Source organism: Pseudoalteromonas distincta (assembly GCF_005877035.1).
GTDB classification, from domain to species: domain Bacteria; phylum Pseudomonadota; class Gammaproteobacteria; order Enterobacterales; family Alteromonadaceae; genus Pseudoalteromonas; species Pseudoalteromonas distincta.
On record NZ_CP040558.1, the window covers coordinates 2,883,578 to 2,941,248 of the forward strand.

Here is a 57,671-nt window from a genome sequence, read left to right on the forward strand (position 1 = left end):
TTTATTTTAAAACAAAAACGGCCTGCAAATGCAGACCGTTTTTATTTATACAAAAAAGTAATTGGTTACTCTTCGTTAATGGCTTCTATTGGTTCATCATCTTGTGGGGTCAGCTCAACAACGGCTTCGTCAACACGCTGTAAGCCGCGCGGTAGTTTGTTACCCCTACGCCCTCGCTCACCATGATAATGCTCTAAATCAGATGGTTTAAGCGTTAGTTTACGCTTACCAGCATGAAGCGTAACACTGCTTCCTTGTGGCACAACAGCAAGCACTTTTACAAACTCTTCACGGGCTTGTACTTTAGCTCCAGGAATAGAAATAATCTTATTCCCTTTACCTTTGCTAAGTTTTGGTAAGTCACGTAGCGGGAATAAAAGCATGCGACCTTCGTTAGAAATAGCCATACAGTAATCACTAGCAACATCGTTCACCCTAATAGGAGAAAGTAATATTCCACCCTTAGGAACACTTACCAGCGCTTTACCATTTTTATTTTTACTCACTAAGTCTTTAAAGTCGGTAATAAAGCCGTAACCTGCATCTGACGCCATAAGCAATACTTGCTCGTCTTCACTCATTACCACGTGCTCAAAATTAGCACCTGGTGTTAAGTTAAAACGACCTGTCATTGGTTCACCTTGGCTACGCGCCGAAGGCAGACTGTGCGCATCGGTTGCAAATGCCCGCCCTGCTGAATCTAAAAATACAGCAGGTTGATTGCTCTTACCCCGAGCCGAGGCTCTAAAGCCATCACCGGAACGGTAATTTAAGCCTTGTACATCTAAGTCATGACCTTTACCAACGCGTGCCCAGCCTTTATCAGATAGCACAACAGTGACTGACTCTGATGGAATTAAATCTTTTTCGTTAAGTGCTTTCGCTTCTGAGCGCTCAATCACTGGCGAGCGACGATCGTCACCGTACATTTCAGCGGCTTCTTGAATTTCTTTTTTAAGCAGTGTCGACATACGACGTTCTGAGCCCAAAATTTGCGCTAATTTATCACGCTCTTTGGCTAGTTCATCTTGCTCACCGCGAATTTTAAACTCTTCAAGTTTTGCTAAATGACGAAGTTTTAATTCTAAAATAGCTTCTGCTTGCGTATCAGTTAAATCAAAGCGCTCCATTAATACAGGCTTTGGTTTGTCTTCGCTGCGGATGATTTCAATCACTTCATCGATATTTAAAAAGGCGGCTAATAAACCTTCTAAAATATGCAAACGTGCTAATACTTTATCTAAACGATACTGCAAACGACGACGCACAGTTTCGCGTCTAAATGTTAGCCACTCACTTAAAATACAGCGCAAGTCTTTAACTTGCGGGCGACCATCTAGGCCTAGCATGTTTAAGTTTACGCGGTAATTTTTTTCAAGATCGGTGGTTGCAAATAAGTGCGCCATTAATGGCTCAGCTTTAATGCGGTTTGAGCGCGGAATAATTACAATACGCGTTGGATTTTCGTGATCTGACTCGTCACGTAAATCAGCAATCATAGGTAATTTTTTAGCGTTCATTTGCGCTGCAATTTGCTCAAGTACTTTACCACCTGAACACTGATGCGGCAGCGCTGTAATAACAATATCGCCATGCTCTTCGGTGTAAACCGCACGCATTTTGATTGACCCACGACCGGTTTTATATATTTTATGAATATCGGCTTTTGGAGTAATTATTTCAGCATCTGTTGGGTAATCTGGTGCATGTACAAGCTCAAGTAATTCTTCAAGCTCTGTTTTTGGTTTATCAAGTAATAAACAACATGCGCTAGCCACTTCACGTACGTTATGTGGCGGAATATCTGTTGCCATACCTACGGCGATACCCGTTATACCATTGAGTAAAATATGCGGTAAACGAGAAGGCAATACTACAGGTTCATCCATGGTGCCATCAAAGTTTGGTGTCCAATCAACGGTGCCTTGGCCAAGCTCTTTAAGCAGAACTTCAGAAAACTTAGATAAACGCGCTTCGGTATAACGCATTGCTGCAAACGATTTAGGGTCATCTGCCGCCCCCCAGTTTCCTTGTCCATCTACCAAAGGATAGCGATAAGAAAACGGCTGCGCCATTAATACCATAGCTTCGTAACAGGCACTGTCGCCGTGTGGATGGTACTTACCAAGTACGTCACCCACTGTACGGGCTGATTTTTTGTACTTTGCGTTAGCCGACAAGCCCAGTTCGCTCATCGCATAAATAATACGACGCTGCACTGGTTTTAAGCCATCACCTACATGCGGTAGGGCACGGTCCATGATCACGTACATGGAATAATTTAAATAGGCGTCTTCGGTAAAACGCCCCATTGTTTGTTGCTCAATTCCTTGCATTAGCAAGGTATCTGTATCACTCATTAAAGCTTACCTAGTTTTTCTTATAGCTTACACGGTAGATTACATTGGCGTAATCATCGCTTACTAACAGACTGCCGTCACCTAATTCTGCAAATGCAACAGGGCGTCCAAATGTTGTTTCGTCTTTCATAAAGCCAGTAATAAATGGCGTATATTTAGTTACGCGACCTACTTCGATTGTTGCTAGGCCTACTTTATAGCCTGACTTTTTAGAACGGTTCCATGAGCCATGTTCAGCAACAAATAATTGTTGCTTATAACTTGCTGGAAATTGCTTACCGTTATAAAAATGAATACCTAGTGGCGCTACATGCGCTGGAAGTGCAAGTGCTGGCGATGTGTAATCGGCAATGTTTTTACCTTCACCAAACTCAGGGTCAATAATTGCGCCGGCATGAACATATGGAAAGCCAAAATGCTCACCTTCTTGCGTTGCACGGTTTAACTCATCAGGCGGAATATCATCGCCCATCATGTCGCGACCGTTATCACTAAACCATAAAGCTTGAGTAGCTGGATGAAAATCAAAACCCACTGTGTTTCTAACGCCTTTAGCTATTGTTTTTATTTGTTTTGTTTCTACATTAAGGGCAAAAATACGACCAAAACGCTCATCCTCAGCACAAATATTACACGGTACACCGACCGGAATGATTAATTCTCCCGTTGGTGCAAAACGTAAAAATTTCCAACCATGATGACGCTCACTTGGTAGTTTGTTGTAGACCACATCAAATTTTGGATCTTTTAATTGGGTATCAATATTTTTAAAGCGAATAATACGATGCACTTCGCCTACATATAAATCGCCATCTTTAATTGCTATGCCAGAGGGCATGTTTAAGCCTTTAGCCACAACAATTTTTTTATCTGCTACGCCGTCGCTATTGTGATCAATAAGCGCATATACGTTGCCCGCTTTACGAGAGCCAACATACACAATACCTTTTTTAGAAACGGCTATTTGACGTGCATTTTCTACATCATTTGCAAATAAACTAATTTCAAACCCAGGTGCTACGGTGAGCTTATCAAGTATATTTTTAGCCATTGCAGGAGCGCTAGTCAGCCCAAGTAACAGCAAACTTCCTAGTAATTTTTTCATTCGTCTCTCCTAGTGTTAGGCACAAGCAATTAAACGAGCGCCTTGTTACCATGATCTTCTAACCATTGACGACGATCAGGCGATCGTTTTTTAGCAAGTAGCATATCCATCATTTCCATGGTTTCTACTTCTTCATCAAGCGTAAGCTGCACTAAGCGTCGTGTATTAGGATCCATTGTGGTTTCACGAAGCTGTAACGGATTCATTTCACCCAGACCTTTGAATCGTTGTACGTTTACTTTTCCGCGTTTTTTCTCGGCTTCTATGCGCGCCAAAATAGCGGTTTTTTCTTCTTCATCTAGGGCGTAATAAACTTCTTTGCCAATATCTATTCTAAATAATGGCGGCATTGCAACATACACATGCCCTGTTTTTACTAACTCTGGAAAATGACGAACAAACAGTGCACATAACAATGTTGCAATGTGTAGTCCATCCGAGTCAGCATCGGCCAGTATACAAATCTTATTGTAACGCAGTCCCGACATATCTGTTGATTCTGGGTCAATACCCAGTGCCACTGAAATATCATGTACTTCTTGTGATGCTAGTATTTGCCCCGACTCTACTTCCCACGTATTTAAAATTTTACCACGTAGCGGCATAATTGCCTGAAATTCACGGTCTCGCGCTTGTTTAGCAGAACCACCAGCAGAATCACCTTCCACTAAAAACAGCTCGGTTCGGTCATTATCGGCAGCACTACAATCGGTCAATTTACCTGGTAATGCAGGGCCTGCAGTAACTCGTTTACGTACAACTTTTTTAGCTGCACGCAAACGGCTTTGCGCGTTTGAAATACATAACTCAGCTAATAATTCTGCAGTATCGGTATGTTCATTTAGCCATAAACTAAACGAATCTTTTACAACACCCGATACAAATGCAGCACATGAGCGCGATGAAAGTTTTTCTTTGGTTTGCCCTGCAAATTGTGGATCTTGCATTTTAACCGACAATACGTAACTACAACGCTCCCAAATATCATCAGGTGTTAGCTTTACGCCACGAGGTAGTAAATTTCTAAACTCACAAAACTCTCGCATTGCTTCAAGCAAGCCTTGGCGCAGACCATTTACATGTGTACCACCTTGCGCAGTAGGAATTAAGTTTACGTAGCTTTCCGCTATTGATTCGCCACCTTCAGGTAGCCATACAACAGCCCAATCAGCGCCTTCAATTGAGCTTTTAAATTCACCTACAAATGGGTCTTGCGGTAATGTTTCAAACCCTTTAACAGCTTCAATTAGGTAATCTTTTAAGCCAGTTTCGTAAAACCATTCTTTGGTTTCTTTTGTTTGCTTATTAACAAACTTAATACGCAGTCCTGGGCATAAGACCGCTTTGGCTTTTAATAAATGATTAAGCTTGGTAATTGAGTAGTTTGGTGAATCAAAGTAGCTAACATCAGCCCAAAAACGAACGGTGGTACCTGTATTGCGCTTACCAACAGTACCAATTACGCTCAAATCTTCTACTTTATCGCCATTTTCAAATGCCATTCTGTATTGTTGAGCGTCGCGCCTTACGGTTACTTCTACACGTGTAGATAACGCATTTACTACAGAAATACCTACACCGTGTAAACCACCCGAAAATTGATAGTTTTTATTAGAAAACTTACCACCGGCGTGTAACTTAGTGAAGATTAGTTCAACCCCTGGGATACCTTCCTCAGGATGAATATCAATAGGCATACCACGTCCGTCATCGCTCACTTCGAGCGAGTTATCTTCGTGGAGAATTACGTCGATACGAGTAGCATGACCCGCCATAGCTTCATCGACACTGTTATCGATAACCTCTTGGCCTAAATGGTTTGGGCGTACGGTATCGGTGTACATCCCTGGGCGTCGTTTTACCGGATCTAATCCATTAAGTACTTCAATGGCTTCGGCGTTATAATTTTGATCACTCATAGTTTTTGTCTTTATATCCGCTAAGGCTCTAATACGTTTACTAGTTTTATTGTTATATGCGCTAAAGCGTTAATATAGTAACTAACCTCAGTTCAGGCTAACTAGTTTTACGTGATTTTAAGAAAATCTACAATACTTGCAAAGGTGCGTTCAAATTCAACGTAGCTATGATCGCCACCAAACTCTATCAATTGCTTGCATTGCGAATAATATTTTACTGCGTGTTGAAAGTTCAACACTTCATCGCCTGTTTGCTGTAATAAATACAGTAACTCAGGATGTGCTAATTTATCTACAGCGAGTAATTTCAGCGCCTCAATATGACTGTTATTTAAATCGTAATGATAATCTTGATACGGATTATAATTAGGCCCAAGTAACGACTGTAATAAATTATAAGGTGCGACCGCGGGATTAATGACCACTGCAGGAATTTGATAACGCTGCGATAAATACGTGGCAAAAAAACCACCTAACGAGCTACCTAATAAAACGGTATCTGGCGTTAGTAATTGTTCAAGCTCAATTATAGCTTGTAGGGGCTCGTGGTTTAAGTTCGGTACACAATAATCAACGTCATAGTTTGCCATAAGCTCACCAAAGCGCACAGCTTTATATGATTTTTGTGAACTATTAAAGCCATGAATATAAATTACGCGTTTAGCCATACCACTTCCGTTTTTACTTCAACTTTATCTTTTTTACTCTTTATATTTAGCATTCTGTAAGCAGGCCCTGCATTTTTTTGCTCCCACTTTGGAGTGTATTTTACAAACTGGACTGAACTGGCAGGACTTGCATAAATAGGCAAGCCTCTAAAATTTTGTTCATAATCGTTGTGTACATGACCATGAAAAAGCGCAGATACATTATTACTATTAACTAAAATATTTAAAAGCTGTGGACCATTTTCTAATAAGTGCTTATCAAGATAGCCATTTATTGGCAGCGGATTATGATGGCAAAAGATAACTTTACTATTATTCGAGTTGACTAAAGTATCAGTTATTTCATCTAAATGCGCGCCAGTAACCCATCCTGCGGGCGTGGGCCCTTTAGAATTAATAAGAAGCAGCTCAACCCCGTTAGCAATAATATGTTTAGCCGAATTTATTTTTCCGCCACTTATGCGATTAAGCATTACTAGTTCATCATGATTACCTGGTACCCAAAATACAGGGCAAGTGATGTCACTGTCATTTATAAGTTCACTAAATAATAAGTACGATTCGAAACTATGGTCTTGTGTTAAATCACCACCAAAAATTACGCAATCTACTGGCAGCTCAGCGATGTGCGCCAAAGCTTTTTCAAAATGAGCTGCAGTATTTACATTAAAATATTCACCCTTTTTATCTGCAAATAAATGGCTGTCGGTAATATGCGCAATGCACAAAGATGATTTATCAAATGTATATGTATCATCAAACCAAGCCATTATTTACATCCCAATTTAATGTTGCTTGCCCGTGCTCTACACAGGCCACTAACCAGTCGTATAAAAAAGCATTAAGTTGATACTTTTCATCTTTTTGATGCATTTTAGGGTTGGGGTATCCGTACGATGGTTTTATGCGTTGATGGTAATCGTGATGAATAATTTCAGCTACTTTCGCATCATGATACAAGCGAGCCGTTAAATACAGCGGCGCTATCCCTTTAACCATTCCTGTTAGCTGCTTAATTGAAATATCCATAGTGTATTTTGCGCTGCCATCAATTTTTGTAGCAAATTCACTGTTGCCAAGTTTTACTTCACGAATGCTTCCTATATTGCGCTCGCTCGGTAACAACTTTAATAGTCGCACATAGTTATGCTCACAAAGTGTTAAATACTTTGGGAGGCTTTGAATATATCGATTTGTTGCTAATTGTGCTGTCAAAGTTCCGCCATAATATTAGTAAGAGTTTATGCCCATTTACTTGCCATTTTCTCGCGATTTAGCGCAAGCCACTGCATACAAATAACCGTTGCCGCATTATCCATTTCACCGTTATTGAGGCGCATTAGCGCATCATCAACCGATAAAATATGAGTTTTTATATCCTCGCCTTCAGTTTCAAGACCATATACACCTGATTCTACTTGGCTTAAGTCAGTACGCGCTAAATATAAATGTAAGCGCTCAGTTGTACCACCAGGGCTTGATAGGTATGAAAGCATAAATTCAAGTTCAGTTAATTCAAGCCCTGCTTCTTCATACGCTTCTTTTTTTACAACTGATTCGTAATCCGTACTGCCGTCAGTCATTCCGGCTATACATTCTAGTAGCCACGGCGAATGCTTACTTTTAATAGCGCCAATACGTATTTGCTCAATTAAAAGAACAGTATCTGATATTGGGTCGTAAGGAAGTACTGCAATTGCATCGCCACGTTCTAATATTTCTCGGCTAATTAGCTCTGATTTTCCACCCGCAAAAAGAGCATGTTCAAACTGGTATAAATCAACCTGAAAAAAACCTTTATAAAGGTTTTTTATTGGCTTTAAATTTACATCTTTATGTGTAAATTGAACGAGCTTTTTATCAACCACGTGCCTACCTCCTACTTATCTAAAGCTTTAAAATGCGTTAATATATTCTGTTACACTTGAACATACTGTTTTACTAATTATTTTTTTTGTTATGCAGTAAAACAGGTTAACATGCTTTTAGTACAAAAATTGTCTAAGGACCGAACCCCACATGAAAAAGAACATTCTTGCGGCGCTAGTTAGTTTATCATGCGCACTAGGTGCAACAGCAGTGAAAGCTGAAGATTTACTACAAGTTTTTGAAATAGCAACAGCTAACGATCCTACTGTTTTAAAAGCAAAAGCCCAAGCCGATGCGCAGTCTTACCAAAGCGATTTGGCGATGAGTGCACTATTACCTCAAATTGGTTTAACTATGGGTTATACGAAAAGCGATGCAACGTCGTACCAAAGCGTTGGCGACTTATCTAACCAAGTTAAAGTTGAAAGTGACACAGACCAATTCTCTCGTGGTGTAAGTTTAAGCCAAACATTATTTGATTTAGGTGCTTGGAACACTTTAGATATTGCCGATAAGCAAGCTCTACAAGCAAGCGGCCTATATGATGCAGCTAAACAAAATTTAATTGTACGCGTTGCTGAAGGTTATTTTAACGTATTAAGTGCCAGTGATAACCTTGAATTTGTCGAAGCTGAAAAACGTGCCATTGCACGTCAACTTGAGCAAACAAAACAACGTTATGCAGTAGGTTTAACAGCTATAACAGACGTACACGAAGCACAAGCTCAGTTTGATAACTCAGTAGCCCAAGAAATTATTGCCAGTAATGCTGTAGAAACTGCACGCGAGCAACTTCGTGAGATAACTGGTAAATATCACGAAAAATTAGACTTTTTAAATACAGATACTTTCTCAACAACTAAGCCAACTAAGCGCTCAAGCGACTTTGTTAAAGTAGCTGAAGATAAAAATATCAACTTACAAGTCTCTAAAGTAACGGTTGATATTGCAAAAGATCAAATTGAATTAGCAAAAGCAGGTCATTATCCAAAACTAACTCTAAGTGCAAGTTATGGTGACTCTCTTACAGACACTCAAATAAATGGCGCTAATTTTGATGACCAACCGCGTTCAGACTCTAGTTCTGTTGGGCTTAACTTTAGCGTACCTTTATATTCAGGTGGCGCAACGGTTGCTGCAACTAACCAAGCGCGTGCGTTTTACGTATCAGCGAGCCAAGATTATGAAACAAATTACCGCGCAGTCACTCGCACAGTAATTACATCTTATAATCAAGTTGTTTCAGATATTGCGACTTACAAAGCGCTAGAGCAAGCGGTTGTTTCAGCTCAAAGTGCCCTTAAAGCAACTGAAGCAGGTTTTGAAGTAGGTACTCGTACCATTGTTGACGTACTAGTGAGTACGCAAAACTTATACGATGCAAAACGTAACCTTGCTGATGTGCGTTACCGTTATGTGTTATCTACCCTTCGCTTAAAACAAGCTGCGGGTACACTAACAAGTGAAGATTTAGTTGCTATAAACCAAGGTTTAAAATCAGCTTAACTTTTACAGCTAAACATAATATAGATTTATTCAAAGCCAGCATGTAGCTGGCTTTTTGTATTTTATAGCGCTTAGCGTTAAACTATCGTTTTTATTCTCAGAGAGATTTTTGTGGTCACCTCATCTCCTTTTAAAGCATCTTTTTTAGGCCCTCGATACTGGCTAACGTGGGTTGGCGTTTTATTTTTATACTTAATTTCTTGGCTACCACAAAAGCTACAGCTGGCAATGGGTAAGCAACTTGGCCGCTTAGTCCATAAATTTATGAAGCGCCGTCGCCATATTGCAGAAGTAAATATTAAGCTGTGTTTTCCTGATATGAGCGAAGCAGATCAAAAAGAACTTGTACTCAAAAATATGGAAAACACCGGCATTGCAATGGTTGAAACCGGCATGGCTTGGTGGTGGCCGCAGTGGCGAGTAAAAAGTGTATATGGCTCAATCAAAGGTTTGGAGCACTTTGAGCGCGTTCAGGCATCTGGTAAAGGTGTTTTATTACTTGTACCTCATATTCTGCATCTTGAAATGGCGAGTCGTGTAATGGGATTAAAATGCCAAGGTTTAGGCTTTTACCGCCCTCATAACAACGCTCTAATGGAATACTTTACAACTAATGGCCGCCTTCGTTCTAACGAATACCTAATTGGCCGAAAAGATGTAAAGGGCTTACTAAAATCATTAAAAAACAAAAAAGTATGCTATTACTTACCTGACCAAGATTACGGCCGTAACCGCTGTGAGTTTGTGCCATTTTACGCCGTATCTGACGCAGCAACGACAACAGGTACTCTTATGTTTGCTGGCAGTAAAAACTGCGAAACTATGAGCTTAATCTCGCGTCGCGACGAAAATGGTAAGTATCATTTAGAGGTAGTACCTGAGCTTGAAAACTTCCCAAGTGGTGATGATAAGGCTGATGTAACACGTGTAAATCAACGCATGGAACAATCTGTTAATGCCGCTCCAGAGCAATACATGTGGCTACACCGTCGCTTTAAAACTCGACCGGATAAAAATACCCCTTCTTTTTATAAAAAGTAATGGTATAACAATAATAGGAACAAATAAGGTGGGTAATAATCATGTGGTTTTGGATTAGACATTTATCATTTGCAGCCGTGCTAATAGCACTCGCCGTATACTTTTTAGTGGGTGATGGTTCTGTATTTGATATTAAAAAATCTAAAAATGCAGCCGCCGAAGGATTATCACGCTTTTACTCCTCCATTCGTAACCAAGTAAAAAGTAATAAAGAACGAGATCAATTTGTTTTAAAACTTAAAACACCAGAACAAACCTTGGATAGAGTATTGGCTGAACGTGCGCGAACAGTAGATCCAATGCCGACAAATTGGACTGGAGAAGTTGAACCTAGGCGCTTTGAAAATGGCACAACTCTTAAAGATGTACTTAATCAATATGCTAAAAACGAGGGTATTGAGCTCTACTGGTACTTAAGTAAAGATTACGTAGTTAAAGATCATTTTAGAGTAGACAGTAACTTTACTTCAGCACTGTACCAAATTGGGCGCGCTATAAATGATGACTTTGAGCACGAGGTTTATACTTACTTTTGCCATAAACAAAGAGCAGCGGTTATTACCGAGTTACCATCAGAATTTGTACGTACAAACTGTTTAAAACTAAAGGTTTAAGGGTTTACACATACAAAAACCCAAGCAAGCGCTTGGGTTTTTCAATTCAATTCAATTCAATTCAATTCAATTCAATTCAATTCAATTCAAAAATACTATTCCAAATATTAGTTACGTTAGTAATATCTTGTAAAAACGTTTCTCGCGGGATCAATTTGCCTTTTTGCTCCAAGCTCAACACGTGATAACACGAGCGGTAATCAATATACGCTTTTATCAACTGCTGCTTTTGCTCTTTAGTAATACAACCTATATTTGCCGCATCCGTTAATATTCTTACGTTATCTGAGTAAACTGTAAGCTGTTCAAACTCGTTTGCGTGTTTAAGTACTAAATATTGCGTAATAAACTCAATATCAGCCATGCCACCAACATCTTGTTTTAAATCAAATTGATCAATATTTCCCTTCGCTAGATGGTCGCGCATTTTTTCGCGCATTTTTATTACATCAGCTTTTAGCACGGTATCATCGCGCTGCTGGCAAAGTATGTTTTTACGAATTTGTGAAAAACGATCTATCAGATCGTTTTGACCTAAAATTAATCGAGCCCGAACAAGTGCTTGATGCTCCCACGTCCATGCTTGAGTTTGCTGATAGTGATTAAAGCTCTCTAAATTGATAGCCAATAAACCAGAGGCTCCTTCAGGACGTAATCGCGTATCAAGCTCGTATAAAATGCCCGATGCAGTACGGGTATTAAATAAATGCATTAAGCGCTGAGCGAGCTTTAAATAAAACTGACGAGAATCTATCGGTTTTTCACCATTAGTTAGGCTTGAGCCATCATGGTTATGCACAAACACCAAATCTAGATCTGAGTCGTACCCGACTTCTAAGCCACCTGTTTTACCATATGCAATAACAGCAAAACCTTTATTCTCATCATCTGTGCCAGGGGGCATCCCAAAGCGCTTAACAGTGTTATGCCATGCAATATTAACGGCTTGGTCAACAATCGCCTCTGCCAGTACGGTTAAATGATCGCTTACTTTCATTACATCAAGAACACCGGTTGCATCGGCGGCAGCAATTCGTAATTGATGCGTTTGCTTAAATTGCCTAAGCGACTCCATTTGCAGTTCTAAATCGTCATGCTCTATTCGTAAAAAATACTGTCTTATTTCATCTTTATACGACGTGAGCGGGGTTGGTTTATAAAGAACTGCGGGGTCTATTAGTTCATCAAGTAATATGGGGTAGCGAGAAATATGCTCCCCTATCCATTTGCTATGACAACACAGTAAAACGAGTTGCTTTAATGCACCTTGGTTTTCGTAAAGCAATTCTAAATAGGCAGTACGCGAAATTATCTTATTAAAAATTTGGCAAACCATTGTGAAAGCTGCTGCACTGGCATTAAAGTCATTTAATTGATTTAGTAAAACAGGCATTAACTTATCAAGAGTGTCACGCCCTCGGTTACCTATATTTACCTTAGACAGCCTTAATTTAAAATCGTTAAGGGGTGCTTGCCATTCATCTCTGGCCTCTTTTAAAAAGCTCACATCACCATGATCCCAAGCACTAATAAATGCGCCTTCGCAGGTATCAAGTGGCACGGTTTCCTCGCCAATCACAAGTGCAAACTCACCGTTAACTTGTTTCATCACCTTTTCTATAGTGTTTAAAGTGGCAGAAAAATCAGCTTGTTCTAATAATAAATTTAAGCGCTGCTGATTCAATTCATCATCGGGGAGTGTTTGCGTTTGCTGATCGTCAAATATTTGAAGGTACTGCTCAACTTTACGTAAATAAAGGTAATTGCGCCTCAGCTCGCTTGCTTCTTGCTCATCTATAACTTGGTTAAGTGCCAACTCATTTAATGCTGTAAGTAAAGATTGGGTTTGTAAATTAGCCTCTCGCCCACCTCTTACCATTTGAAGGGCTTGCACTATAAATTCAACTTCACGAATACCACCAGCACCTAGTTTTATATTATTAGTTAAGCGTTTACGGCGAACCTCTTGTGCAATCATTAACTTCATTTTACGCAAGGATTCAATCACCGAAAAATCAATATACCGGCGGTAAACAAACGGCTTTAAAAGCTTAATAAATTCATCCCAATATTTATTAGGAGTGCCAATTAAGCGCCCTTTTAACATGGCGTAGCGTTCCCAGTCGCGCCCTTGTTCTTGGTAGTAATCTTCAATGGCATTAAAGCTCATAACCAAAGGGCCGCTTTCGCCAAACGGGCGTAGGCGCATATCAACTCTAAATACTTGCCCATCACCGGTGGCTTGGTTAAGTGCTGCAATCAGTTTTTGTGCAACTTTGGTATAAAACACTTGGGCCTCAAGGCTTCTGCGGCCACCTTGGGTTTTTGTGCTGCGCGGATACGCAAAAATAAGATCAATATCAGAGGAATAATTTAGCTCCTGTCCGCCAAGCTTCCCCATCCCCAATACCATTAGCGGCATTGCTTGGTTTTGCTCATCAAGCGGCTCACCATTTACTTTTGCCACCTGTGCATGCGCCCATTGGTTGGCACTATTAATTAGCATGTCAGCCAGTTGGCTTATGTAATTAATACTATCGGCAATGGGGTTGTTACAGCATAAATCTAAAAAGGCGACTTTAAGCCAGTACTTTTCACGATATTGACGAAGTACTTTATGGCACTGTGCTTCATCAAGGTCAGCTAAATTCAGGTTTTTAAAAGGAGAATCTATTACTCTATTTTGTATTTCGTCTTTGCATAATAGCCAGGTATTTAAATCAGGTTGTGACTCTAAACTGCGCCAAGCAAAGTCGCTTAATGCTAATAACCTTACAACTTCACTTTGTTTACTTTGCTGCGGGTATAACTGTTCAAAGCGCATCAAGCCAAGTTTTTGTAATTGAATAGGAAGTTGCTTTACGTTACTCATCAATCCTCTCTTTTATATCATCAATAACCGTACTAGAATGATTAAAACCTAGAAAGGTTAACTTAATTAGGATCACCATGTCATATTTGTCTTTATCTAACACTAGTTTTATTGCGATTGCCATTAGTTTTGCGGTTATTTGCATAACTATTTTTTGTTTACGAGTTGTCACTCAAATCAAAGCAAAACAAGCGCTTAAAGATGAGTTAGCGCAACACGACAACTTTGCCATGGGGATTAGTTTTGCATCTGAAATATCAGTTGTTATAGCCACTATAGCCTTTTTATTTGACGAAATAAGCGTAAGCACGGCACAGTCAAACCCGTTAAAAGTGTTAATTATTATTGTTCTCTTATTCACTTTTATAAAAGTGGGCCATTTAATTCACAGAAAATGGATACTCCACAGGTTTAATGAAGAAGCTGCCATACTAAAACAAAATGTATGTGCTGCATTGGTAGACTCAGGAATGTTAATCGCTAACTGTATTATTGCACTGGGCTTGTACACGTGGACCCACACGCAAGGGTTTAGCAACTTACTTATTGCTTGCGTTAGCTTTTTTACACTTCAGGGGATGTTTGCACTTGATAGCAAAATACGAGAACACCGTTTTGCAAAAGCAAACCAAGGTGCGTCACTACAAAGTAACTTTAACCTAGAAAATACATCTATTGGTATAAGATATGCTGGAAAATCAATTGGCTTAGCGTTGGCTGTATATGCTGGTTTATCTAGCGCAGCATTTCAAAACGGTAAAATGGTTGAAAACATATTTACACTTGTAATGCATTGCGGTGTAATGTGGATACTACTTTACAGCTTAACGTATGTGATAAAAATTATCTCTTTACCAAATATTGATACGGCTCTTGAAATAGACCATCAAGATAATATTGGGGTAGCATGCATAGAATTTGCTGTTTTTTGTGCTATAGGTTATTTACTTATTAGTATGTTTTCTCTTTAGACCTTTTTACTGAAAATACAGCAATTAAAACGTCTGCATTTAAGTAATAATGGTAATTACTTAGATGCAACAAGGTCCTAGCTCTATGCCACCTGAAATAACGAACTATTTGTTAATTGACATAGACAACGAATTTAGCCGCGCATTTGCCGAATACTATGTAAATAGTAATGGCATAACAAAAGCGAGTACACTTATTGCTGCAGGGAGTAATACCCGCCAATTAGTAAAAATGATGTTTGACGAGCTTATTAAAGACTATAGTTATTGCGATCTTGAAAACGAAATAAGCGTTTCTGAGTTAATTAATTATTTAAAAGATCATCACGATTTACACGGAGTCCTTTTCAATAGCACCGATTATTTACTCGCAAGTGATAAGCAGCGCTTTATTTATAACTCCTTGCATAAAGAACGCTTTTTAATAAATCTTGATGATACAGGCTATACACTAAGCCGGGTTACCGATGAGACGTTAACGGAACCTTCGCAAAATCATCACGATATAGCGCACACCCCACAAGATTTAATAGATCTCGCCGAACAACTTAATAAAAATAAATAATTGCGCACAGCCCCCAGCTTACTTACCATAGCAATATATATTTTTACGCTATGTAGTAAGTGACGCCCTATGCGAGTTCCTCATATTTATCAAACATCGAGTATTGCCCTAAACACCCCTGTAACCTTAGATGACGATGCTGCAGGGCATATTGGCAGAGTGCTGCGCATGAAAGTAGGCGAGCATGTATCTATTTTTAATGGCGAAGGTGGCGAATACCTTAGTGAAATAATTGAGGTAACAAAAAAAACAGTCGTCGTAATGCCATTAGAACTTAACCCTCACGATGTAGAATCTCCACTTAAAATTCATTTAGGTCAGTGTGTATCCCGTGGTGATAAGATGGATTTTACAATTCAAAAGTCAGTTGAACTAGGTATTACCGAAATCACCCCTATTTTTAGTCAGCGCTGTGGCGTGAAACTAATGGGCGATCGTCTTGAGAAAAAACACCAACAATGGCAAAAAATTGCAATTGCCGCGGCTGAGCAGTCAGGGCGTAATTTTGTGCCAATTATTCACCCACCTATAGATTTAAAACAATGGCTTGCACAACAAACCGATGCAATTAAGCTCACTCTTCACCCTCGTGCTGAGCACAGCATTAAAACCATTACGGTACCTAAAGATGGCGTACGCTTTTTAGTAGGCCCCGAAGGTGGCTTTACCGACGATGAAATGGCATTAACCAAACAACTAGAATTTGTAGATATTCGCTTAGGCCCGCGCGTTTTACGAACGGAAACAGCCGCTTTAACGGTCTTAAGTGCATTACAACTTCAATTTGGCGATTTAGCTAATTGAAATAACTAAAAGCACCCTCATATAAACAGTAACATTTATAGTAAGGCACAGCGCATGGCAATTAAGTTAGGTATTATTTCTGATCCTATTAGTGGATTTAACATCAAAAAAGACACCGGTTTTGCAATGATGATGCAAGCGCAAGAACGTGGCTACGAAATTTATTATATGGAGATGGACGATTTATCTCTTCGTAAAGGCAAGTCGTACGCTACAGCGTCTAAAGCGCAAGTGTTTAATAATACAGAAAAATGGTATGAGCTTGAAGAAAAAACCACTATAGCCCTTGCCGATCTTGACGTAATTTTAATGCGTAAAGACCCTCCTTTTGATACTGAATACATTTACGCGACGTATATTTTAGAGCGGGCTGAACAAGAAGGTACGTTAATAATTAACAAGCCACAAAGCCTTCGCGATGCTAACGAAAAGCTATTTACAGCATGGTTTAGCGAACATACGCCAGACACACTTGTTACACGTAGCCAAAAACAAATTCGTGAATTTTTAGCACAGCATAAAGACATTATTTTAAAACCGCTTGATGGCATGGGTGGCGCATCTATTTTTCGCATTAGAGAAGACGATGCCAACATTGGTGTAATTTGTGAAACGTTAACCGAGCACGGCAGCCGCTTCGCAATGGTGCAAAATTACATTCCAGAGATCAAACAAGGCGATAAGCGCGTACTAGTAGTTGATGGCGAAGTTATTCCATATTGTTTAGCGCGTATACCGCAAAATGGTGAAACACGCGGTAATTTGGCTGCAGGCGGTCGAGGCGAAGCTCGTCCACTTAGCGAATCAGATTTAAAAATAGCGCAAGCTGTTGCACCAACGCTCAAAGAAAAAGGCTTAATATTTGTAGGTTTAGATATTATTGGCGATAAATTAACTGAAATTAACGTAACTGCACCAACGTGCGTACGCGAAATTGAAGCTGCTTATGATATTTCTATCACAGGTATTTTATTTGATGCGATTGAGCGTAAATTAGGTAAGTAATTACCACAATAAAAAGCCCATTAGTTTAAGCCTTTCATGCAATTAATGGGCTTTTTATGTCAATTTAAATAACTATGCCATACTCAAAGTTCATTAACTAAAAAGGGTGAAATCTATGCAGTCATTAGAAAATCATTTTTTAATCGCGATGCCGTCAATGCAAGACCCTTTTTTTAAACGTGCTGTTACCTATATTTGTGAGCACAATGAAGATGGGGCTATGGGTTTGGTAATAAACCAACCTATTGATGTTACTGTTGGCGAACTTTTAGATAAAATAGAAATTGATAACGACAAAACGCAAAACGCAGCAAAAGTAAGTGTGTTTGCAGGTGGGCCCGTTAAAACTGACCGTGGTTTTGTACTGCACTCTCCCCAATCGGGTTATTCAGCAAGTCAGAAACTCAGTAGCGATATTATGATCACTACCTCAAAAGACGTTTTAGCAAACTTAACCACTGCACAAGCACCAGAGCAGTTTATTATTACACTTGGTTATTCAGGGTGGGAGCAAGGACAACTCGAACAAGAGTTACTTGATAACAGCTGGTTGATCATAGAAGCCGATCCGAAGATCATTTTTGATACCCCCGTTGAAAAACGATGGGAAAAAGCAGTTTCAATGTTGGGCTTTGATATTAGCCAACTTAGCCCTGAAGCTGGTCACGCATAATAGTAACTAACCCTTAGCAAACTTAAACAAGATACACATGACAAAAAAATCGCTTAAGCCGCAAGGCGAACGCACTGTAATGGGCTTTGACTTTGGCACCAAAAGTATTGGTATTGCTATTGGGCAAGAGTTAACCGGCAGTGCGTCTAGCCTTAAGGCTGTAAAAGCACAAGATGGCATTCCTAATTGGGACCATATCGCCGTACAAGTAGCCGAGTGGCAGCCTGACTTAATGGTTGTTGGTTTACCACTGAATATGGATGGAACATCACAAGAGGTTACCTTTAAAGCAAAAAAGTTTGCCAACAGATTGCATAATCATTATGGCATTCCTGTGCAAACACAGGATGAGCGTTTAACAACAGCGGATGCTAAAGCGCGACTTTTTGAAAGTGGCGGCTATAAAAGCTTAGGTAAAGGTAACGTAGATAATATGTCTGCGGTTATTATTTTAGAAAGCTTTTTTGAGTCTAGTTACGGTGAATAAGCTGGCTATATAAACAACCCTTTATACAAATAAAAAAAGCGCCAATTGGCGCTTTTTCATTAATTACTTTTTAAATTATTGATCGCTATTTTTATCATCAAGGCCATCAATAGTAACGCCCTGTAAAAAGCCCGCACCTTGTTGTTCGTTATTGCGCAGTTTTATCATTAAGCGTAAATCATTTGGTGAGTCAGCATGGTGCAGTGCATCAGCGTAGTTAATTCGCTGCTGTCTGTACAACTCAAATAACGCTTGGTCAAAGGTTTGCATGCCCATTTCTTTCGACTTAGCCATTGCCTCTTTAATTCCGCCAATATCACCATTTTTAATCAGTTCAGCGACCATTGGTGAGTTAAGCAATATTTCAATAGCTGCAACTCGGCTTTCACCATCAGCAGTCGGTACTAATTGCTGAGCAACAATGGCGCGTAAGTTAAGTGCTAAGTCGTACTTAAGCTTATCGTGTTTTTCTTTTGGTACTAAATGCATAATACGGTCAATCGCTTGGTTCGCATTATTAGCATGTAGTGTCGCAACACATAGGTGACCGGTTTCAGCAAAGCTTAGGGCGTATTCCATGGTTTCTTGCGATCGAATTTCACCAATCAAAATAACATCTGGAGCTTGGCGTAATGAGCTTTTAAGTGCCGACTCAAAGCTTTCTGTATCAAGCCCTACTTCGCGCTGAGTAATAATACTTTTACGATGCTCATGAACAAATTCAATCGGATCTTCAATGGTCAGTATATGACCTCGTTGATTACGGTTTCGATAACCAATAAGTGCAGCTAGTGAGGTCGACTTACCCGTACCTGTACCACCTACAAATAAGACAAGACCGCGTTTAGACATAATTACATCTGTCAGTGTAGACGGCAGACCTAAATCACTCACATCAGGAATTTGCGTCACAATACGGCGAATAACCATACCTGCTCTATCGCGCTGCCAAAAAGCAGAAATACGAAAACGCCCTTCGTCGGTAGCAATCGCAAAGTTACATTCTTTCGTTGTATGAAACTCTGCTTTTTGCTTTTCGCTCATTGCAGATTCTACTAACTCAAGCGATTGCTCATCAGTCAGTCTATCGTCACTGAGAGCTGTTAGTTCACCGTTTATTTTTGCACTTACAGGTAACTGACTCGATACAAATAGGTCAGAACCCTTTTTCTCAATCATTATGAGTAAAAAGTCGTTTAAAGATAAAGCCATAATAATTTCTTACCCACCAAATTGTGTTTTGTCTTGCGCTTTTTCTTTCGCTGCCGCATTTGTAACAATACCGTGATTAACTAAATTAGTTAAACACTGATCCATTGTTTGCATGCCCACAGACGCACCGGTTTGAATAGACGAATACATTTGTGCAATTTTATCTTCACGAATTAAGTTACGAATAGCAGGAACTGCAATCATAATTTCGTGTGCTGCAACTCGCCCACCACCAATTTTTTTAAGCAGTGTTTGTGAAATTACCGCACGTAAAGATTCAGATAACATTGAGCGCACCATAGCTTTTTCTTCACCTGGGAATACATCAATAATACGGTCAATAGTTTTTGGTGCAGATGTTGTATGTAGCGTGCCAAACACTAAGTGACCCGTTTCGGCAGCGGTCATTGCAAGACGAATTGTTTCTAAATCACGTAACTCACCCACAAGTATTACATCAGGGTCTTCACGCAATGCACTACGTAGCGCGTTTGAAAAGCTATGTGTATCGCGGTGAACTTCGCGTTGGTTAATTAAACTTAATTTATTATCGTGAACAAACTCGATTGGATCTTCTATTGTTAGAATATGGTGATGTTTATTTTGATTTATATAGTCGACCATAGCGGCAAGTGTTGTTGATTTACCAGAACCCGTTGGCCCTGTTACTAACACGAGTCCACGTGGGGTATCAGAGATTGTTTTAAAAATATCTGGTGCGCCTAAATCATCAAGCGTTAACACTTCACTTGGTATGGTACGAAATACCGCAGCAGGCCCGCGATTAGAGTTAAATGCATTCACACGAAAACGTGCTAAATTAGGCACTTCAAACGAAAAATCCACTTCGAGATTTTGTTCGTAGTCCTTGCGTTGATTATCGTTCATAATATCGTAAACCAGACTGTTTACGTCTTTGTCTGCAAGGGCTGGTATATTAATGCGGCGAACATCACCGTCTACGCGTATCATAGGTGAAACACCCGACGATAAATGTAAATCGGATGCTTTGTGTTGCACACTAAACGCTAATAATTCGGTAATATCCATTTATGACTCCACAACTAACTGATAAATATATGGTTACAATAGCAGAACGACTCACATCCGCCTACGCTAGAATTGCAGACGCGGCAAAAAACACACAGCGAAACACTAACGAAGTTACTCTACTAGCAGTGTCTAAAACTAAACCAAGCGAAGATATTATTGCAGCTTATGAGCATGGTCAGCGCGAATTTGGTGAATCTTATGTTCAAGAGGCTATAGATAAAATAGCTCAACTACAGTCATATAGCGACATCATTTGGCATTTCATTGGCCCTATTCAATCAAATAAAAGTGCATTAGTAGCTGCTAACTTTGATTGGGTGCAAAGTGTTGATCGCATTAAAATAGCAAAGCGATTAGATTCACAGCGCCCAGACGATAAACCACCTCTTAATATACTTATTCAAGTAAATATAAGTAATGAGGAAGCAAAGTCAGGTTGCCGCCGCGATGAAATAGATGAACTTGCCGATTATATTAACCAATGTGAGCACTTAACACTTCGAGGTTTAATGGCAATTCCCGCTAAAAGCGACAAACTGGATACGCAAATTCAATCTTTTGAGCAATTACAAACTTGCTTTGATAAACTAAAGACCCAATATCCTCAAGTAGATACTTTGTCGATGGGTATGAGTAACGATGTTGAAGCTGCCATTAGCGCAGGCTCAACCATGGTAAGGATCGGCACAGACATTTTTGGAACACGAACTTAAAAGGTGATAACAGATTTATGTCAGATAAAAAAATCGCATTTATAGGCACAGGTAATATGAGCTACGCCATTATTGGTGGCATGGTAAAAAACGGCTTTAACGCAAGTAACATAATTGCGACTAACCGCAACCAAGAAAAGCTTGAAAAGGTAGCATTTGATTTCAAGGTGCAAACCACCAGTGACAATAACGAAGCCCTGCGCGATGCTGATGTAATTGTTTTGTCTGTTAAACCACAAATGATGGGCGATTTATGTAAATCGTTTCAAGAGTCAGGCGTAGACTTTAGCGATAAACTGTTTATTTCTGTTGCGGCGGGCTTAACTGTAAAACGTTTACGTGAAATGCTAGGCCAAGACGTTAAAATGGTACGTTGTATGCCAAACACACCATCTTTATTAGGTCGCGGAGTATCAGGTTTATATGGCGCGGGCGAAACACCAAGCGAACACGAATTTGTACAACAAGTTTTTGAATGCACGGGCATTGTTGTATGGGTGGAAAAAGAGTCACAAATTAATGATATTATTGCTGTAACCGGCTCATCACCTGCTTACTTTTTCTTATTTATGGAAGCCATAGAAGAAAAAGCCAAAGCGCTGGGCTTTAATGATGAAGACGCTCGTCGCCTAGTACAACAAACAGCCCTTGGCGCTGCCGAAATGGCACTTAGCCAGCCTGATATTAGTATTTCGCAACTACGTTCAAACGTAACATCTAAAGGCGGCACTACTCACGCAGCTGTTGAGCACTTAAAAGATGAAGGCTTAACTAAAACCGTTGGCGATGCAATGGATGCGTGTATTGCGCGTGCAGAGCAAATGGAAAAAGAACTTTAAAACCACTTTTTATTGAAGGTTACACTATGAATGCCATGCAATTTTTAATCAGTACCCTGTTTGATTTGTTTTTAATGGTGGTATTACTGCGCTTTTGGCTGCAGTGGGCAAAAGCCGACTTTTATAATCCAATGAGCCAGTTTGTGGTTAAAGCCACTTCGTTTGCGGTAAAACCACTGCGTAAAATCATTCCGGGGTTTGGCGGACTTGATCTAGCATCTCTGTTGCTGGCATTTATAGTGGCTGTAGCCAAAATTAGTACTTTAATGCTTGTTATATATAATGCGTGGGCAATACAGCCTGTGCTTATTCAAGCACTTATAACGGTACTAAAAGAAGGCCTTAATTTAGTATTTTGGGTACTTATTATTCGCGCTATTTTAAGTTGGGTTAGCCAAGGCTATAACCCTATAGAAGCGGTTTTCCACCAGCTTACTGAACCAATGCTAAAACCAATTCGTAAAATATTGCCATCAATGGGTGGCTTAGATTTATCAGTTTTAGTGCTTATTATTGGTATTCAGTTTTTGCAAATGCTGCTTATGGATTTTTTAGTCTAATATGGATTTTTTAATTAGAGGCCCAAAGGCCTCTTTTTTATATGTTTTGAGGAATACATAATGAACCGTTTAATTGAGTTTTGTTTTATTGCTTGTTTAGCATTTGCATTTAACGCGCAAAGCGAAGAAATGCAAGGCGCACAATACAAAGAGCTTGGCCCTTGGCAAGTCCATTACATCGCCTTTCCTTCTACTTTTATTCAGCCAAAAATAGCAAAAGCGTACAACCTTGAGCGCAGTGGCTACAAAGGGGTTGTAAACATTTCTATATTAAAAAATGATGCCGATAAAACAGCACAAACGGCAAAGCTTACCGGCACAGCTAAAAACCTACTTGGCAACAAACAACCGCTTACTTTTAAAGAAGTAAAAGAAGGTGAGTCAATTTATTACCTTGCCCAAGTTGATTACACCAACGAAGAGATTTTACGCTTTGAGATTGAAATACAACAAAGTAATCAATTTCAAAAATTACAGTTTCAGCAAAAATTTTACGTAGATTAATAACATGACCAAAACTTTAGTACTTGCTACAGGTAATCCTGGCAAAGTAAAAGAGCTAGCTAACATGCTAAGCTCTTTGAATATTAATGTAGTTCCACAGAGCGATTTTAACGTAGGTGAAGTTGCCGAAACCGGCACTACCTTTGTTGAAAATGCCATTATTAAAGCGCGCCATGCCGCTAAAATTACCGGCATGCCAGCTATTGCCGATGACTCAGGTTTAGAAGTCGATGGCCTAAATGGCGCACCCGGTGTTTACTCAGCCCGTTTTGCAGGCCCAGGTGCCAGCGATCAAGATAACATTGATAAGTTACTCGTTGATTTAGGTGATAACCCTATTCGCAGTGCACGCTTTTGGTGTGTACTGGTGTTAATGCGCCACGCAGACGACCCTACTCCGCTTATTTGTAGTGCTAGTTGGGAGGGCGAAATTACGCTCACTCAAAATGGCAACGGTGGATTTGGTTACGATCCTGTGTTTTTTGTAGCAGAGAAAAATTGTACGAGTGCTGAGCTTACAAAAGAGCAAAAAAATGCAGTGAGTCATCGCGGACAAGCGCTGCAAAAGTTATTACTAGAACTACAGCAAAAAGGCGGCCTGTGAACCTTCCACCACTGAGCTTATATGTGCATGTGCCTTGGTGCGTGCAAAAATGCCCGTACTGCGATTTTAATAGCCACGGACAAAAAGGTGAAATACCTGAAGCTGAATATGTTCAACACTTAATTGATGACTTAAAAGCAGATTTGCACTTAGTGCAAGGGCGTAAAATTCACAGTATTTTTATTGGTGGCGGCACGCCAAGCCTATTAACTGGTGCAGCTTATACCCGATTATTAAATGAAGTCGACAACCTAATTGGGCTTGAAGAACACTGCGAAATTACCCTTGAAGCCAACCCTGGTACAGTAGAAACAGGTCGCTTTAAAGATTACGTAAAAGCAGGCATTAACCGTATTTCTATCGGTGTGCAAAGCATGCAAAACGACAAGTTAAAAGCACTTGGTCGGATTCATGGCAGCGACGAGGCAAACTATGCCGCGCAACAAGCTACAGAAGCCGGTTTAAATAGCTTTAATCTTGATTTAATGCATGGCTTACCTGGGCAAACACTTGATGATGCTCTGAGTGATTTAAAACAAATAATAGCGCTCGATCCACCGCATATATCTTGGTATCAATTAACTATTGAACCCAATACTCAGTTTGCTTCAAAGCCCCCTACCTTGCCACAAGATGAAACACTGTGGGACATTCAAGAACAAGGGGTTGAGTTACTCGCGCAAGCAGGTTACGTGCAATACGAAATATCAGGCTATGCAAAACCAGGCTATCAATGCCAACATAACTTAAATTATTGGCGTTTTGGCGATTATCTCGGTATTGGCTGCGGCGCACATGGTAAGGTTACTGATGCAAATACAGGGCTTATAACGCGTACCGAAAAGGTTAAACATCCACGCGGCTATATGGATTTAATTAAACCGTATATGTATAAAAGCTGGCATGTAGAGCAAGACGATTTAGCGTTTGAATTTTTTATGAATCGCTTTCGCCTTGTTGAGCCTTGCCCAATTAATGATTTTAATAAACTAACAACACTGCCGCAGCAAAGTCAGCAAAGTGCATTAAACCAAGCAATAAATAAAGGTTTATTGACTCAAACAGACAGCCATTGGCAGGTAACCTTAAAAGGTCATCGCTTTTTAAATGACCTGCTAGAATTGTTTGTGTAGCGCTAAGGCACTGCACAACAATATAAAACTAATAAATATAAATCACCCTAATGGGTTTCTAACAACAAAAGGGAAAACAATGCGTAAACTCACTTTTATTGCGGCCGCAGTAAGCGTTGCACTACTTGCTGGCTGCCAGCAAACTACACAACAATCTACTTCAGCCCCTATTGCACAAGCAGTTCAATCACAACAAAGTGAAGTAGACAAAGCCAATGCATTTTTTGAAGATACATTTAACCGCGATGTAATGAGCAGCCCTGTATATCAAACATACATGGGGATTAAGCAAGATTACGATAAATGGGACGATGGCAGCGAAGAAAGAAAGCTTAAAGATTTAGCACAAACAAAAGCTGACCTAGTTGCATTAAAAGCAATTAATCGTGATCTATTAGATGATGCAACAAAAGTTAGCTACGACTTAAAAAAACAGGATCTTGAAAGCTCAATTGCTGACTTTAAATGGCGCTACCATAATTACCCTGTGAACCAAATGTTTGGTACGCATTCTATGATCCCTGCGTTTTTAATTAATCAGCACTCAATTAGTAATGTAAAAGAAGCTAAAGACTACATTTCACGCCTAAATGGTGTAACTGGTGTTATTGATCAGCTTATCGTTGATTTAACTGTACGTGCAGAAAAAGGCATCATAGCCCCTAAATTTGTGTTCCCGCATGTTATTGATTCAAGCAAAAATATTATCCACGGTGCGCCATTCGAAAAAGGCGATGATTCTACATTGCTTGCTGACTTTAAACGCAAAGTAACAGCGCTTGAAATTAACCAAAACGAAAAAGACTCGTTAATCAGCGATGCATCAGATGCATTAAAATCGGCTGTTAAACCCTCTTACTCTAAGCTAATTAATTACCTAGCGCAGCTTGAGAAACGTGCTGATGATCGCGATGGCGCATGGAAATTACCAGATGGTGAAGCATTTTATAACAACGCACTTAAGCGCACTACAACAACAGATTTAACGGCTAAAGAAATTCATGCAATTGGTTTATCTGAAGTGACACGTATTCATGATGAAATGCGTGAAATTAAAGATAAAGTAGGCTTTAAAGGCGACTTAAAAGCGTTTATGCAGTTTATGAAAACTGACAAACAATTTTACTACCCTAATGATGCACAAGGTAAGCAACGCTACCTTGATGAAGCCACTGGACTTATTGATACAATGAAAACACGCTTAGATGAGTTATTCATTGTTAAACCAAAAGCTGATTTAAAAGTAAAAGCAGTTGAAGCATTCCGTGAAAAAGCAGCGGGCAAAGCATTTTACCAACAGCCAGCTCCAGATGGTTCACGCCCAGGTATTTACTACGCTAACCTTTATGACATGGAAGCTATGCCAACATATCAAATGGAAGCACTTGCTTACCACGAAGGTATTCCGGGTCACCACATGCAAATCGCTATTTCGCAAGAACTAGAAGGCGTTCCTAAGTTCCGTAAATTTGGTGGCTACACAGCATATATTGAAGGTTGGGGTTTATACTCAGAGTTTATTCCTAAAGAAATGGGCATGTACTCAGACCCTTACTCAGATTTTGGTCGTCTTTCAATGGAGCTATGGCGCGCATGTCGTCTAGTGGTTGATACGGGTATTCACGCGATGAAGTGGACTCGTCAAGAAGGTATTGATTACTACGTAAATAACACGCCTAATGCAACATCTGACGGTGTTAAAATGGTTGAGCGTCACATTGTAATGCCTTCGCAAGCAACGGCTTATAAAGTGGGTATGCTTAAGATTTTAGAGCTTCGTGAAGATGCTAAAAAGCAACTGGGTGATAAGTTTGATATTCGCCAGTTCCACGACGTAGTACTTAAAAATGGTCCTGTACCACTAAATGTACTAGAGAACTTTGTTAATGAATGGGTAGCAAGCAAAAAAGCTTAAAACCAATTTAAACAATTGCTTTAAATATGAAAGGTCGCATTTGCGGCCTTTTTTGTTTTATAGTAGTAAAAAAGATTTTTGGAAATAATAATGGATTTAAGCATACAACTACTTAATGCGCGTATTTCAAAGCAACAGTTAAATGAGCTCGATAACGACTTTAAGCAGTTAAGCCCTGCTCAGCAAACTTTGCAGCTTAACCATTTATATGACAGCGCCCAACGGTTGAGTGTTAAGTATGACTTTATGCAAAACATAGCAACGCGGATATTAAGCTCTAACACAGCGCCTACTCCATTTATTAATCAACTCACTAATATTGACGCATTGAGCTTTTTTACCCCTGCGCTGAAAGTAAATAAAGGCTTTTTAGTACAAGATACACAAGGAAATAACGTACTGCACAATGTGTTTAAGCATGCCGATGCTACAAAGCTGCCATTTAACTATGTGCGCTCTTTGATGTTGTTTGAATCAAATGATGAGTTAGCTAAAGCGCTGGCGCAGCCCAACTCTCATGGCTTAACACCGGTTGCCTGCTACATAGCCTATGCAAATAAACCTAGCACACCGGTAAAGCATGAATTTTCAGCTTTGTTAGCATTAATGGAAATAGAGCAAAAACAAAACCCTAACGCAAAACAGCAGCTTGCCAACGTAATAAAAGGGCAAAAAGTTAACGAGACCACAATTTTACTGAGCGCCGCTTACTTGCAACGCTCAACGGCGCAAGTTGCTCACCTAATCAAGGCGCTTTAATTCACTCACAACTTCTGTACGCACACTGTCTATGGCATGTGTAATAGATTGTGCAGCACTTTGGTGATCAACCATATTTGGCCAATTTGTTTGCCAGACCTTTTGTAAGTCTTTTGTTTTTAAATGTACTTCATCAACGGCTAAGTAGCTTAAGTCATGAATTAAGTTAACTTTAACCCAGCCTTTTCTGGGGCTGCCATCTATTTTGTTATTATCGTAATGTGCCGCAAATACAATAAGCTCAAGCTCGGCTAGTTCTTGTAAAATTTGAAAACTAGCAATGCGTGTATTGTTGTTATCTTCACTTGCCTCCATCCGCCATGCATTATAACTAAAGCCTATAAACGCAAATACTACGCTCGCTATAGCAGTGAAAAAATACGAACGGGGCGCCAGTACAAACTGACCATATTTAGACTCTGACATATTATTTCCTAGGGCCTGTTTATCTTTCGAGGTTAAATTTGCAGCAGTATGTTTGGTATTTAGGCAAGGCAGAGCCTATGCAGTGTGGTTATTCCCCATTAATAGGCGATAACGTGGAATAAATGCCAAACATGCGCTGCCCGAAGGGTTCTGCCTAGGGGCAATTTACTCTTTGTTGCTCGGTTTTTACTTAGCCCGCTAGGTTACAAACCTCACGCCGCGATTAAATCGGCCCCTAGATTGAACAAATTTTAATCCTGAAAGGTCAACAGGCCCTAATCATTTAAATAATATTCAACACTGGTTACCACTCTTATATTTTTTATTTGCGGTGTGTTTGAATCTCGATTACTGATACTAAATTGCCCTTGGCGAGCTGTTTTTATTTTGCCTAATTTTGAATTAGAGTCTTTTGCAAATTTATTAGCGACTTCACGCGCTTTTTCAGTTGCTTCTTGCACCATCGCAGGCTTTACGTCATTGAGGCCAGTAAAGATGTATTCAACTTTTGTTTCGTAGCTATCTTGCACTATTGCGATATCTTGTTTAGCAAGCTGGCTTACTTTACTCAGCGCGTTTTGCACTTTATCTGGCGCAGCAGAATAAACAATAATATTTGAGCGCACTATGTATCTAAATTGTTGATTTTCATTGCTGTATTCACGTGCTTGCTTATCAATAACTGACTGGCTACCTATTGTTATTTCATCGTCGTCAAAACCATGGAGTTTTAAAAAAGCAGTTACCGCATCATTTTTTTTCTCAACCCGGCTTACTAATTTTTCAAGATTATTGTCGGCATCACTAAATTGCAGAGGCCAAATTACCGTATCGGCTATTACTTCTCGCTCGGCCAATCCCTTAACCTGCACAGTACGTTCCATCCCTTTCACACTCAAAGCGGTACTTTTTAAAATAAACCCTAAGCTAATTAAGCCTATACTTAAACAAATAGCCGCTATAACAATGTAAAAACCGGGGGTTTTATTCACAATAATCTCCTTGATTGATATCAATAATAAGCATCGAGACGCTCGAAATAACACAGTAAACAGGGTACATTGAGACTATAAATAACGCAAAATTTAATCAGCCTAGGAAAAACCATGAGCCTTAAGCGTATAACCCAATTTTTTAACCCAAGCTCAGTGGCCGTTATTGGCGCCTCTAACGTATCAACTCGGGCTGGTTTTGTGGTTATGCGCAACTTACTTCAAGGCGGTTTTAAAGGGCCGATAATGCCCGTTACTCCAAGCCATAGCGCAGTACATGGCGTACTTGCTTACCCCTCTATTGCTGACTTACCAAAAGTACCCGACCTTGCTGTTATTTGTACTAACAAAAATACCTTAATTGATATTATTGAGCAGCTTGGAGAGCTTGGCTGTAAAACGGCTATTGTTATTGCCGATGGGCTATCTGGGGAACAAAAAAGCGCGCTTAAAGCATGCGCTCAAGCCAAACAAGTTACTTTGCTTGGACCCAATTGCTTAGGCTTGCTGATCCCTCATATTGGTTTAAATGCGAGCTTTTCACATACCGTGGCAAGCCCAGGTAAAATAGCATTTGTATCGCAATCAGCAGCAGTATGCTCAACCATTTTAGATTGGGCTAAAAACAAAGAAATTGGCTTTTCATATTTTGTATCAGTAGGCGATTGCCTTGATATAAACTTCAATGAGCTACTCGACTTTTTAGGTCGTGATGCTAAAACAAAAGCTATTTTACTCTACATAGATAACATTGAAGATATTCGTGGTTTTATATCAGCAGCAAGAGCCGCGGCCTTTAGTAAGCCTGTAATTGCGATTAAAACAGGTAAAACAACTGCGGGCGCACTTGCAGCCGAAATTCACACCGGCGGAAAGCAAAGCTCTGACGCTGTTTACGATGCGTTATTTCAACGAGCGGGTATGCTGCGTGTAAATGATTTACGAGAGCTATTTGCAGCGACACAAACACTCGCCATGCATCCAAAATTATTAAAAGTAGAACAACTGACAATTTTAACTAATGGCGGCGGCCCAGGTGTTATGGCTGTTGATGAGCTAATTCAAAACTCCGGTAAATTAGCAGAGCTAAGCATTGAAACCCGAAATGCACTAAATAAAGTCATTCCACAATCAGAAACCACCTCAAACCCTGTGGATATTTTTGGCGACTCAGCACCTGCGCGTTATAAGCAAGCATTAGAAATTTTACTGCACGCAAAAGAAGTTAAAAACTTACTGATTATCCATACTCCCTCAGCGCTTGCGCCCAGCGAAGACTACGCCAACATTATTGTAGAAACCTTACAAACATTACCTAAAATGGCACGCCCTTACGTTATAACTAACTTTATGGGTGAAGACGCATCTTACGCTGCCAGAAAAGTGTGCTCAAACAACGCAATACCCACTTATCGTACGCCCGAAGGGGCTGTAGGCGCGTTTATGCACTTGGTAACGTATCGTCGTAACCAAAAGCATTTAACGCAAACACCCGAGTCGAACACTGATGACGCTAAAATAAATAAGGTGGCAGCTAGAACCCTTATTAATGAGTTTTTAGATGATGGACAAAGCTACTTACCTACTCATCAGGCAAGCCAAGTATTGAACCACTATGGTATTAAATGCATTCAAACTGAGGTCGCTTACACCCCAACAGAAGCCAAAGAGCAAGCCATAGAGCTTGGTTTTCCAGTCGCATTAAAACTGATTAGTCCAAGTATTGCTTCAAAGTCTGAAGTAGGTGGGGTGGTGCTTAATTTAAACGACGCCAACGAGGTTGAACAAACTGCTTTTGCGATGCTTATCCGTATTAAAAACACTTATCCGGATGCTGTTATTGAAGGGTTTTCATTACAAAAAATGGCGCCGCGAGCAGGCGCAAATGAGCTGCGAATTGCAATTAAAACCGAGCCTAATTTTGGCCCAGTTATATTATTAGGTGAAGCAGGCACCGGCCTTGAATATGCACAAGCCGCCGTTGCTCTGCCTCCACTGAATATGAACTTGGCAAAGTATTTAATTGCCGCAGCGCACGACAAAGGCGTATTAAAGGAGCGCATACTCCCAGAAAAGGTTGATAAGTATCGTTTATGTGCACTGCTAACGCGTATTTCTCAGTTAGTTATTGATCAACCCGATATAAGATCAATGGAACTTAATCCTATACTTGCCAGCAATGGACAGTTTTTAGTGCTCGATGCCACTATGACACTTAGCCGCTATCAAACTCAGAGCAATCGTAAGCGCTTATCTATTCGTCCTTACCCTATTGAACTTGTTGAAGTGGTAACACTTAAAAACAACACTCAAGCTACGCTCAGACCGATAAAACCAGAAGATGAACAAGCTCATAAAGTATTTGACGAGTCACTTAACAAAGAAGACAGATATAAACGCTTTTTTGGCGAGCTTCCACAGTTTAACCACGATCAACTCGCTAAAATGACGCAAATTGATTACGACCGTGAAATGGCGTTTATTGTGTGCCAACGCTTTGAAGGTAAAACCCGTACACTGGGTGTGTCTCGCGTCATTATGGACCCCGATAACCTACATGCTGAGTTTGCTATTGTAGTGCGCTCAGACTGCCAAGGCTTAGGGCTTGGTCGTATACTAATGAGTGCTGCAATTAATCACTGCAAACGCCAAGGTGTGGAGTCGATTGAAGGCATAACCTTACCAGAGAATACAGGGATGATCGAACTTGCCCGTAAGCTAGGTTTTAAAATTAGTCGCGACTTTGAAGAAGGCAGTATTAACATGGTACTTAAACTTAAATAATGAATGAACCGCAAACGTTACGCCAAAAAATGGCTTGCCTGTTTGAAGGTACAGGTCAATATCAACGTTCAGGGCATATTCTTGATATTGCGCTCATTAGCATAATAATGATTAACGTTGTAGCCATTGTTATTGAGTCAATCCCAAGTGTGGCAGAGCAGTATTACAACGAATTCTTAGTTTTAGAAATTGTCTCGGTCGCTATTTTTGCTATTGAGTACTTAGCCAGGCTTTGGGCTTGCGTAGATAAAACACACTATGTAGCAATGGAAGGCTCGAACAGTAAACGCAGATTAAAGTATTTTTTATCACCACTGGCGTTAATCGACTTAATAGCGATTTTGCCAAGCTTAATGATGTTTTTATTTCCTCTCGATTTACGTTTTTTACGCATACTCAGATTATTAAGAGTATTTAAACTCACTCGCTACTCACGCGCCATGCAGCTACTTTTAAAAGCCTTTAACGATGAAGGTAGTTCATTAATGGCTGCTTTTTTTATAATGGCCGTTGTGCTTATTTTAGCTTCATGCGGAATTTATTTAATTGAGCACGATATACAACCCGATAAATTTGGCTCTATTCCTGCGGCTATGTGGTGGGCAATGGCAACACTAACGACCGTTGGTTATGGCGATGTAGTACCTATAACGCCATTGGGTAAGTTTTTCGGTGGCGTTATCACACTACTGAGCATGGGTATGGTCGCTATTCCTACCGGGTTACTGGCATCTAGTTTTTCAGAACAGATACGTAAACGCCGTCAGTTTTTTGAAGACGCTGTGCACGAGTCAATTCAAGATGGCACACTTAATGACACCCAACAAGTACACCTAGAAGAGCTACGCCATAAGCTAGGCTTGAGTAAACTTGAAGCTAATAAGGCCATTAAAACGCAGTTAAATGAGCATAACAGCCATTTGTTTTGCAGACACTGCGGTAAAAGGCCCTAAATAAGTACTGCTATTATTAATTAAATATATCACTCCAATCGCGATTAATAAGCGCGAGTACTTCGGTATTAGGTACCGGTTTACTAAATAAATACCCTTGGAAATGCTTGCACCCTCTCGCCTTTAAAAAAGCAAGTTGATGCGAGCTTTCTACGCCTTCAGCGACACACTCTTTGCCTAAACTATCTGCAAGCGCGAGTGTTGATTGGATAATGGCCTCATCATCAGAATCTATGCCTATGTCTTGTACAAAGCTTCTATCTATTTTAAGTACATCAATAGGGAAACGCTTTAAATAAGTAAGCGATGCGTAACCTGTACCAAAATCATCCATGTACAATCTACAACCCAACTTTTTAAGCTGTTCCATGCTGTGCAGCGCTTCTTTTGAATCACGCATTAATATTGATTCGGTTATTTCAAAAACAATTGCCTCAGATGATACACCTGAATTATTTAACGCTTTTTTAATTTCAGGTACGAGTTCTTTAAACTCAAAATCTAGTGCCGATAAGTTAATAGATAAATACAGGTTAGGTGAGGCTTTTCGCCATTGTTTTAACTCCAATAAAGCGCGCGCAAAGGTCTGCAGCATAATTTTTGTAATTAAGCCTATCCCCTCTGCAGCCAGCGAAAACTCTTGAGTTTGTACTAGTTTATTTTCGGGCCAACGCAGCAGTACTTCAAAACCTTCTGTTTTTTGGCTCTTAGCATTAATAATAGGCTGATAATAATTACAAAACTCTTCTTCTTGATACGCTCTAGTAAGCTGAGATTCAAGATGCAGCGCTCTTTGAACATGCTGATTCATCTCTTGCTTATAAAACTGGTAGCGCCCTTCTAAAGAGTCTTTTGCATGATATAACGCTATGCTCGCAGCTTTTAAAAGTGCGGGGCCTTGCTCTGCGTCATCTGGCGATATCGACACACCAATACTTAAATTAACGTTTACAACTTGACCATTAATCGCAATATTTTGATTCACGCAATCCATTAACTTAGTGCATATTATAAGTACTTGCTCTATCTGATGAATATCTTCTACTAGCACAACAAACTCATCGCCACCAAATCGCGCAACACTATCCGATGGTCGCAAAGAGCACTTTAAGCGCTCAGCAACTTCTTTAATTAGCTCATCAGCCGCTTCGTGCCCTAATGAGTCATTAAAGTATTTAAAACGTTTAATATTGATATGTAACAAAGCCACTTTGCATCCATGCAGTTTTGCTTGTTCAAGGGCGTGTTCAACGCGGTCATTAAATAATGTACGATTTGGCAGCCCAGTTAAGGCATCGTAGTTGGCCAATAAGTGCAGTTCGTTTTCAGCTGATTTTTGTGCGTTTATATCGGTTAAAATAATGACATAGCTATTAAGGCGCTGCTCGTTATCGGCCACTGCACTTATTTTCACAAGTACATGACGCGATTCACCATTAGCTAAAACCACACTGTCTTCACACGAAAAATGCTCTCCAACAGATAGCTTTTGCATAATGCGTAAATAATCAAAACGATTGCTGCGCGATATACCTAAATTTAAAGTCCGACTAGATAACGACTCTGCGGAGAAGTTAAAGGCGGTTTGCAGTGATTTATTAGAAGCCCGAATATTTAAGTTTTTATCGAGTATAAACACCCAATCACGTGTTTGCTCAAATGCTGCCGTAAATAGTAAAGCATGTTCTTCAAACACCATTTCACGGGTCATATTAGTATAAGTACCCGCTACTTTTTGTGGAGTTTTATCATCCCACTCAACGACTTTTCCAAAATCCTTATACCAGCGCCAATAACCTTTTGCATGGCGCAGGCGGTAGGTGCAATTAAAGTAACCTTTATCGGTAGATAAAAACTCAAGCCACTCTAAGCGAAATAATTGTTTATCTTGCGGATGAATTTTAGATAAATATTCATCAAGGCTCACGGTTTCATTTTCGTAGCCCAACTCACTCGCTAAGCGAGGTTGGTAAATACTTGGATTACTTGATTCCCAATCCCAAACACCCGACTCGCTGCCTTCAAGCGCTAATTTTAAACGCGCTTCGCTTTCTTTACTTTCTTTATTTGCTGCCAATAAAATACGCTGAATTTTATTACGGCGCATAACCCACATAGCAACAAAACCAATAAACAGCATGGCGTAAAGCACCATAAAATAAGGTGCACGCCAAAGCGGATACTTTACTTTTATTTTTAAAATAGCAGGCGAGGTATATTCGCCAGTCAGGGGGTCTTTAGCCCAAACTTTTAATTGGTAATTACCTGGATTCAATTTTGGAAACAATACGCGGTTGTTATTTCGAGTATAACTTTTTTGTCCGTTATCGAGTTGATACTCATAAATGATGCGTTCTTGATTACTAAATGCCATAGCCGAAAATGCCACTTCAAGCCCAATATCATCATGATTTAACACAACTTCGTTGAGCGGCTGTTTTAAATCAAGCGATAGATCTCGTGACATTAAATCAACTCGCGTAATATTTACGTGATCAATAAGTGATTGGTAATTTTGGTTTTCCATTGGGTGAAAATAAGTAAAACCTTTTAAGCTACCATACGCAATATGGCCATCTTTGAGCTGTGCCATGGCGTTACTATTAAACTCAGCAGAGAGTAGCCCTTCTGACGTAGAAAATTGTTGAAAATGAAGTGTTTCTGGGTTTAATCGCCAAATGCCTTTATGGCTACTCATCCAGATCATGCCATCATCATCTAGCACCATATCGTAAAGCAATGTGCCTAATTTATTCTTCTCTAAATCGATTGTATGTACTAATTGATAAGTAGATGCGTCAAGGCCTATCAAGCCAAAATTAGAAAGTGATATCCACAATATATTGTTGTTATCAATTAAATAAGAAAGCACGCTAATGGCTACGTTTTCGTGCTGTTTTGGCACTTTGTAAATCATTTTAAGTGCTAAATCACTTGGGTTTACTTGATATAAAATACCGGCATTAAAAAATAATGGTGAATCTGGTTTATTGCTCAGCGCAGGTAAAAAGCCATGAGCTAAAAAGGGTTCAAACTGATCAAACTGGCCACCCAAACGCGTTATTACTTGAGAATCTATATTGTATATAAATACCCCATGATCTGAGTGTACAAAGTATAGATCGCCATTTGGCATTAGTGTAACGCCATGCACTCTACCAGTAATTAGCTCTTGATCAGCAGGATTATGCACTTTAGGTTCGCTAACTTGATGCGTTACAGGGTCAAAAATAAATAAACCACGGTTTGTATAAAGCCATAAATTATCTTTATAGGGCGTTATTTCATATACGGTAAACTCAGTGGTGAGTAAGTCGACTTTGTAGTCTTTTAAATAAGCTTTACCAATATTTGTTTTTAAATCAACCTCGGTAATACCGTTATGCGTTGCAAGCCAAAGCTTATCTTTATATTCGGTAATCCCCCAGATAGAGTGATGCGATAAACCATCCCCCCGAGCAAAGTGCCATCGACATTATTAAAATGATAGCTGTCGTGAGATAAGTAAAACGCACCGTCGGTTTTAGTCGCAACCCACGTACCACCCGATTTATCTTTAGCCATATCAATAATACTGGTATCAGCAAGTGTGTACTTACTTTGGGCTATTCGAGTGTTTTTAATCATCTCTTTTGTGTTTAAATCAAATTTAAACAAGCCTTTGTCGGTAGCTAAATCTATTGTTCCGTGTTCGTTTACTATGCTCCAAACATTTAAGTCACTTAGTAATACTTTACTTTTAAAAGGTATATCTGGGCGTTCAAACATTTTTGATAAGTTACTAATATCAACTTCGTATAAGCCTTGTACCGCCCCGACTAACAACTGTTTATTTTCACCTAATGCGAAAGACTTTACATTATTTTGGTAAATATGCTCAGCTTCACCTTTTAAGTGCTGTAGAGGTCTAACTTGCTCTGTGGCAATATCAAATACGTATGCACCATGGCTTGTACCTATAAATATATAACCATTGTAGGCAAACAGCTTTCTCACAAGGGTATTTTTATATTTAGCAGGCAGCTCAAAAATAGTTGTTATTTTTCCGGTTGCTATATCAAGCTTTGCAAAATCGCGGCCTCGCCCAATCCAAAGTGTTTTTTTATCAACGGCCACCATACTAAAAACAGACTGATTGATAATTTCTTCTTCACTGGTAGGTTTTTCTAGGAATTGCTGATATGAATCTGTTACGGGGTCGTACCTAAATAGGCCTGCAAGTAACGAGGCAATCCAAATATGTCCTTGAGGGTCTTGGTAAATACGATCGATGATCGCCTCTTCTAACTCACCATTAGGGCCATTTATTGGAATAACTTGATAGCCATCATAACGATTAAGCCCGGCCTCTGTCGAAAGCCAAAGGTAACCGTTAGTGTCTATAAGCATTGTATTAACGTAGCTTTGCGATAAGCCTTCGCTTGGAGATAAACGTTTTACTTGTGCCCCTACTTGGCAACTTAGAATAGTTATTAAAACTACAAAGCAACTAATGATCCCATTAACGCATTTACTCATGCTTATTCCATATTATTATTTATTATTATGGGTACTCTAGAGCGACTATATTTCGATGTTTGTAAGTATCAAAAAGTACTTGTAAAGCAAGAGTATATGTTAACACCTGGTTAAAACCAATAGCACAATATAAATCAGCTACGTTTTCATATGCGAAGGTCTTTATCTCTCTATTTTGCGACTTTAAGAGTGTTGAAAGCAATTGTTTTGCAATCCCTTTACCGCGATGTTCCAGCGCAACAAACATGGTAGATAAAAATAAAAACTCTGTTTTATCTTGTAACCTACATGCTGCCACTATTTCATTATTATAGTAAGTAACCCATACCTTATCTTGTTTATTAGCACGCCCTCTTACGCTGTGCTTTTTGTAAAATTTATTCACAAGTGGGGTTTTTAGTTCATTTAACACTTCAACTTTATACATTTTTATATCGATATTTAGCTAAGCATTAGCGCTAAATACTGTTCAAACTTTTGTTTCAAAACCATTTGCTCTGCCATTGGGCGGCTGTGGATTGTGTTGTAAACTTGCTCTCTCGTTTTTTTATTACGCTTAATTTGATACGCCCAAAAAGACGCTTCATAATCTAACTGAATTTGATATTTTTCTTCACGTGGTAATAGGCATAAATTAAAACTCACAATACTTCCTCATTCACTTTTAAGATTATTTGATTCCCCCTCTAAACTGGGCAAGAGGTAATCTCCTTGTTATTATACGCGTCTTATTTTATTTATTTCTGTAGTAATTGGAACTGATAATGAATAGACATTTTAGTATCTTGTTATTATTGGTAAATTTATTTTTTAGTGCCTCTTGTTTTAGTCATCAATACAACCTCACTTTTAATCGTCCGCAAAGTACACCTCAAGCTGATTATGCCTTAGAGCTATTAAAGTTAGCATACGCAGATATCGGTTTTAAAATACATATAATCGATTTTAGTCACCAAAATGCTTTGCTCGCTGCAAATAATGGCGTACTTGATGGCCAGTTAGGAAGAGATGCAAGCATTGAAGAAAATTACGAAAACTTAATTAGAGTCGATTATGAGCTATTTAAGTTTGACTTAGTATTATATAAAAACTGTTTACCTAACAGTTTAGAACAGCTCGATAGCGTCGCAATCGTTGATGGCTACCCTGTGCAAGAACATTATTTAGCAAGCACACAGTTTGCAGGGAATATTATTAAAGTTAAAAGCATGAATACCCAACTTAATTTGCTTGCTCAGAAAAAAGTACAGGGAGCTCTAATGATTAACTTTATAATGCAAAACAATGAGCTCCCATCACCTCAAGGCTGTTTTGTAAAAGAAGTATTGAGTACTTATCCGCTTTATCATTATTTAAATAAACGTAATGAAAACTTAGTAGAAAAGCTTAAAACGTCATTAATTAATTTAGCTAACAATGGCACTGTGTACGCACTAAGAGCCAAATATGGATTGAGCTTTTAAAAGTCGAACCCTTGCTGCTGCGCCTGCGTGCTTGGCACTGCATTTTGCTGCTTTTTTTGAAGGTAGCGCTTGTAGCGCTGCTGGCACAAACTAAGCACCTTCTTTTTTTGGTCGTTCGATAAGGTATTCCACGAAAAGCGCTCATCCCGACTACGATAACACCCTTTGCAATACCCTCTGTTGTTAACGAAGCAAATACTTTTGCAAGGACTTGGAATATCAAATATTTCAATTTGTTGCATGCATAAGTACCGCCCAGTTGAAGAGGAGGTATTAGTATAGCGTTATTTTTGAGCAAAAAAAAAGCAGCAATTTAATTGCTGCTTAGTTTTGTTGCGCTGGGATTATTAATACTCACAGCTATTGGTATTTATCTCTGTTTTACGGTGAAATGGCTTAGCGTACATGGCCAGCACTAACGGTTTTAACTCTTCTGGTACACAGGCTAAACGCTGTTCAAACGTCGCTGTATCTGGAGAGTCTATTACCGCCTCTTTACAGCCACCAGCAATGTAATTACCTGGGTGCAAATAAAACGAATCTACAATTTGCCTATCAATTGTTTTAGCAAGCTCTTCAGCACTATCACATTTAGATTCGATTGGTTGTCCAAATGCTAAATGCACATGCCCTTTAGCTGAACTAAAACCTTCAACAATACTGGCAATATCTTCACCCGCTGACTTAATATATTCACCATGATGCTGTTTATGATAAAGCTCTTTAGCCTTAGCAATTGCACACGGTTCATATTGATAAGAAATAGAAACAGGCACTATTTTTAACTCTTTAATATAATCGCCAAATTCTTTCTTTTGTTTACGTCCATTTAATTGCAACATTTTTAAAAGGGCAGGATCTGTTTGATCAAAACCGTCTTTTGCACGCCCTTCTTTTTGTGCAATCCAAATAGAATTTCCACCGATTAAAGAGTCATAGATATATGACGATAACTGGGTTAATGCTTTTAACATTTCTTTTGGTGCTTTAGCAGAGCGCTTAACAATGAAACTTTTATTTAAACGCATCAGCTCAGTAATGTAAGGTATTTGCAATAAATTATCGCCAATAGCAATACGCACTGTTTTCATTTTATGCTGATATAAACCCCAATTAACTAATGCAGGATCAAGCACTATGTCTCTGTGGTTTGAAATAAATAAATAGGCCTGATTAGCGTCTAACTGCTCTAGCCCAGAAAAGGTAACTTTTGATGTGGTGCGCTTCACTAGTTTATCTAAGTATTGCGCCACTTCATTTTGCACATCTTCAACGGTGCTTACTTTGCCCCATTTTTTGCGTAACTGATTTCTTACCATTGGACGTGCAATAAAAGGCACTGCCGATAAAAAGCGCGGTAAATTATACTTTGCTATTACATCAATAAACGCATCATCGTTAATCAAACGTGTAAGCGACGCCGCAACTTCGTCGTCGTTGTATGGGCGTATATCTGCGTATTTATCTTCTAATTCACTCATTACTACATCTACAATGTTAAAAAACGGCACGCTAAAGCGCACCGTTTATGTCTATATCCGATTATAACTCAGCCAATCTAAAATGCGAAATAACCAAAAAAACGATTTTTATTTTTAGCAACTTGCTTTAATACCGAGTTTAATTACCTTCTATGACCATAGGCTTGCTTATTAGTGCAATAAAACTGATCAGTCTAGCAAAATACCATGTTCTCAATCTGCTAGTGGGCAGACCACTACTACATAGCCCTCTAATCATTTGGTAGTAATACCATTAACAAAGCCTTTCTTTCGTAGTACCTTAAGCCTATATTTTAGATTTTTGATGGATCGTAAGCCTCTTTTTTACGATTTTAACTCTTTCAGATCCACTTATTTTAGGGCTCATAATGAACATTACTATTCTTGATAACGCAACGTTAGCTAAAACATCTCTTTCGTGTATAGAACAACTTGGTAAATTAACGACTTATGAACTTACCAGCCCAGAGCAAGTTATTGAGCATTGCCAAGGCGCTGATGTATTAATCACTAATAAAGCAGTTTTGAATCGCGATACGATTAGTCAGCTAACACAGCTGAAATTAATTTGCGTAAGTGCAACCGGTACTAATAATGTTGATTTAGAAGCCGCTAAAGAATTTGGTATTGCCGTAACTAATGTAGCTGGCTACTCAACCCCTTCAGTTGTTCAACATACGTTTTCTTTAATTACTAACTTACTGGGTAACACCCACCGCTATCAGGCAGATTGCCAGCAAGGCGCATGGCAAAAAAGTGAAATGTTTTGCATACTCGATTACAGCTTTAACGACTTACAAGGTAAAACATTTGCCATTATAGGCGGCGGTACACTAGGCAAAGGCGTTGCTAAAGTGGCTGAGGCATTTGGCGCTAATGTTATTGTTGCAGAGCGCAAAGGGGTTAAATGTCGTGATGGTCGTACGCCTTTTGAAGACGTCATTAAAACAGCCGATATAATCAGCGTACACTGCCCGCTTACAGATGAAACACGTGATTTAATTGCACTTAATGAGCTTAAAATGATGAAGCCAAGCGCTATAATTATTAATACAGCACGTGGTGGTATTATTAACGAAGCCGACTTAGCAACAGCGCTTGAGCAAAATCTAATTGCTGGAGCCGGTGTTGATGTACTAACTAAAGAACCTGCTGAAGCTTCAAATCCACTTGCTAATTACACAGGCAATAACTTATTACTTACTCCACATATTGCATGGGCAAGTACTGAATCTATTGTGCGTTTAATTAATGAAGTAAGTTTAAATATTGCGGCATTTACTAAAGGTGAATCACGCAACCGCTTGGTTTAATCATTTTATTGTAGTAATCAAATAAGCTAAAAAATGGCTGTTTTTACTAATATATTTAATATTTTATTAGATAAAAACAGCTTAACTCACTTAACAAACTGATTAATAACAGTTTATAAATATGGTCTACTCTTTGCTTTAATACAGTTAATAACCAATTAAAAATCTTATTAAGGTAAATAAAAATGAAAAAATCACTTTTAGCAGCCGCTTTAATCGCTCCATTTTTAACAGGCTGTGTTATTGCCGTGTCAGATGGCGAAGCTGAGACTCATTGGGCAGGGAAAAACTCATCAAGCTGGCAAGCACAGCATAAAAATAATCGTGAAGTTATATCAGAGCTAAAAATGGATAGCAGCTATCAGTCTGTTTTAACGCAATTAAAAACGCCTAATTTCACTGAGCTATTAAAAAAAGATGATGATGTATACCAAGTACTTTTTTATGTAACGCATAGCAAGCATTCAGATTCAAAAACAACAAAAGATGAATGTACGCCACTTGTATTTAAAAATGATAAGTTAGTGGGCATTGGTGACACCGCTTTAGGTATGATCACGCAGTAACCAATAAAAAATGTTTGATACAAAAACGCCAATATATAAATATTGGCGTTTTTGTATATTAAGTTTTTAGCGTGCGACTATTCTATCTCGCCCTGCATCTTTAGCGGCATATAAGCCTAAATCGGCCTCTTCTAATAATGCTTGCTCAGCATACACTTTACCACTTTGTGTAGTGGCAATACCTATACTTATAGTGATGTGGTCTGCATTTAATGAAGCTTTGTGTTCTATATTCAAAGCATTTACAGCATTGCGTAATTTATTAGCAAACTCCATTGCTTCATGCCTATCAATTCCTGGTAGCACAGCAGCAAATTCTTCTCCGCCATAACGAGCAATAAAGTCACTGCCACGTTCACATTGAGCTGCAAGTGCTTGCGCAACATTCTTTAAACACTCATCGCCAGCACGGTGTCCGTAGCAATCGTTGTAACGTTTAAAGTGGTCTATATCCATAAGTAACACCGATAGCGGTGTTCCACTTCGCTTGCTGCGGCGCCATTCTCGAGATAAGTTTTCATCAAGGTAGCGTCTATTTGGTATTTCAGTTAAGCCATCTATCGAAGCTAGCATTTCTAGCAAATCATTTTTTTGCTTTATGAGGAGTTGGTTCCGCACTCTAACGCGAACAATAGAAGGACTAAATGGCTTGGTTATGTAGTCCATTGCACCGAGCTCTAAGCCCTTTGCTTCATCATCATGGCTACGATTGGCTGATATAAATATAATAGGAATAGACTGAGTTATTGGGTTTTCTTTAAGCTCCACAAGTACTTGATAGCCGTCAATTCCAGGCATAATTACATCAAGGATTATTAAATCAACTTGCGCTGTTTTTACAAAGGTCAGTGCTTTTTCACCACTTTCAACCAAGAACACGTCGTGTTCTGCTTTAAGTGTTTTTTCAAGTACTAATCTGTTGATTGGATCATCATCCACAATAAGTACTTTAGCTCTTTTCGACATCCCTAACCCCTAGCCCTTTTATAAAAACAATTACCTGTTCTAGCTGTATGATAAGCTCTTGTAGTGTTATTTCAATAGGCTTATTAGTTGTTTTAAGCGTTCTTTCACACAATAAAGCACAATGTGATAATCGTCTAAAACCTAAATTACCAGCTACACCCTTGATACTATGCACTAAACGTACCAAATCATCCTTATTGGTTGTTTCTTCTAGTTGCGATAGCTGGGTTTCACACAAGCTAGCAAATTTATCAATCATCGTATTAAGTAGTTTTTCATCCATACTAAACTGCGTTAAAGCAAATGATTTTTCAAAAAAGCTTGGTTTAACTAAGTTTAAATCAGCAATTGCATCAATAAGTACTTTAGCAACAACCGGTTTAGTTAAATGTTTATTCATGCCGCACTTTAAAGAACGTTCTACATCAGCAGGTTCACAATGAGCCGTTAAAGCAAAAATAGGCAGTTGCTTTGCGTCAAACTGTTGACGAATCAAAGCGGTTGCTTGACAGCCATCGATTTTCGGCATTTGCACATCCATCAATATTAAGTCAGGCTTTAAAACTTGCAATAATTCCATACCAATTGATGCGCTTAAAGCCGTGACAACATTTACGTTTGCTTGGCGAAGAACACTGCTAATTATTTCTAAGTTAAGCTGATTATCATCAATTGCTAATACAAGTAGACCCGATATATCAGCTTTACTTTCAGTTGCACTGTTTACTGCGGCACTTGTATTAACTATAGGCTTTTGCTGAGAGTTCAAACTAAATAGCCTTTGCCCTAATGCCGATGCTTTAACGTGATGCGCAGCTAAGTGCTCGCTTGTCGGTAAATTAAGTGTGTGCTGATGATTAATAATAATTACCGATGTTTCTTTAGCTGATAACGAATCATTAATCGCTTCAACATTTAAAAGTGCAGGTAAGTCAGCTGCATCAATTATTATTTTTTGAGTATTAGAGAGCTTAATTGGGTATTTTAGTACCTCATCTAAATTAATATTAGCAAGTTCGTTATATGCATTTGTCACCTGCTTAAGCTCTTTACTTTGATCAGATAAAATAGCCAATGTATTAGTCGGTAGCACTGTGTTTTTAGTGGTATCAACTAACAAGCTAATACTGAAATAAAATTCGCTGCCGTGGCCTTTTTTACTCTTTAAAGCAATCTCCCCACCCATTAACGATACTGCATGTTTAACAATAGCTAAACCTAGCCCAACCCCTTGGTGTATGCGGGTTGAAGATTCATCACCTTGAGTAAAAGCATCGAATAAGCGACTTTGATCGGCTTCATCTATACCCATGCCAGTATCAATTACTTTAAAGCAAATATGCTGTTGCTCTAGGCTATCGCTTTCAATAAGTTCCATTTTTAAAGTAATGGAACCTGTTTTTGTAAACTTAACGGCATTAGTTAATAAGTTACCTAATATTTGCTGCAAACGTATACTGTCGCATATCAAATCAGGTGCTATTAGCGGGTCAATATCAATAAAAAATTCAATACCTTTTCCTTCGCACAATGGAGCCGTTAAGCTTTCACAAATATCTACTAGCTCAACCATGCTAAAAGACGCTTGTTTTAAATCGGTTTGCGAACCTTCAATACGTGCAAAATCAAGCATTCTATTAAGCATTAATAACAAGCTTTGTGCTGCATGCTTAGCTTGATCCGTTTGTTGTAATTGCTTTTGCGTTAAGCCTTGCTCAATTAACATATCAAGCAACCCTAAAACAGCGTTCAAAGGGGTACGTATTTCATGACTTAAATTGGCTATAAAGCGGCTTTTAGCTAGGGTTGCTCGTTCGGCATCAAGTTTTGATTTAGTTAAGGCACTCACATCCTGAATGTGTATAACATAATAAGCTGGATCGCGGTTTTCATCCCAGACAAGCGATACACTTAGTTGCAACCAGCTTGTTAAACCCCCTTGAGCAAGCGTTAAATGGTATACGCGTTTTTTGTCATCTAGCAATTGCGCTAATGTGCTTTTTATTTGCTGCCATTGGGAGTCACCAAATAATGCTTTCAACTGCTCCCCAACTAGTACTGGCTGATCAGAAAACTGCTTTCTTGCTGCTTTATTAACTTGTAATATTGTGTGTTCAAGCGAGAGTAAAACCACGCAGTTAGCCGCAAATTCAATGGCACTTCTAAATTTAGATTCAGATGATTTTAAGGCCAATAATGTTTGTTGCTGTTCAGTAATATCGCGGCCAATACCCATGGTTCCTAACAGGTGTTGGTGCTCGTTATAAAAAGGTGCAATAGTAAGTTGATACGATTTTGTATCGGTTTCTATTCGCTGTTCAACACTATTTCTGTTTTGTAATACTTGTTTTTCAAGCGCATTTATTTGCTGATCATTGTCACCTAAATCATCTACATATTTACCAACTAATGCAGTTTGATCTTTACCGATATACGCCTCAAATGCTTTATTGCATCCTAAGAATGAACCATCAATATTTTTAAAGTAAATAAGGTCTGGCACACTGTTTAGCATAGTGTTGAGCAAAGCTAAGTGGCGCTCTTTCGCTTCGTAACTGCGGCTTAGCTTTTCTGATTGCAACTGAACCTGGTCGTCCAGAGCTTTATTTGCACTTTGTAATGAATCAACTAACTGTTTGTTTTTAGTAAATACACGCTTCACTTTAGAAAACCAAGGTTGCCAGCTCAGTGGTACTTTGTAATTTAGCTGCTCTTCTTGCTGTGTACCGTTACTCTCAAGGTATGACATTAAATGAGTCATCGGCTTTATAAAAATGCGCTGACTTAACCAAAAAAACACGCCAAACATAATACTTAAAAATAGCGTTAAAAAAGTAAACTCTAGTAATATCTCATACTTAATTGAGCTTATTAATTGGGGTTTGTGCTCGTAAAATGCTGCGTGAATAGGTAACTCATCCATAGGCTGCATAAAGTAATTACTATCACTAGTTAATACTGTTTTTTGACTCTGATGATTGGCCAAGTCTGGCCAATAATTTTTTAACGCAGTCGCTTGCTCTATTATCTGTTTAGAGCTGGCGATAATTTGATGCGATTGGTTCATAAAAACGTATTCACCACTGTTCGGTGACACCTTTTTTAACCATCCAGAAATTGCTTGAACATCATAAATTAAAATAATGTAATCGGCTGAGCCAGTGCTTCGTTGTCGACCAATAGCAAAATACGAATTGTCATTCACTTTAACAATAGGGCTTGAAGTAAGTTTGTTTTGCGCAAATTTTGGCTTAAATTTTCCATTTAAAATTTCAGTAAGCATTAAACTTTGGCTTTTGTTGTGCCTGCTTACATAAGCAAAACCATTATCATCAACATACGCTACAGCAGATAACGACTGCATTAACGCAAGCGTTGTATTAAACGAAGGCCCTAATGTAATAGCCTGCTGCCACTGCATTAATGCCTTAGCAGATAACGCAAACTCACCTTTACCCACTATTTCAGTACTTTGATCAATAAAATGACGATAATAGTAACCATCATATTGATTTATGCCTTCGAGCAAATCTTGGTTTATTTTGGGATAAGTCGCTTGCTCGTATAAGTTAAACATGGTGGTAAGTAGATTACTCACCGAGTCCATCCCGTGGGTAACTTGCGCTGAAACATTTGTAAAATCAGCTTCGCGTTTTTCAACCGTCCGCTCAAGCTTTATATTATATAAGTGCAAGCACAGTAAAAAAGCGACAATCAATGGCACTAACAGCGCAATAAATAATGAACGATAATAATGCTTCAGAGGTAAAAAATTCAATGTACTGCCTGCCATTTGGCTCGAAAATCAATCGATAGACTATCGAGCCAATTTGTTAAGCGCAAGTTATAAATTTTCTTCTGCAAATGACGCTAAGCGACTACGCACAACACCGTTGAGGTTTATTGTTGCGCTGCCTTCAAAGTTTTTAAAGCGCTCTACTATGTACGTCAAGCCCGATGTTACTGGCGTTAAATAGTTACTATCAATTTGCGCCAAGTTACCTGTACAAATTAATTTAGTACCTTCGCCGCAGCGAGTAATAATCGTCTTAAGCTGAGATGCCGTTAAATTTTGGCTCTCATCTAAAATTACCACCGCATTTTGAATGCTACGCCCGCGCATAAAGTTAACCGATTTAAACTGTACATTAGCCTTCTCCATAATGTAGTTTCGGCTTGATATCGGATTTTCGTCGCCTTTGTGCAATACCTCCAGCGTATCAGTGATAGCTGCAAGCCATGGCGCCATTTTTTCCTCCTCCGTGCCTGGTAAAAACCCAATAGACTCTGCTATTTCTGGCGTATTACGGGTAACTATTACTTTATCGTAAATACCTTTTTCGATGACCATTTCAAGAGCGCTGGCAAGTGCTAACAAGGTTTTACCGCACCCTGCTGGTCCTGTTAAAATAACAAGCTCAATACTTGTATCTAGCAGCGCATCGAGCGCCATTCCCTGATAAATATTTTTGGGCTTAACGCCCCATGCTTGTTGATGCATTAAACGCTCAACACCAATATCTTTGAGCGTTATGTGCTCGTCATCGTACGATTTAACGCGCGCCGCAAAATGCTCCCCTCCATCAAGTAAATATTCATTACAAAATACATCTGGTATTAAGTTTTTAGGCACATGATGAAACGTATCGCGTCCGTGCTGCTGCGTATTACACTCCCCTACATGATCCCAAAAATCCCCTTCAATTTTTTTATAACCACTAGTGAGTAGGCTTATATCGTCAATAAGTTGGTCGGTACGATAATCCTCAACATATTTAAGCCCGGCGCCTTTGGCTTTTAAACGCATGTTTATATCTTTTGTAACAAGTATTACTTTTGAATCACTGTGCTGCTTTTGTAAGTACACGGCGCAATTGATAATACGATGGTCGTTTTCGTTACCAGGCAAACCAGAAATGGAGTCGGCAAATAAATGGTCGTTTACAATAATGAGGGTACCGGCAGAGCTCGCTTTTGCCTTTTTGTTACTCGGCAGCGCCACGCCTTGTAGCATTTGTTCGGGCGTTGCATTTTTAAGTACTTCATCTAATCCACGAATAGCGACGCGCGCATCACGGCTTACGTCGTGTTTTCTGTCTTTTATATGGTCAAGCTCTTCAAGCACCGTCATCGGAATTACAACGTCATGCTCTTGAAAAGACAAATAAGCGAGTGGTTCGTGAAGTAGTACGTTGGTATCTAGCACATACATTTTACTTTCAAGGTTCGAAGCTTTTTCCATAGCACTTTCCTTACGTTTTATGATTTTTATGCTATACCAAAATAACTAAGTAAAACGGGCAAAACTTAAACCTGCAATACTTAATTGCTAAGGCATAATGTAAGTTTAGTCTATTTGTCATAAAAGTCCGTTTTATTACAAACTGTAATTAGTTTTGATTTACCTAAAAAAGAGTCATAAACAAGCTGTTTTAATAGTAATAATTAACACTTACAAAATTAATTAAAAGTGAGCCAAATAGCGCCTTGCAGTGGTGTTAGCTTACAGGTAACATAGCCGCCTTTTTCATCATAGACGAGACATACATGAATTTTTCCTTAGGTCAGCGTTGGATCAGTGATACAGAGTCAGATTTAGGATTAGGCACCGTTGTTGCCATTGAAGGCCGTCAGGTCAGCATATTATTTCCTGCCAGTGGTGAAAACCGTGTTTATTCTAGTGCAGAGGCACCTGTTACCCGTGTGGCATTTAATCCTGGCGATGTGATCAAAAGCGTTGAAGAATGGGAATTAGAAGTAGAGTCTATTGAAGTACAAGGCGAGTTACTCTGTTATCACGGCACCCGTGTTGATAATGGCGAAACGGCCAAGTTAAAAGAGACCTTTTTAGATCATTTTATTAAGTTTAATAAACCACAAGATCGTTTATTTGCAGGCCAAGTCGATCGTTTTGATCGCTACACACTTCGCTACCAAACGTGGTTACATAAATTTGAACGTGAGCAATCGCCTATTAAAGGCTTAATTGGTCAGCGTGCTAATCTTATTCCACACCAGCTTTATATTGCCCAAGAAGTGGGTAAACGTTTTGCACCACGCGTACTTTTATCAGATGAAGTAGGCCTTGGTAAAACAATTGAAGCGGGCATGATACTACATCAACAAATTATTAGTGGCCGTGCGAGTCGCGTACTTATTGTGGTGCCTGAAAACTTACAGCACCAATGGTTAGTAGAAATGCTACGCCGCTTTAACTTACGCTTTTCTATTTTTGATGAAGAGCGCTGCGACGAAGCGTTTGCAGATTCTCCAAACGTATTTGATACAGAGCAACTAGTACTTACCAGCCTTGAGTTTTTAACCAAGAAAAAACGTTGGTTTGAACAAGCAACGCTTGCTGATTGGGATCTTTTAGTAATAGATGAAGCCCATCATCTAAGTATCAATAACGGCAAGCCAAGCTCAGAGTACCAACGTATGGCAGAGCTTAGCCAAGATATTCCGGGCCTTATTTTGCTTACAGCAACGCCTGATCAACTTGGTCACAGCAGTCACTTTGCGCGTTTACAATTACTCGATCCGGATCGTTTTTACGACTACGACGTGTTTAAAGAAGAAGAAGCAAATTATAAAGACGTAGCGCAAGCGGCAAATCAATTACTGCAAGAGCAAGCTCTGGACGACGCAGCCAAAGCCACGCTAATTGAGCTATTAAAAGAAACCGATATTACTGATATTCTTGAAAAAGCACAGCAAGGTGATTTACCAGCGCGTAAAGAAATACTTAACATGCTACTCGATCGCCATGGCACAGGTCGTATATTATTCAGAAATAGCCGCAGCGGCATTGATGGCTACCCAAGCCGTAAATTACACGCCTACCCAATGGCATTACCAAAGCAGTATAAAACGGCTATGTCGGTTCTTGGTAACATGGGCGGCATTCAAAACCCTGAACTAAGTGCACACCGTGCTCTGTTTCCTGAAAAAATATTTCAAGAATTTGAAGGCGAAAGCGCAAGCTGGGGTTTATTCGATCCACGCGTAGATTGGTTAATCGACACTCTTAAAACACTTAAGCGCGAAAAAGTACTGCTTATATGTGCTAAAGCTGAAACCGCTATTAGCCTTGAGCAAATACTGCGTGAACGTGAAGCAATTAAAGCGTCGGTATTTCACGAAGGCATGTCTATTATTGAGCGTGACCGCGCTGCTGCATTTTTTGCAGACGAGTACGATAATGCACAAATATTACTGTGTTCAGAAATTGGCTCAGAAGGTCGTAATTTCCAGTTCTCGCATCACTTAGTACTGTTTGATTTACCACTGAACCCAGATTTGCTCGAACAACGTATTGGTCGATTAGACCGTATAGGTCAAACGCAAGATGTGAACATTCATGTGCCATATTTTGAAAACACCGCTCAAGAAGTATTGCTACGTTGGTACAACGAAGGTCTAGATGCATTCGAATCTACATCAACAACTGGCCAAATGCTTTATAAAGAGTTCCGTGACGATCTACTTGAATATATTTCTGCGCATAACTGCGATGAAGACGAACTCGATCCATTACTTGAGCAAGTAGCACAGCAAAATGCAGTACTGCGTAAAAAAATGGAAAGCGGACGAGATCGTTTACTAGAGCTACATTCATCGGGTCAAGGTGCTGCAGATTCGCTTGTAGCTGAAATAGAAAAACTCGATAATCAGTTTGAATTACCAAGCTACATGATCAACGTGTTCGACACATTTGGCGTAAGCCAAGAAGATAAAGGCGAAAACACCATTATCTTAAAGCCAACGGAACATATGTTAAATGCATCGTTCCCATCGCTTAAAGAAGACGGTATGACGGTTACCTTTGATCGCGACACTGCACTTTCGCAAGAAGACGTACATTTTATCAGCTGGGATCACCCTATGGTGCAAGGCACCATGGATATGATTTGTGACGACGACTTTGGTAGCGCATCGGTGGCTTTACTTAAAAACAAAAAGTTACCGCCTGGTACCTTTTTTGTTGAGCTTATTTTTGTTGCAGAAGCAATGGCACCAAAAGTATTGCAAGTTGGTCGCTTTTTACCGCCTACACCAATTCGTATATTACTCGATAAAGCAGGTAATAACCTAGGTGAAAACGTGGCATTTGAAGGCTTTAATCAGCAGTTATCAGCCGTTGGCCGCCAAACAGCAAGTAAGCTTGCAGGTGCATTGCAAAGCGCTGTTCACCCGATGATCACTACCGCTAAAGATATGGCACAAGAAAAACTTGAAGTTATTCGCGCAGCGTCACTTGCTAAAATGCAAACGTCACTCAGTGAAGAGCAAGAGCGACTTGTTGCCCTTAAGCAAATTAATCCGAATATTCGCCAAGAAGAAATTACCTTCTACGATAAGCAACGTAACGACCTAACTACGTATATTGAAAAAACGCAGTTACAACTTGATGCAATTCGCTTAATAGTGGTTTCACACTAAATATTTAGTTTTTGAGCCGACTCCAGAGTAAATTTAGAGTCGGCAATTAAGCTTAATTGATATAAATAGCTATATCTTTTTAAACTTCATTTAAAAACCACGTGCTCTTATTTTACTATGAGCCAATTCTACCCTCTCTAGCTATATATTAAGCCCTTTGTTGGACTGTTGATTTTGCCCAACATAACCGTATCTAAAAACTCAAGCTGCACTCTATACAACTATTCTGTGAGATAGTTGATAGGTTTATTTTCCCTTGCATAAAGTTGTTTTTTTGTTAACCTACTCGCCTTCCATTTTAGTCTTTTTGAGGTGTTTATGGCGTTTCTATCTCGTTCGATATTGGCGTTATCCATGGCGCTCTCAAGCACTAGTGTCTTTGCTCAAGCCCAATGCGATGTTGAATTACGTCATGGTTTAATTATTACTGACGATGCAATTCGCATATTAGATAAAGGCCAAACTCGTGTCCAAATTAATAACAATAACCAACTGTTTATTCGCGGTTATTGGGTTGATTTAAGCGATGACGAAAGCAAAGTACTCGAACAGTTTAGTAATGGTATTCGCCACACAGTCCCCGAATTAGTAAACCTTGCTACCGATGGTGTTAACTTAGGTTTAAGCGCTATTGAACACGTAGTTGAAGGTATGTCAGACAAAGAACCTGAAGTACTTAAAACACAATTGCAGTATGTAGAGCGCGCGCTAATGGATAAGTTTAAGCGCGGAGATGACTTCTTTTTTATAGCCCCTCAATCACTTTCGCAAATAGATGATTTTTTTACTAAAGAGATCAGCCAGCAAATTCACTCTGCTGTGCATGGATCGTTAGGTGCTATTTTGGTATCACTTGGAGATGCGTTTAAATCGCGTGAAGGTAATATAGAAGATCGCATTAACGACATGGGGCAACGCATGGATATTATCTCAAGAGAAATTGATAAATCGCTACAAAAAAAGGCACATCAATTAGAGCTTAAGGCTTCTGAGTATTGCGAATGTTTAAATGCACTCGATGTAACCGAATCTCGCTTACAGGCAATAGTACCTGGTATGGCCGATTACGATTTAGTGCAAATAAAGTCTTAGAGTACGTATTCGTTTTTAGAATAAAATAACACCGAGTATAAATATACTCGGTGTTTTGCTTTATGATTGATTTAAAATAAGCGCTTCTACTTTTTATTCTAAATTGGTGAGCCCGGTGGGATTGGCAGCACTTTAAAGTTGTTTGGCCATTGCCCTTTAATTAAAAACTGATTTACTTGCTCAGCTAAATATTGCTTAAACGCACTCTCGCCAGTACTTGTATGGCTCAGCATTGAGTTTTGGTTAAAGTCTTCACTCAATTTAACTAAGTAGTAACGTAACTGCGCTTGCACTTCAGGGCTTGCACTATCGCTTGCTACTAAATCAGCCATGGCTTTTGCAGTTAAAAATTGCACGCGCTGAGTTATTTTACCTGTCATTGTATTAGGTGATGACGCGTTAAACACTTGGCCATATAGCTCCTCAAGTAACTCATCTAAACTATAAAAGTCATTACTACGTGCTTGCTGCTGCGCTAGGCGGTTTAAACGTTGTGCGTTTAATAAAAGCGACAAGCTGTGCTGCACTGCAACCTCGGGTAATGCCATTGCATCGAGCGTTAACCCTGTGCGCCCAACTATGCTCTCGCGCGACTTAGACTCGCCGTATGCTTTTGGTGGAATAAGTGATAGTACCGATTCAGGAAGTAATAAGTTACTTGGCTTAAGCGTTGCAAAAATAGCGTTTACCGCTTCTTGTTGCATTTTTTTATCAACCACTTGCGCACCTTTTACGGGTGAGTCACTGCGTGTTTCGTATTCGTAATCAACACCGGCTATAAGCTTCACCGCAGCCTCAACCTGAAAACGGTGAAACAGATAAAGCGGAACTAGTTTTTCCTCTAATTGCGATAATGAATCGCCCGTTTTAATATTATTAATACCAAACTGCGAAAGCGCTTTTTTACGTACGTCGAGTACTCGTAAAAGCTCCTGCGAAGGATTAGTGCCGTTATCCCATAAATGAGCGGTTGGATGTGCGCCACCTTTAGCACGAGCGTCGCTATCTGATATAAACTCAAGGCCTTTAGTTTTGTTCTCTTTTAAAATAGCAGCGAGTTCTGCGCTTTCATCTTGGTTAGTGAAATCGCTATAGCCATATTTAATTACTTGGGTATCCCATACGCCCATGCCTGTTGCATACCCGCGCGTTACATCAAGCTTACCTTGTTCATTAAAACTAAGTAGCGGATGTGGGTAATCCATTACAGAAGCTCTATCACCTACCGATGCCGCAAAGTTATGAGCAATACCTAACGTGTGACCAATTTCATGCGCACTTAATTGGCGAATACGATCAAGCGCCATTGCTTGCAAGTTTTTAGCAACTTCATTGCCTTTTAAATAAGGAGCAGCGAGTGCTTCAGCTATTAAAATATCTTGGCGAACACGCAATGAGCCAAGTGTTACATGCCCTTTAAGTATTTCACCTGTACGTGGGTCGATTACAGAACTTCCGTATGACCAACCACGCGTTGCACGGTGTACCCATTGAATGACGTTGTAACGAATATCCATAGGGTCGGCACTACTTGGCAACACTTTTACTATAAATGCATTTTTATATCCTGCAGCAGTGAATGCGTCGTTCCACCATTTTCCACCTTCAAGCAAAGCGCTTTTAACGGGCTCTGGAACGCCAGGATCAAGGTAATAAACAATTGGTTTAACAGGTTCACTAATAGGTAAACTTGAGTCCTTTTTAGTTAGACGATGACGCGGTATATAACGCACATACATAGACTCACCAAGCGGCGCTGCGTAATCTTTATGTTCTATACTCCAAAAACCTGATTGCGGATTAAACTTACGAGGTGTGTAGTTATCATCTGGTAATTGAATAAGTGAATGATGCATATGAACAGTAAGCGCATATGGGTCGGCACTTACTTGGCGAACAAATTCACCTGGTTTTGTGCCCTTAAATGTAAGTACGGCTTCAAGCTCGGTGTTTTTTACAAATGCTTTTGAGCGATTCATATAAACGGCGCTACGTGATTCATCAAGGCTAAAGTTGCCTTGCTTACGTGCAGCAAGCGTGCGACTTACACCGTGTACATCACTTAATAAATAAGGCGTGTAATCAATAAGTGCTGTGGCTTTATCTTCTGCGACTACTTTAAAACCAGCAAGTATACTTGATGCAAACGCTTCTTTAATACTTTGCTGTTCAGCCTTGTTACTTGTATTAGCACGATAGTAAGTATTTACAGCGCGTAGCATTACTTTGTCGCCAAAACGCTCAAACTGCACAAGGTGAGTATTACCAAGCTGACCTCTATCAAGGCCTATGTCGTTAGAGCCAATACCGTAAGGCAAGCTTTGCTGCAGTAAAAATTGTTGTTCAAACTTATCAACTTTTAAATATACTTTTCCGTTTTGGGTATCGTAAAAAAACGAATAATAGCCCGGAAAATGATTCATTTGCGTAGTAAATTCATCAATTGACTTAATTGCTGCGTGCGCTTGAGTTATGATAGAGCACAGCACAGTAAAGAATATGTAACTTAGTAGTGGTATTTTTTTCATAATCTTATCTTTGTTATTTGTGTTTTAAGTACGATTAGGTGGTCCCATTATAGGGTGCTATTTAAACAATACAGTTATTTAAGACGAATTTCAGCGCTCTAAGCTAATCTCTCTCACATTATGATTGGTTTTAACACGTTATCAGGAAAATAGAATGCGTAGACTCCCTCCAGTATTACTTGAAGATGGTTGTTCAAGAGAACTTTTATCATTAATTCGAACAATTTTAGCGGCATGTAAAGAAATTTCGTTTCGCGTTGGTCAAGGCGCGCTTTCTGGCGTATTAGGCTCAACCCTTGATGAAAACATTCAAGGTGAAACTCAAAAAAAGCTCGATGTATTATCTAATCAGCTGTTAAAAGATATTTTACTGGAATCAGGTACGGTTAAAGCAATCGCGTCTGAAGAAGAAGACTACACAGTAGCAGGTAACCCAGACGCTAAATTTATAGTGGCATTTGACCCACTCGATGGCTCGTCAAATACCGATATTAACTCACTTGTGGGTACTATATTTTCTATTATGGAAGCGCCTGCAGGTTCTGACGCTGCTGATCAAAGCATATTTATGCAGCCCGGCCATAAGCAAGTTGCTGCAGGTTACGTGCTTTACGGTCCGTCAACAATGCTTGCGCTGACTACAGGTAAAGGCACGCGCATGTTTACTCTTGATAAAACACAAGGCAGCTTTTTACTTACACAAGATTTTGCCGAAATCCCTGCTGATACAAACGAATTTGCCATTAATACGTCTAACCAACGCCATTGGCAGCCAGCTATGCAAAACTATATCAATGATTTGCTAGCAGGCGATACAGGCCCGCGCGCTAAAAACTTTAATATGCGCTGGATTGCAGCAATGGTGGGCGATGTGCATCGCGTGCTTAGCCGTGGTGGTTTGTTTACTTACCCTACCGACACTAAAGATCCTAAAAAGCCAAATAAATTACGCCTACTTTATGAAGCAAACCCAATGGCTATGTTAGTAGAGCAAGCTGGCGGTATCGCATCGACCGGTACTGAGCGTATTATGGATATTCAGCCTGATGCAATCCACCAGCGAGTAGCTGTTATTTTAGGTTCTAAAAACGAAGTAGAAACGTGCTTGGGATATCATAAATAATCGCTTAAAACGGTTGTCTTCAATTTAAAAAACCGCATTCAATTGAAGTGCGGTTTTTTTGTAGGTGAGGTTTTATACCTCATTTTTTAACACCAAAGCTACATTACATGAGCGCGAAGTAAATTCGCACCTACGGTTTAGTGTATGTTGTAGGTGAGGTTTTACACCTCACTTTTTAAACACCAAAGCTACGTTATATGAGCGCGAAGTAAATTCGCACCTACGGTTTAGTGTATATTGTAGGTGAGGTTTTACACCTCGCTTTTTAAACACCAAAGCCACGTTACATGAGCGCGAAATAAATTCGCACCTACGGTTTGGTGTATGTTGTAGGTGAGGTTTTACACCTCGCTTTTAAACACCAAAGCCACGTTACATGAGCGCGAAATAAATTCGCACCTACGGGGTTGGCGTTTGTTGTAGGTGAGGTTTTACACCTCGCTTTTTAAACTCCAAAGCCACGTTATATGAGCGCGAAGTAAATTCGCACCTACAGGGTTGCACATATTGTAGGAGAGGTTTTACACCTCGCTTTTTAAATACCAAAGCCACGTTACATGAGCGCGAAATAAATTCGCACCTACAGGTCTATGCCCCATGTTGTAGGTGAGGTTTTATACCTCGCTTTTTAAACACCAAAGCCACGTTACATGAGCGCGAAATAAATTCGCACCTACGGTTTGGTGTATGTTGTAGGTGAGCTTTTACACCTCGCTTTTTAAACAAATCAAACTTTTACTAACGCAACTATTTGAGCAAGCTTTTGATGATTAAGCTCTCCCATTTGCTCGCTATTACTGAGCGCATAAATAAAACCTTCGTGCTCAGTACAATCAATATCATCTCGCGATTCAATTACGTTTGCCCAAAGCTCTAAATCATCTAAGTCTATTTCGTTACTTAAACAGCGTTTAAGCACATCAATTAAAACCTCGGTTGAGAGAGTATAATGAGTTTTATTGCTATCAGCAGGGCTTGAAACGATAACCGATATAGCTTCGTCCCTTTGCTCACCAAATGTAATAAATTCAGCTAATGCTTTTTGTGTATTCATAATATTTGTTATTCTTGGCTCACTGTTACTAAAAAGAATTATAATGACTGAACTTAACTGCACTCAATGCCACAGTACTTTAACGTGTAATGTAGACGATATATCAGCGTGTTGGTGCAATGAGCTGCCGGCTATTTTACCGCTTGATATCACAGCAACAAGTTGTTTATGCCGCAAGTGTACGCTTAATAAAATAAA

47 protein-coding genes and 1 pseudogene (1 of these 48 cut by a window edge) are annotated in these 57,671 nt (G+C 39.4%); 26 read left to right on the forward strand and 22 right to left on the reverse strand.

Going from position 1 to position 57,671, the window contains the following annotated elements; genetic code table 11:
- Positions 1-65: 65 nt before the first annotated feature.
- The 7 genes from parC to FFU37_RS12915 all read right to left on the reverse strand — a co-directional run bounded on the left by parC (position 66) and on the right by FFU37_RS12915 (position 7,920).
- A complete protein-coding gene (parC, locus tag FFU37_RS12885; RefSeq protein WP_002961963.1) occupies positions 66-2,360 on the reverse strand; it encodes a DNA topoisomerase IV subunit A in 2,295 nt (764 codons plus the stop codon).
- A gap of 10 nt (positions 2,361-2,370) precedes the next feature.
- Positions 2,371-3,465 carry a PQQ-dependent sugar dehydrogenase gene (locus FFU37_RS12890; protein WP_024605067.1) on the reverse strand — a complete coding sequence of 365 codons (1,095 nt, stop codon included), beginning with the start codon at positions 3,463-3,465 and terminating at the stop codon, positions 2,371-2,373.
- Positions 3,466-3,494: 29 nt separating this feature from the next.
- Positions 3,495-5,384, reverse strand: a complete 1,890-nt coding sequence (parE, locus tag FFU37_RS12895; protein ID WP_002961961.1) for a DNA topoisomerase IV subunit B — start codon at positions 5,382-5,384, stop codon at positions 3,495-3,497.
- Positions 5,385-5,491: 107 nt separating this feature from the next.
- The gene (locus tag FFU37_RS12900; protein ID WP_002961960.1) at positions 5,492-6,052 is read right to left on the reverse strand and encodes a YqiA/YcfP family alpha/beta fold hydrolase; all 561 of its coding nucleotides are present in this window, start codon (positions 6,050-6,052) and stop codon (positions 5,492-5,494) included.
- Positions 6,037-6,822 carry a metallophosphoesterase gene (locus FFU37_RS12905; RefSeq protein WP_039488325.1) on the reverse strand — a complete coding sequence of 262 codons (786 nt, stop codon included), beginning with the start codon at positions 6,820-6,822 and terminating at the stop codon, positions 6,037-6,039. Before FFU37_RS12905 ends, FFU37_RS12900 begins: the two co-directional genes overlap by 16 nt.
- Positions 6,809-7,267 (reverse strand): DUF1249 domain-containing protein, encoded by a 459-nt coding sequence (locus tag FFU37_RS12910; protein WP_002961958.1) that lies wholly within the window; start codon positions 7,265-7,267, stop codon positions 6,809-6,811. Before FFU37_RS12910 ends, FFU37_RS12905 begins: the two co-directional genes overlap by 14 nt.
- Positions 7,268-7,293: 26 nt before the next feature.
- Positions 7,294-7,920 (reverse strand): NUDIX hydrolase, encoded by a 627-nt coding sequence (locus tag FFU37_RS12915; protein WP_138489653.1) that lies wholly within the window; start codon positions 7,918-7,920, stop codon positions 7,294-7,296.
- Between the two features lie 151 nt (positions 7,921-8,071).
- Here FFU37_RS12915 and tolC point away from each other — a divergent pair, with 151 nt between their 5' ends.
- The 3 genes from tolC to FFU37_RS12930 all read left to right on the forward strand — a co-directional run bounded on the left by tolC (position 8,072) and on the right by FFU37_RS12930 (position 11,082).
- A complete protein-coding gene (gene tolC / locus FFU37_RS12920) occupies positions 8,072-9,427 on the forward strand; it encodes an outer membrane channel protein TolC (RefSeq protein ID WP_002961956.1) in 1,356 nt (451 codons plus the stop codon).
- A 111-nt stretch (positions 9,428-9,538) separates the two neighbouring features.
- Positions 9,539-10,468, forward strand: a complete 930-nt coding sequence (gene lpxL, locus FFU37_RS12925; protein ID WP_138489654.1) for an LpxL/LpxP family Kdo(2)-lipid IV(A) lauroyl/palmitoleoyl acyltransferase — start codon at positions 9,539-9,541, stop codon at positions 10,466-10,468.
- Between the two features lie 41 nt (positions 10,469-10,509).
- Positions 10,510-11,082: a toxin co-regulated pilus biosynthesis Q family protein gene (locus FFU37_RS12930; RefSeq protein ID WP_002961954.1), complete on the forward strand. Its 573-nt coding sequence runs from the start codon at positions 10,510-10,512 to the stop codon at positions 11,080-11,082.
- A 76-nt stretch (positions 11,083-11,158) separates the two neighbouring features.
- Here FFU37_RS12930 and glnE read toward each other — a convergent pair whose 3' ends face one another.
- On the reverse strand, positions 11,159-13,954 hold the full coding sequence (gene glnE, locus FFU37_RS12935; protein WP_138489655.1) for a bifunctional [glutamate--ammonia ligase]-adenylyl-L-tyrosine phosphorylase/[glutamate--ammonia-ligase] adenylyltransferase: 2,796 nt from the start codon (positions 13,952-13,954) through the stop codon (positions 11,159-11,161).
- Between the two features lie 77 nt (positions 13,955-14,031).
- Here glnE and FFU37_RS12940 point away from each other — a divergent pair, with 77 nt between their 5' ends.
- The 6 genes from FFU37_RS12940 (at position 14,032) to ruvX (ending at position 18,459) form a co-directional block, all read left to right on the forward strand.
- Entirely contained in the window at positions 14,032-14,925 is an 894-nt protein-coding gene (locus FFU37_RS12940) for a DUF350 domain-containing protein (RefSeq protein WP_039488320.1), read from the forward strand.
- 64 nt (positions 14,926-14,989) lie between these two features.
- Complete coding sequence (locus FFU37_RS12945; RefSeq protein ID WP_002961951.1) at positions 14,990-15,490, forward strand: hypothetical protein; 501 nt, start codon at positions 14,990-14,992, stop codon at positions 15,488-15,490.
- Between the two features lie 69 nt (positions 15,491-15,559).
- The gene (gene rsmE / locus FFU37_RS12950) at positions 15,560-16,294 is read left to right on the forward strand and encodes a 16S rRNA (uracil(1498)-N(3))-methyltransferase (protein WP_002961950.1); all 735 of its coding nucleotides are present in this window, start codon (positions 15,560-15,562) and stop codon (positions 16,292-16,294) included.
- Positions 16,295-16,348: 54 nt separating this feature from the next.
- Positions 16,349-17,299: a glutathione synthase gene (gene gshB, locus FFU37_RS12955; protein ID WP_138489656.1), complete on the forward strand. Its 951-nt coding sequence runs from the start codon at positions 16,349-16,351 to the stop codon at positions 17,297-17,299.
- 115 nt (positions 17,300-17,414) lie between these two features.
- Positions 17,415-17,972 carry a YqgE/AlgH family protein gene (locus FFU37_RS12960; RefSeq protein ID WP_002961948.1) on the forward strand — a complete coding sequence of 186 codons (558 nt, stop codon included), beginning with the start codon at positions 17,415-17,417 and terminating at the stop codon, positions 17,970-17,972.
- Between the two features lie 37 nt (positions 17,973-18,009).
- Positions 18,010-18,459: a Holliday junction resolvase RuvX gene (gene ruvX / locus FFU37_RS12965; RefSeq protein ID WP_138489657.1), complete on the forward strand. Its 450-nt coding sequence runs from the start codon at positions 18,010-18,012 to the stop codon at positions 18,457-18,459.
- A 75-nt stretch (positions 18,460-18,534) separates the two neighbouring features.
- Here ruvX and FFU37_RS12970 read toward each other — a convergent pair whose 3' ends face one another.
- Both FFU37_RS12970 and FFU37_RS12975 read right to left on the reverse strand, forming a co-directional pair.
- The gene (locus FFU37_RS12970; RefSeq protein ID WP_024596219.1) at positions 18,535-19,671 is read right to left on the reverse strand and encodes a PilT/PilU family type 4a pilus ATPase; all 1,137 of its coding nucleotides are present in this window, start codon (positions 19,669-19,671) and stop codon (positions 18,535-18,537) included.
- Between the two features lie 9 nt (positions 19,672-19,680).
- Positions 19,681-20,721: a type IV pilus twitching motility protein PilT gene (locus FFU37_RS12975; protein WP_039488318.1), complete on the reverse strand. Its 1,041-nt coding sequence runs from the start codon at positions 20,719-20,721 to the stop codon at positions 19,681-19,683.
- A 2-nt stretch (positions 20,722-20,723) separates the two neighbouring features.
- Here FFU37_RS12975 and FFU37_RS12980 point away from each other — a divergent pair, with 2 nt between their 5' ends.
- From FFU37_RS12980 to FFU37_RS13015, 8 genes are all read left to right on the forward strand, one after another.
- Positions 20,724-21,437, forward strand: coding sequence for a YggS family pyridoxal phosphate-dependent enzyme (locus FFU37_RS12980; RefSeq protein WP_002962566.1), 714 nt, complete (start codon positions 20,724-20,726; stop codon positions 21,435-21,437).
- 17 nt (positions 21,438-21,454) lie between these two features.
- Positions 21,455-22,276 carry a pyrroline-5-carboxylate reductase gene (gene proC, locus FFU37_RS12985; protein WP_039488316.1) on the forward strand — a complete coding sequence of 274 codons (822 nt, stop codon included), beginning with the start codon at positions 21,455-21,457 and terminating at the stop codon, positions 22,274-22,276.
- A 26-nt stretch (positions 22,277-22,302) separates the two neighbouring features.
- Positions 22,303-22,836: a YggT family protein gene (locus FFU37_RS12990; RefSeq protein ID WP_002962568.1), complete on the forward strand. Its 534-nt coding sequence runs from the start codon at positions 22,303-22,305 to the stop codon at positions 22,834-22,836.
- A 60-nt stretch (positions 22,837-22,896) separates the two neighbouring features.
- Complete coding sequence (locus FFU37_RS12995) at positions 22,897-23,340, forward strand: DUF4426 domain-containing protein (RefSeq protein ID WP_138489658.1); 444 nt, start codon at positions 22,897-22,899, stop codon at positions 23,338-23,340.
- A 4-nt stretch (positions 23,341-23,344) separates the two neighbouring features.
- Entirely contained in the window at positions 23,345-23,944 is a 600-nt protein-coding gene (locus tag FFU37_RS13000; RefSeq protein ID WP_002962573.1) for an XTP/dITP diphosphatase, read from the forward strand.
- Positions 23,941-25,077: a radical SAM family heme chaperone HemW gene (hemW, locus tag FFU37_RS13005; RefSeq protein ID WP_138489659.1), complete on the forward strand. Its 1,137-nt coding sequence runs from the start codon at positions 23,941-23,943 to the stop codon at positions 25,075-25,077. The genes FFU37_RS13000 and hemW overlap by 4 nt, the downstream gene beginning before the upstream one ends.
- A 79-nt stretch (positions 25,078-25,156) precedes the next feature.
- The gene (locus FFU37_RS13010; RefSeq protein WP_138489660.1) at positions 25,157-26,992 is read left to right on the forward strand and encodes a DUF885 domain-containing protein; all 1,836 of its coding nucleotides are present in this window, start codon (positions 25,157-25,159) and stop codon (positions 26,990-26,992) included.
- Between the two features lie 90 nt (positions 26,993-27,082).
- The gene (locus tag FFU37_RS13015; RefSeq protein WP_138489661.1) at positions 27,083-27,751 is read left to right on the forward strand and encodes a hypothetical protein; all 669 of its coding nucleotides are present in this window, start codon (positions 27,083-27,085) and stop codon (positions 27,749-27,751) included.
- Here the strand turns inward: FFU37_RS13015 and FFU37_RS13020 are convergent.
- Entirely contained in the window at positions 27,734-28,177 is a 444-nt protein-coding gene (locus FFU37_RS13020; protein WP_002962578.1) for a hypothetical protein, read from the reverse strand. The two genes, FFU37_RS13015 and FFU37_RS13020, sit on opposite strands and share 18 nt — an antisense overlap.
- A gap of 275 nt (positions 28,178-28,452) precedes the next feature.
- Positions 28,453-29,169: an SIMPL domain-containing protein gene (locus FFU37_RS13025; RefSeq protein WP_002962579.1), complete on the reverse strand. Its 717-nt coding sequence runs from the start codon at positions 29,167-29,169 to the stop codon at positions 28,453-28,455.
- Between the two features lie 114 nt (positions 29,170-29,283).
- Between FFU37_RS13025 and FFU37_RS13030 the strand changes: the two genes are divergently transcribed.
- Positions 29,284-31,953 (forward strand): bifunctional acetate--CoA ligase family protein/GNAT family N-acetyltransferase, encoded by a 2,670-nt coding sequence (locus FFU37_RS13030; RefSeq protein WP_138489662.1) that lies wholly within the window; start codon positions 29,284-29,286, stop codon positions 31,951-31,953.
- Positions 31,953-32,906: an ion transporter gene (locus FFU37_RS13035; protein ID WP_138489663.1), complete on the forward strand. Its 954-nt coding sequence runs from the start codon at positions 31,953-31,955 to the stop codon at positions 32,904-32,906. Before FFU37_RS13030 ends, FFU37_RS13035 begins: the two co-directional genes overlap by 1 nt.
- A 16-nt stretch (positions 32,907-32,922) precedes the next feature.
- On the opposite strand, the pseudogene FFU37_RS13040 reads toward FFU37_RS13035, so the two are convergent.
- The 3 genes and pseudogenes from FFU37_RS13040 to FFU37_RS13050 form a co-directional block, all read right to left on the reverse strand.
- Positions 32,923-37,424 (reverse strand): annotated as a pseudogene (locus tag FFU37_RS13040) (EAL domain-containing protein).
- Between the two features lie 25 nt (positions 37,425-37,449).
- Complete coding sequence (locus tag FFU37_RS13045; protein WP_024596205.1) at positions 37,450-37,851, reverse strand: GNAT family N-acetyltransferase; 402 nt, start codon at positions 37,849-37,851, stop codon at positions 37,450-37,452.
- Between the two features lie 14 nt (positions 37,852-37,865).
- Positions 37,866-38,069: a DUF3283 family protein gene (locus tag FFU37_RS13050; protein WP_002962585.1), complete on the reverse strand. Its 204-nt coding sequence runs from the start codon at positions 38,067-38,069 to the stop codon at positions 37,866-37,868.
- A 119-nt stretch (positions 38,070-38,188) separates the two neighbouring features.
- Here FFU37_RS13050 and FFU37_RS13055 point away from each other — a divergent pair, with 119 nt between their 5' ends.
- Positions 38,189-38,887, forward strand: coding sequence for a substrate-binding periplasmic protein (locus FFU37_RS13055; protein WP_138489664.1), 699 nt, complete (start codon positions 38,189-38,191; stop codon positions 38,885-38,887).
- Here FFU37_RS13055 and FFU37_RS13060 read toward each other — a convergent pair.
- Both FFU37_RS13060 and FFU37_RS13065 read right to left on the reverse strand, forming a co-directional pair.
- Positions 38,884-39,129, reverse strand: a complete 246-nt coding sequence (locus FFU37_RS13060) for a DUF1289 domain-containing protein (protein WP_138489665.1) — start codon at positions 39,127-39,129, stop codon at positions 38,884-38,886. The two genes, FFU37_RS13055 and FFU37_RS13060, sit on opposite strands and share 4 nt — an antisense overlap.
- A 105-nt stretch (positions 39,130-39,234) precedes the next feature.
- Positions 39,235-40,368 (reverse strand): 1-acyl-sn-glycerol-3-phosphate acyltransferase, encoded by a 1,134-nt coding sequence (locus tag FFU37_RS13065; protein WP_138490038.1) that lies wholly within the window; start codon positions 40,366-40,368, stop codon positions 39,235-39,237.
- A 389-nt stretch (positions 40,369-40,757) separates the two neighbouring features.
- On the opposite strand from FFU37_RS13065, the gene FFU37_RS13070 reads away from it, so the two are divergent.
- Entirely contained in the window at positions 40,758-41,702 is a 945-nt protein-coding gene (locus FFU37_RS13070; protein WP_039488305.1) for a D-2-hydroxyacid dehydrogenase, read from the forward strand.
- A gap of 185 nt (positions 41,703-41,887) precedes the next feature.
- On the forward strand, positions 41,888-42,268 hold the full coding sequence (locus FFU37_RS13075; RefSeq protein WP_024596200.1) for a DUF3192 domain-containing protein: 381 nt from the start codon (positions 41,888-41,890) through the stop codon (positions 42,266-42,268).
- A 66-nt stretch (positions 42,269-42,334) separates the two neighbouring features.
- On the opposite strand, the gene FFU37_RS13080 is transcribed toward FFU37_RS13075, so the two are convergent.
- From FFU37_RS13080 to FFU37_RS13090, 3 genes are read right to left on the reverse strand one after another with little or no spacing between them, the layout of a single operon-like run.
- The gene (locus tag FFU37_RS13080) at positions 42,335-43,234 is read right to left on the reverse strand and encodes a diguanylate cyclase (protein ID WP_039488304.1); all 900 of its coding nucleotides are present in this window, start codon (positions 43,232-43,234) and stop codon (positions 42,335-42,337) included.
- Complete coding sequence (locus tag FFU37_RS13085) at positions 43,218-47,027, reverse strand: PAS domain-containing hybrid sensor histidine kinase/response regulator (RefSeq protein ID WP_138489666.1); 3,810 nt, start codon at positions 47,025-47,027, stop codon at positions 43,218-43,220. Before FFU37_RS13085 ends, FFU37_RS13080 begins: the two co-directional genes overlap by 17 nt.
- A 51-nt stretch (positions 47,028-47,078) precedes the next feature.
- Complete coding sequence (locus FFU37_RS13090) at positions 47,079-48,476, reverse strand: PhoH family protein (RefSeq protein ID WP_138489667.1); 1,398 nt, start codon at positions 48,474-48,476, stop codon at positions 47,079-47,081.
- 305 nt (positions 48,477-48,781) lie between these two features.
- Between FFU37_RS13090 and rapA the strand changes: the two genes are divergently transcribed.
- Together rapA and FFU37_RS13100 are read left to right on the forward strand one after the other, a co-directional pair.
- The gene (gene rapA, locus FFU37_RS13095) at positions 48,782-51,676 is read left to right on the forward strand and encodes an RNA polymerase-associated protein RapA (RefSeq protein ID WP_138489668.1); all 2,895 of its coding nucleotides are present in this window, start codon (positions 48,782-48,784) and stop codon (positions 51,674-51,676) included.
- Between the two features lie 318 nt (positions 51,677-51,994).
- Positions 51,995-52,768, forward strand: coding sequence for a YggN family protein (locus tag FFU37_RS13100; protein ID WP_024595182.1), 774 nt, complete (start codon positions 51,995-51,997; stop codon positions 52,766-52,768).
- A 98-nt stretch (positions 52,769-52,866) separates the two neighbouring features.
- Here the strand turns inward: FFU37_RS13100 and FFU37_RS13105 are convergent, their stop codons facing one another.
- The gene (locus FFU37_RS13105) at positions 52,867-55,296 is read right to left on the reverse strand and encodes a zinc-dependent metalloprotease (protein WP_138489669.1); all 2,430 of its coding nucleotides are present in this window, start codon (positions 55,294-55,296) and stop codon (positions 52,867-52,869) included.
- 154 nt (positions 55,297-55,450) lie between these two features.
- Between FFU37_RS13105 and FFU37_RS13110 the strand changes: the two genes are divergently transcribed.
- Positions 55,451-56,419 carry a class 1 fructose-bisphosphatase gene (locus FFU37_RS13110; protein ID WP_039488301.1) on the forward strand — a complete coding sequence of 323 codons (969 nt, stop codon included), beginning with the start codon at positions 55,451-55,453 and terminating at the stop codon, positions 56,417-56,419.
- A gap of 727 nt (positions 56,420-57,146) precedes the next feature.
- Here FFU37_RS13110 and FFU37_RS13115 read toward each other — a convergent pair.
- Positions 57,147-57,473 (reverse strand): hypothetical protein, encoded by a 327-nt coding sequence (locus FFU37_RS13115; RefSeq protein ID WP_004335492.1) that lies wholly within the window; start codon positions 57,471-57,473, stop codon positions 57,147-57,149.
- 43 nt (positions 57,474-57,516) lie between these two features.
- On the opposite strand from FFU37_RS13115, the gene FFU37_RS13120 reads away from it, so the two are divergent.
- A protein-coding gene (locus FFU37_RS13120) for a DUF5522 domain-containing protein (RefSeq protein ID WP_138489670.1) crosses the window boundary here: on the forward strand, positions 57,517-57,671 show its beginning. Its footprint extends 205 nt past the window's final position; 155 of the gene's 360 nt are visible here — the first part of the coding sequence; the start codon lies at positions 57,517-57,519; the stop codon falls past the right edge of the window.

Coding starts and splice junctions, on each gene's coding strand:
- parC (WP_002961963.1), bottom strand. CDS start 2,360: ATGAGTGATACAGATACCTTGCTAATGCAAGGAATTGAGCAACAAACA.
- FFU37_RS12890 (WP_024605067.1), bottom strand. CDS start 3,465: ATGAAAAAATTACTAGGAAGTTTGCTGTTACTTGGGCTGACTAGCGCT.
- parE (WP_002961961.1), bottom strand. CDS start 5,384: ATGAGTGATCAAAATTATAACGCCGAAGCCATTGAAGTACTTAATGGA.
- FFU37_RS12900 (WP_002961960.1), bottom strand. CDS start 6,052: ATGGCTAAACGCGTAATTTATATTCATGGCTTTAATAGTTCACAAAAA.
- FFU37_RS12905 (WP_039488325.1), bottom strand. CDS start 6,822: ATGGCTTGGTTTGATGATACATATACATTTGATAAATCATCTTTGTGC.
- tolC (WP_002961956.1), top strand. CDS start 8,072: ATGAAAAAGAACATTCTTGCGGCGCTAGTTAGTTTATCATGCGCACTA.
- FFU37_RS12930 (WP_002961954.1), top strand. CDS start 10,510: ATGTGGTTTTGGATTAGACATTTATCATTTGCAGCCGTGCTAATAGCA.
- glnE (WP_138489655.1), bottom strand. CDS start 13,954: ATGAGTAACGTAAAGCAACTTCCTATTCAATTACAAAAACTTGGCTTG.
- FFU37_RS12940 (WP_039488320.1), top strand. CDS start 14,032: ATGTCATATTTGTCTTTATCTAACACTAGTTTTATTGCGATTGCCATT.
- FFU37_RS12945 (WP_002961951.1), top strand. CDS start 14,990: ATGCAACAAGGTCCTAGCTCTATGCCACCTGAAATAACGAACTATTTG.
- rsmE (WP_002961950.1), top strand. CDS start 15,560: ATGCGAGTTCCTCATATTTATCAAACATCGAGTATTGCCCTAAACACC.
- gshB (WP_138489656.1), top strand. CDS start 16,349: ATGGCAATTAAGTTAGGTATTATTTCTGATCCTATTAGTGGATTTAAC.
- FFU37_RS12960 (WP_002961948.1), top strand. CDS start 17,415: ATGCAGTCATTAGAAAATCATTTTTTAATCGCGATGCCGTCAATGCAA.
- ruvX (WP_138489657.1), top strand. CDS start 18,010: ATGACAAAAAAATCGCTTAAGCCGCAAGGCGAACGCACTGTAATGGGC.
- FFU37_RS12970 (WP_024596219.1), bottom strand. CDS start 19,671: ATGGCTTTATCTTTAAACGACTTTTTACTCATAATGATTGAGAAAAAG.
- FFU37_RS12975 (WP_039488318.1), bottom strand. CDS start 20,721: ATGGATATTACCGAATTATTAGCGTTTAGTGTGCAACACAAAGCATCC.
- FFU37_RS12980 (WP_002962566.1), top strand. CDS start 20,724: ATGACTCCACAACTAACTGATAAATATATGGTTACAATAGCAGAACGA.
- proC (WP_039488316.1), top strand. CDS start 21,455: ATGTCAGATAAAAAAATCGCATTTATAGGCACAGGTAATATGAGCTAC.
- FFU37_RS12990 (WP_002962568.1), top strand. CDS start 22,303: ATGAATGCCATGCAATTTTTAATCAGTACCCTGTTTGATTTGTTTTTA.
- FFU37_RS12995 (WP_138489658.1), top strand. CDS start 22,897: ATGAACCGTTTAATTGAGTTTTGTTTTATTGCTTGTTTAGCATTTGCA.
- FFU37_RS13000 (WP_002962573.1), top strand. CDS start 23,345: ATGACCAAAACTTTAGTACTTGCTACAGGTAATCCTGGCAAAGTAAAA.
- FFU37_RS13010 (WP_138489660.1), top strand. CDS start 25,157: ATGCGTAAACTCACTTTTATTGCGGCCGCAGTAAGCGTTGCACTACTT.
- FFU37_RS13015 (WP_138489661.1), top strand. CDS start 27,083: ATGGATTTAAGCATACAACTACTTAATGCGCGTATTTCAAAGCAACAG.
- FFU37_RS13020 (WP_002962578.1), bottom strand. CDS start 28,177: ATGTCAGAGTCTAAATATGGTCAGTTTGTACTGGCGCCCCGTTCGTAT.
- FFU37_RS13030 (WP_138489662.1), top strand. CDS start 29,284: ATGAGCCTTAAGCGTATAACCCAATTTTTTAACCCAAGCTCAGTGGCC.
- FFU37_RS13035 (WP_138489663.1), top strand. CDS start 31,953: ATGAATGAACCGCAAACGTTACGCCAAAAAATGGCTTGCCTGTTTGAA.
- FFU37_RS13045 (WP_024596205.1), bottom strand. CDS start 37,851: ATGTATAAAGTTGAAGTGTTAAATGAACTAAAAACCCCACTTGTGAAT.
- FFU37_RS13055 (WP_138489664.1), top strand. CDS start 38,189: ATGAATAGACATTTTAGTATCTTGTTATTATTGGTAAATTTATTTTTT.
- FFU37_RS13060 (WP_138489665.1), bottom strand. CDS start 39,129: ATGCAACAAATTGAAATATTTGATATTCCAAGTCCTTGCAAAAGTATT.
- FFU37_RS13065 (WP_138490038.1), bottom strand. CDS start 40,368: ATGAGTGAATTAGAAGATAAATACGCAGATATACGCCCATACAACGAC.
- FFU37_RS13070 (WP_039488305.1), top strand. CDS start 40,758: ATGAACATTACTATTCTTGATAACGCAACGTTAGCTAAAACATCTCTT.
- FFU37_RS13075 (WP_024596200.1), top strand. CDS start 41,888: ATGAAAAAATCACTTTTAGCAGCCGCTTTAATCGCTCCATTTTTAACA.
- FFU37_RS13080 (WP_039488304.1), bottom strand. CDS start 43,234: ATGTCGAAAAGAGCTAAAGTACTTATTGTGGATGATGATCCAATCAAC.
- FFU37_RS13085 (WP_138489666.1), bottom strand. CDS start 47,027: ATGGCAGGCAGTACATTGAATTTTTTACCTCTGAAGCATTATTATCGT.
- FFU37_RS13090 (WP_138489667.1), bottom strand. CDS start 48,476: ATGGAAAAAGCTTCGAACCTTGAAAGTAAAATGTATGTGCTAGATACC.
- rapA (WP_138489668.1), top strand. CDS start 48,782: ATGAATTTTTCCTTAGGTCAGCGTTGGATCAGTGATACAGAGTCAGAT.
- FFU37_RS13100 (WP_024595182.1), top strand. CDS start 51,995: ATGGCGTTTCTATCTCGTTCGATATTGGCGTTATCCATGGCGCTCTCA.
- FFU37_RS13105 (WP_138489669.1), bottom strand. CDS start 55,296: ATGAAAAAAATACCACTACTAAGTTACATATTCTTTACTGTGCTGTGC.
- FFU37_RS13110 (WP_039488301.1), top strand. CDS start 55,451: ATGCGTAGACTCCCTCCAGTATTACTTGAAGATGGTTGTTCAAGAGAA.
- FFU37_RS13115 (WP_004335492.1), bottom strand. CDS start 57,473: ATGAATACACAAAAAGCATTAGCTGAATTTATTACATTTGGTGAGCAA.